The sequence below is a fragment of the Frigoribacterium sp. CFBP 8759 genome (assembly GCF_014841655.1).
Classification (GTDB): Bacteria; Actinomycetota; Actinomycetes; order Actinomycetales; family Microbacteriaceae; genus Frigoribacterium.
In genome coordinates this window covers 1-55,115 of the sequence record NZ_JACYUH010000005.1, presented here as the reverse complement: position 1 = coordinate 55,115, position 55,115 = coordinate 1, and the positions used below count along the sequence as shown (strand labels likewise).

The following is a 55,115-nucleotide window of genomic DNA, read 5'->3' as shown; positions in this document are numbered from 1 at the left end:
GCCGATCAGGGCGGCGGCCCAGAGCACCCAGCCCTGGGCGGCGATCGGCAGGGCCCGGGTGCGGGCCGCGACGACGAGCACCACGGCGACCCCGAGACCGACCTGCCAGAGATCGGCCGACCCGACGGACGAGACGGCCGTGACGGCCACGGGCCCCGCCACCGCGAAGGTCGACCAGGTCAGGGTGCGGTAGGCGTCGCCGACCGTCAGCAACACCTCGTCACGGCGACCCCGACGTCCGTCGACCACCTGGTCGTCGAGACCGGTCAGGCCGGAGGCACTCATGGCGAACCAGGGCAGCAGGCCGCAGACGACGACGGCGAGCACGGCGCCGACGCCCACGGCCCCCGCGTCCTGGACGCCGAGGGACCGCAGCACGATCGGCACGGCCCCGAGCACGACGCCGAGGACGCCGCCCCACCAGGCCGACCGGGAGCCGAGACCGGCGCCCGCGCCGAGCGCCAGCGCGACCCAGGCGAGCACGATCACGGCGAGCGCCACGTCGACCGGCGGCAGCTCGAGGGCCGGGACGGCTCCGAGCACGACCGCCAGGGGGGCCGCACAGCCGAGGGCGACCGAGGTCGCGGCGACGGCGAGCCAGCGGCCGCCGAACCGGCCGGACACGAGGGCGACCACGACGGCGAACCCGTAGACGATCGCGAGCGTGCCGACGGGCTCGACGTCGGACGCCCTGGCCAGCACCGTCGAGAGGGCCAGCGAGAGCAGGCCGATCGCGACGGCCGCCGTCGCCGTGCGCGACCGTCGCGTCCAGAGGCCCGGGCGGCTGGCGAGCGACTCGGCCAGCACGTCGGTGACGTCCGCGACCTCGGGCGGCGGGGGCGCGGCGTCCTCGCGCAGCAACCGCAGCAGCTCGCCGTCGACGATGCGCTGTTCGGCGACCGACAGAGAGGTGTCGAGCTGCTCCCCCGTCGAGCGGACGAGGGTCAGCGGGCGCGACACGGCACCGGGACGCTCGTCGAGGAGCTCCATCAGGCGCGGGATCAGACCACCGATCGGCTCGTCGGCGGGCACGACCATCTCGGCCTTGCGCGCCGTGCCGACGATGGTCAGCCGGGTGTAGTCGGTCATCGGGGCTCCGTCGTGGGGGTGGGGTCGGGGACGTCGGTCGACGCGGGAGAGGGCGACGGCGAGCCGGTGACCGGCACCGCGCCTCCTGACCCTCCGGTGGTCTGCGACTGGGTCGCGCGCTGGTCGGCCAGCACCGAGAGCACGAAGGACGTGCCGGCGCAGCCCGCGCAGGCGACCGCCGCGATGACCAGGCTGACGATCAGCCGACGGACGTTGTCGTTGACGAGCCGACGCTCGTCGAGTTCGCCGAACAGGAGGGCCGAGACCAGGCGGGCGCGGTGCGTCTTGACGGTCTCGAGCAGGACGACGTCGCGGTCCCCGCTCATGCGTCCACCACCCCGGACGGTTGGACGGTGAGGGTCCGTTCGCCGAGCTCGACGACGTATCCCGGTGCGGCCGGCCCGCGCAGGCCCGCCACGAGCGGCTGCCGCGTCCCGTCGGGCGCGACGAGCGAGGACCCGTTCGTCGACCCGAGGTCGGTCACCCACAGCACGGCCCCCTCCCACGCGAAGAGGGCGTGGGTCTTGGTGAGGCTGCGGGCGAGGTCCGCCCAGGCGAAGACCGGGTGCTCCTCGCCCTCGCGGTTGACCGGGGCGCGGCCGATCAGCAGGGTGGACTCGAGGTCGAGGCGTTCGCCGCTGTCGAGCTCGAGGACGATCGACGGCGCGGTGGTCGTGGGTCGGCCCTGGCCCGTGCGCCCGAAGGTGTTCTCGTCGGGTCGTCCCGCGGCGTCGAGCGGGTCGGTCGGGTGAGGCGGCAGCGGGGCGGAGGCCGCGGCGGGCAGGGCGGGCCTCTGCACGAGCGGGGGCGACGACGTCATGGGGTCCCGGCCACGCCGCAGGTCGACCGTCACCGCCTGACGACGGATGCTGAAGCGCCCGCGGCGGTCGACCCTCAGCACGGCCGGCGGGCGACCGGTCAGGTCGTCCACCGTGCGCAGGGACAGGACCAACCGGCCTACCGAGCGCCCTCCGCGCACGTAGAGCACCACGTCGAGCAGCACGAAGACCAGGGCGACCACCACCACCGCGATCTCGACGGGCACGGGGACGAGCGCCGCGCCGGCCGTGGCGGACGAGGCGCCCGTGGCCACACCGACGACGAGGACGCCGAACAGGACGAGGGGCACGCCCCAGTCGATGGCGACCGCACCGCGACGCCGCGACGGGGTCGCCGTCTGCACGCCCGCGAGCAGTCCCGAGTAGGTGCCGATGGCGCTGCCGGTCGCCGCCGAGACGATCCGCACACCGCACCAGAAGCACCAGGTCGCGCCCGCACCGAGCGGTTGTCCGCAGCGTCCGCAGCTTCGCGCGCCGACCAGTGCGCCCACGGTTCCGCCTCTCGCCTGCGGGGTGCCGGACCAGGTCGTCGAGACCGACGAGGAGCGACCGCCCGCGTCCCCGGAGCGCACGATCGGCCCCAGGCTAGCCGACCCCACGTCCCCCGGTGAGACACCCGTTCCGGGGCCGTCACCCACCCGTCCCCCGCCTCGGTCCCCCGACATGTACCCCGCAGACGGGTGGCGATCGAGACGGAATCGTGATTTCCTCATGAGTCGACCCGTGACGGGTCGCCATCAGATCGAAGCAAGGGGAGAACGACATGATGAAGTTCGCCATGGGGAGCGAGACCCTCACGCAACTGAGCCAGAAGACGAGCGGGGCCGGCGACGACCTCGGCGCGCTCGTCCGCCAGCTCGCCGACGCGGCCGCGCCGCTCGAAGGCCGCTTCAACGGAGCCGGCCGCGCCGCCTTCGACCGCTTCAAGGGCGAGGTCGACGGCATCTCCGTCGAGCTCAACGCCGCCCTGTCGTCGGTGCTGACCGGCATCACGGGCCAGAACCGTGCCTTCGTCGAGGGTGAGCAGCAGATCGCCGACGAGACCACCTCGGCCCAGTCCGGTGCCGGATTCGAGAGCGCCCGCTTCGGCGGATCGCGCGCATAAGGGGGAACGACCATGGCCAACGCAACCGACCGCCGCGACTTCGACCTCGGAGCCTCCGGCAACGCCCAGGACAACTTCAACGCCGTCGCCAGCCGCCTCGAGGCGCTCATCACGCAGCGCGACTCCGACGTCAAGACCGCCATGGCGGACTACCAGGCCGACGGCTCCAGCGAGGAGTACGCGGGCAAGGAGCAGCGCTGGAACCGCGTCGCCACCGAGGTGCGCACGATCATCAACACGCTCCGCCAGTCGCTCGCGTCGAACGACGAGTCGGCCCAGACCGCCATGCAGCGGGCCAAGGCCGCCGTCGACGGCATCTAGGCACGGCCCGTGAGCGACTCACGGGCGACGACCCTGCCCCACCCGCTCGCCGACGCGAACGGGCCGGGGTGGATCGCGACGATCAGCACCGCCCCCGTCGTCGGCCTGACCTCGGGGCGGCAGGCCCTGCTCACCGACGCGACCCGCGCCGGCGTCCGCGTCGTCGTCGTGACCCACGACGACGCCCGGCTCAGCTGGGCGCTCTACCAGGCCCTGCGCCTCGTCGCCGGGGCCTGGCTGGTGCGGGACGCCGACGGCCACCTGCGCCACGCCATCGGCGGTGCCCGGGTGGCGTCGTACGACGAGGCCCTGCTCGATCCCCTCGGCGACCCGGTCGACGGATCGGCGCGGGCGACCGCGCCCGCCGACGAGTTCGCCCTCCTGCCCCAGCCGGCGGTCGAGACCACGCGCCCGTGGCTGCAGTTCTCCGTGGCCGTGCACCACGCGGCGAGGGCCGAGGCCCTGACCGGCACGACGACGGAGGCGCTGGTCACCGCCGTCGCGGGCGTCGCGCCCACCGTGTGGGGCACCTCCGAACCCCCCGCCACCGTCTGGGACCGCGGTCGCATCACGGCCCTGGCCCGGGCCCGCATGCCGCGGGACTCCCGGGTGCACGTCGCCGGCTCCGCGCCCGACGGCACGGTCTGGACCGGCACGATCCGCATCGCCCGCAGCGAGACCGGCCTGACCGAGGAGACCCGGCTGCTGTTCGCGCTGCCCGAGGCGACCGGCGTCGACGACGCGACCCGCGCCTCCTCGGCTCTCCGCAGCCTGTCCGAGAAGCAGCAGGTGCTGCTGGCGACGGCGTGGAGCCTGCGGGGCGCGGCCGACGCGACCATCACGCCCTACCGGCCGACGACGCCACAGCCCCTCGCCGCGGTGGTCGGCGCGCGGGCCGTGCGGCGCCTGGGGCTCGACGCGACCTCCTTCGCCGCCGAACACGGCGGGACCACGACCGGCAACGCCCGCACCCCCTCGCTCGTCGTGCCGTTCGGTGCCGACGCGACCCGGTGGCAGCGCTTCGCGGCGGCCCTCGACGCGATCGGCCCGGGTGTCGTCGCCGACGCCCTCCTCCCCCCGGCGGTGCGCCGTGCCCCGTGAGTTCGTGATCCTCTCCGCCGAGCCCGTGACGGCCGTCGAGGTCGTGACCGCGGCCGCGGCCGTCGACGGCGGCCTCGGTGCCGGGCGCCTCTGGCAGGGCGGCGGCATACAAATCGCGTCGGAGGACGGCCTGGTCTTGGCCGTGCTTCGCAGCACGCAGCTCGAGGACGCCCGGGAGGCGCGGCGCGGCCTGGGACTGCCGGTCACCGACCCGGCGTCCCCCGACCGGCCCACGGACCGAACCACCGACGGCCCGGCCACCGACCGCTGGTGGACCGAGGCCTACGGCCCCTTCGACGGGCCGCTCACCCAGGCGCTGGCCCGGCGCCTGGCCGACGACGTGCAGGGCACCCTCGTGACGACAGGAGACGACCGATGACCGCATGGAGCATCGAACCCGACGGCGTGGTGGCCGTCCTCACCAAGGTGCAGGGCTCGGCCGAGACGTTCGCGGGCACCTTCGCCGGCGTCGAGACGGCCCAGACCGAGTTGAACGCCGGCGTGGGCGGCGACATCCTGGTGTCGTCGGCCGTGGCCGTCGTCGACCTGATCTCGTCCGAGACGAACCGTGTGCAGGGCATCAACGCGCGCATCCTCGCCTGCGCGACCGGGGCGGGTGACGCGACGCTGGCCTACGTGAACGGCGACGAGGAGATGGCCGCGCAGACGCAGTCCGCCGCCGTGCAGGCCGCCGAGTCGGGCGACCTCAGCTTCTTCGAGGGGGGTCGCTGATGGCCACGAAGGGGTCGCTGATCGCACCGTCCGAGTTCTACGGTCTCGACATCGTGCCCGAGTCGATCGCGTCGGCGGCGGCGGGCTACAAGACCACGTCGACCGCGGTCACGACGAACGCCGAGGCCGTGATGACCGACTGGTCGGGGCTGTCCGCGTCGTACACCGCACCCGAGGGGCCGCAGTTGTTCGCCTCGATGGACCCGGTGCGCACCGACGCCGAGGCCGTCGCCGGCAAGCTCTCGACGGTGGCCGACCTCCTCGAGACGCTCGCCGAGTCGGTCACGGCACCGGTCGCGCGCATCAAAGAGCTCGTGACCGAGGCGAACGCCTTCCGCGCGTCGGTGGCCGGCGGCGTGACCCTCGACTTCTACGACCCCGACAACCCGCTCTTCCAGGCCAGCCAGATGAGCGGCGGCGGGGTGCCGATCGTGCCCGAGGGCCAGGGCGAGACGACCATCCCGTGGAACGAGCACACACCGTCGGTCGAGCGCAACAACGAGCTGCAGTCGCAGTACAACGCCGAGATCGCGAAGATCGACGCGGCCCGGGTCGAGTTCGAGAACGGCGTCAACGCCCTGCGTGACGACCTCTGCGTGGCTCCGCAGACCGCCGTGACGGGTGAGCAGCTCGACCTCGCCGAGGACAACCCGTGGGGTGCCCAGGGCAAGGGCGAGCGGTCGTGCCAGGAGTCGGTCGGCGACGGACTCGTCGAGTTCGGCACCAGCTTCGTCGAGGGCACCGTGTCGCTCGTCGGCTTCGACGCCGCGAACGGCTGGAAGCACGACTGGTCGTTCGCCGGCGAGGCGTGGACCGGCATGCTGACCGGTCTCGGCGCCCTCGCCATCACGGTGGCCTTCCCGGTGGCGCCCGCCCTCGCGAACCTGCCCGACTCGGCCGTACCGGAATCGCTGCGCGGCCTCCGCGACAACTACAAGCAGACGATGGACGGCATGGTCGGCGGAATCGTCGGCACGCCCGAGCAGTGGGAAGAGGACCCGGTCGCCGCCGGCACCTTCGCGGTGGCGAACGTCGCCTCGTTCTTCATCCCGGGTGCGGGCCAGGTCGGAGCGGGCCTCAAGGTCGGGTCGGGCGCGGCCCGGGCGGCGACCCTCACCGGTCGACTGGCCGAGGTGGCGGAGGACGCGTCGCACCTGCCGAAGGGCCTGTCGCGGGTCGAGGACCTCGTCGCCGAGTTCGGCGACCACGCCGGCGGCCTGTCGAAACTCGACGACCTCGACGGTCTGTCCGACACGATGACGGCGCTCGACCGCATGACCGACGTCGAGTTCGAGGGCCTGACCGGCGCCCTCAAGGCGGGCGAGGAGGTCGACTTCGGCTCGCTGTCGAAGCTCGAGGACTTCGCCGACTACGGCGACCTCGGTCGAGCAGCCGAGGAGGCGCGTGCCGCGTCCCCCACGCACGCCGACGCGTCCGCCCACGCGGGTGGTGGCACCGGCTCCGACCCCGCTGCCGGTGCCGCCCGCGCCGCCGACCCCGGGTCGGGCGGCACGACGCTGCTCGAACGTGGCGACGGAGGCGGAGCGTCCGATGCCGGGCGAGCCGACGGTGCCGGATCGAGCGACGCAGGTCGCGCGGACGGCCCTGTCGACGGTGGCGACGCCACCCCGGACCGGCCAGCAGACGGTGGCCGCGGTGCCGAGGTCGACGACCTCGACCTGCTCGGCCCGGACAAGACGCCCGGTCCGCGAACGGACACCCCGGGAACCGGTCCGACGCCGCACCCCACGCCGACCGTCGAGCACCACGTGACGGTCTCGGGCTCCGACCTGCCGACGAAGGAGAAGCCGTTCGCCCACGGTCAGGTCCTCGCCCCGGACACGGCGTACACGGTGCCCGGCCGGGGCGTGTTCTCGACCGACGCGACAGGTCGCATCGTCCACGTCGAGACCGAATACGGCGGCAAGGGCAACCTGAACTACGACCTCATGCAGCCCGCCGCGGATACGACCTACGTCGTCGGTGGCAAGCACGTCTACGTCACCGACCATGCCAGCCGCACGGTGCTCGCCGAGTTCGACGACCTCCAGCTCGGCGATGCCGACCGGTCCGAGTCGGTGCAGAAGCGCATCGGCAAGGAGGGCGGTGTCGGGTACGAGGGAGGCCACCTCCTGGCCAACATGTTCGGCGGCGGCGGCGAGAAGATCAACATCGTGCCGATGCTCAAAGATGTGAACCGCGGAGCGGACAAATCCTTCGGTAACCTCGAGAAAGCCTTGCAACGTCTGGTCTCCGGTGAGTCCCCGGAAAATGTGCGCCTGCAGGTCAAGCCGCAGTTCGAGGACTCCTCAGCTGTGCCTCGACAGGTAGACGTGCGCTACGCGGTCAACAACGGAAGGTGGATCAATGTCCAATTCCCCAACGCCAGATCCTGAAGCGTCGGGCCTCGAAGCCGAGCGAGAGGCACTACGGCGGGCTGGTCTCGCCGTCTACGAGCTCATCCCCGCTGGTATCGAACGCGCGGAGTTCGATTACTCGGAAGTGGGAGGCGTAAGGGTCGGCTCTGTCGGGCTCTATGACGCACAGGGTAATGAATCTTCTACGCCCGAAACCGATGCGGCGAGCGCCGCGGCGTCAGAACTTCGTCGGGTGATGTTCCGCCCGGGGACCGGTACGTGGTTCAGCGCACAGTTCAGGGTCTCGTCGGCCGGCAGGCTCAGCACGTCCTTCGACTATGACGAACGTCCTCCGTACAGCTGGATCGACGATCAAGCTTTCGTGGACGATCACGCGACGTATCCCCGATCGACTGACGCGACACCACGATGGCTGGCAGACCTGCTGGCTCGTTGACTTGGTGATCACCGGGGCTGGCTCTCCCTCGCTGATGTCCTCGTCTCGACGACTCGTCATGTGGGCGCGGAGGGCGACTGATCACGACACATCTCGCCCGCCATCGGATCAACGATGAGAGAGGAAGACACATGTCCGACGACCAGCTGACGACGGGCGTCGAGGCTGAACGCGCGGTCCTGCAAGAGATCGGCGAGCAGCTGTACGGGCTGCTCCCGTCCGGCTTCGACCGGATCGTCATGACGACCAGCATGGCTCGGGGCGTGATGGCCGGCGAGACGTTGCTCTTCGCAGCCGACGGCTCCCAGGAGTCGGCTGCTCCCGCGCGACGCACGTTCGAAGCGGCTCGTCGACTGAGGCGCCTGATGTACAAGCCAGGGGCAGGCACGTGGTTCACCGCCGTCTTCACCGTGACGGCCGCCGGAAAACTCAGCGCACAGTACGACTACGACAACGAACCCGAACTAGGTCACTTCGGTGCCGAGGAATATCGTGCCGACTTCGAGGATTTTCCCCGGACTGCCGAGAACACGCCCGAGTGGCTCGCCGCGATCCTCGCGGGTGCGCCCACCCGGCACGACCTCGTCGGCCGTGACGAGGGTCCCGTCTGAGAGTCGAGACATGGACTCGCGCAACAGGGCTGGAGTCACGTGACGCAGCCGTTGATGCCAGGGCCTCCACTGTCCTCCGCCAGCCTCGACGCCGCTGTCGAGCGTCTTCCCGACGACGTCGTGGCCCTGTGGCGTGACCACGGGCTGGGCGCGACGGCTGACGGGTACCTGCGCATCGTCGACCCCACCGCGTGGCAGGACGTCCTCGCCGAGGTCGCACCTCGATTCGCGGCGGCCACGCCCCTGATGTCGTCCGCCCTCGGAGACCTGGTCGTCTGGCTCGACGGCCGAGCGCACCTCCTCGAATTCCGACTGGGCACGAGCCGGATCATCGCCAACAGGCTCTCGACGCTCCTCGTCATCCTCGGCTACGAGTCGTTCCTGGCCGACCCCGACTACTTCGACTGGAGCCCCTTCCCGGAGGCGCGGGAGCGTCTCGGGGTGCCCCGCTCCGACGAATGCTTCGGTTTCAGCCCGCTGCTCGCCCTCGGAGGCCGACGATCTGCTGCGTCCCTCGAGGTCGTCGACATGCGCGAGCACGTCCTCCTGATCTCCTCCGTCGCGGGCCCACTGCCGTGACTCACGCCAGCGGCACAGACGCCGCATGCTCGCATCCACTTGCACGTGAGGTGGGGCTGTCGGTCGCGACCGCGCAGTCGACGACGGGCGGGACCCTGATCCTCGTCGGAGGCGGCACATCGCCCGATGCCTACCTCGAGGCATGCCTCACGACCTCGAGAGAACTGGCGGACTCAGGAGTACTCGGGCCCGTGCCGTCCGCTCACGACTCGGAGCCCCACGGCATGCCTGCCGAGAGGGACGCACTCCGCATCCTCGGCAAAGCGCTCCATGCCGTCATCCCGCGCGACCACGATCGAGTGATCGCCCGGATCAGCGTGGTCGGCGGAGTGACAGCCGGCACGATCGAGCTGCATGCCGCAAACGGCAGCTCGACCTCTCTCTCGTCCGGTCGTGGCGTCTTCCGGGCGGCCCGCGATCTCCGGAGGGTCATGAGCAAACCCGAAGCCGGGACGTGGTTCACGGGCGTGATCACCGTCACCGCCGGGGGGAAGCTCAGTGCGAGGTACGACTACGACCACGAGCCCGAGCTCGGGTCTTTCGCCGCCGAGGCGTACCGCGCCGACTTCGACGAGTTCCCCCGCACGCCGAAGAACACCCCCGGCTGGCTGGCCGCCATCCTCGCCGGTGCCCCGACCCGCCACGACCTCGTCGGCAGGGGTGGCACACATGAGCCGAAGGGAGAACCCGAGTCATGACACGACATGAGAACCCACCCGGACTCGAGCAAGGGCGCTCTGCGCTGAGAGGGGTCGGTCTGGCTCTTCATGGCGAGATCGCAGCGGGCTTCGATCGCATCGAGGCCGAGATCAGCATCGTCGGTGGTGTCTCCTCCGGAAAGAAGCGCCTCTACCGCCCGGACGGGACGGACGACTCCATCATGGGCACGAGGGACTCCACCCTCCGTGCTCGTGAACTCAGAGAGGCCATGTACAGGCCGGGGGCCGGAACATGGTTCACCGCCTGGTTCACGGTCACGGCGGAAGGGAAGCTCCGCACGCGATTCGACTACGACAACGAACCCGAACTGGGCCACTTCGCCGCCGAGGCCTACCGAGCCGACTTCGATGAGTTCCCCCGCACCCCCGAGAACACCCCCGACTGGCTCGCCGCCATCCTCGCCGGTGCCCCGACCCGCCACGACCTCGTTCGCCTCGGACACGATGACCGGCGCTGAGGAGAGCCGCTCTGCTTCACGTGACGGGCAGCCGGCGGGACTCGAAGCCGAACGCGTCCAACTGCGCGCCATCGGTCGTCTGCTGTATCCGACTCTGAACTCAGAACACGATCGTGTCGAGATGCAGGTCAGCGTGGCGGGCGGCGTCCTCGCCGGCCGGACCCGTGTCCATCGACTCGACGGTTCGCTCGAATCGATCATCGGGCCTGTCGATGCGTTCGAGGCGGCCGAAGTCCTCCGCGGCGCCATGCACCGTCGAGATGCGGGGACCTGGTTCACCGCGGTGTTCACGGTCACGGCGGCCGGCAAGATGAGCGCGTCGTACGACTACGACCACGAGCCCGAGTTGGGCCACTTCTCCGCGGATGCCTACAGGGCCGATCTGGCTCGATTTCCCCGCACCCCCGAGAACACCCCGCATTGGCTGGCTGCCATCCTCGCCGGCGCCCCGACCCGCCAAGACCTGGTCGGCCGCGACCACGGTGACGACCGAGGACGATGAGGCCCTGCGGGCCGAGACGCCTCAGAGCGGCAGCACGGCCTCGAGGGCGAGCGGGTCGCCGTCGATCGCGATGTCGTTGAGCTGCCGGCCAACGAACTCCGCGGCCTCGACCGTGTCCGACTCGATCCGGTGCCCCGTGCCCTCGACGACGAGCGCCCAGGCGACCGGACCCCCGGAGGCGCGGGTCACCTCGAGACGGCAGCGCGTCAGTTCGCGGTCCTGTCCGAATCGCATCTCCGACAGGTCGGTGATGACCATGCACTCGAGGTCGTCGAGGAACCCGTGCAGGGTGGCGTCCCTCGCGATCTCGAGCCGCGCCTCCTCGTCGAGGCCGTCGGCGGACGAGGTGAACCGCGTGCCCTCGACGGTCCGGACGATCCATGAGACGTGGTCGCCGACGGTGACGAAGGACTGCATGCTGCTGATCCTCGGCCCGATGTCGGCGTGCGCGTACACCGGGGGCAGGTCGGTGACGCTGACGACGATGCCGTCGCGGCGACCCACGACGCGGCGGTCGGAGTCGACGACGATGCGCTGGTTGCGGGGCACCCACGGGGCCTTCGGGAACTCGTCGAAGAGCACCTCGTCGAACTCGAACACGACCGCGCTCTGCTGGCTCATCGCACCAGACAACCACTGCACGGGCCGACGGCGACGGGTGGGACCAGAGCCGGGAAAGAGAGAAGGCCCACCCGGAGGTGAGCCTTCACGTTCGTGCGCGAGGGGGGACTTGAACCCCCACGCCCTTTCGAGCACTGGCACCTGAAGCCAGCGCGTCTGCCAATTCCGCCACTCGCGCGAACTCGTAGACTTTAGCATGCGTGGGACGCCCGAAAGAGCACCGGTGAGTCCCTTTCACTCGTTCGGGCTAAGATCGGGCGACCAGAGACCCCGAACCTGGAGACCCATGGGACTGCTCGACAACTTCGAACGCGGGCTGGAGCGCGCCGTCAACGGCGCCTTCGCCAAGACGTTCCGTTCGGGCGTGCAACCACTCGAGATCACGAACGCGCTGCGCCGTGAGCTCGACACCAAGGCCGCGGTGGTCTCGCGTGACCGCATCCTCGTGCCCAACGAGCTCCAGGTGCGCCTCGCCCCCATCGACTACGAGAAGATGTCCGGCATCGGTCCGGCCCTGATCGACGAGCTCACGCAGCTCACCCAGCGGCACGCCACCGCCCAGGGGTACCAGTTCGCCGGGCCCCTCGGCATCCGCCTCCGCGAGGACGACTCGCTGAGCGTCGGCATCATGTCGGTCGACTCGCGCAACCTGCGCGGCGAGGTGCAGTGGAAGCCGTTCGTCGAGATCGACGGCAAGCGCCGTGAGCTCAGCGGTGCCCGCACGATCATCGGCCGCGGCAGCGACGCCGACATCACCGTTCAAGACACCGGTACCTCCCGTCAGCACGTCGAGATCCTGTGGGACGGGTCACGTGCCCAGGTCCGCGACCTCGGCTCGACGAACGGCTCGAAGCTCAACGGCAACCCCCTCACCAAGGCGCCGCTGCAGCCCGATTCGGTGATCCAGATCGGTCGTACGCGTATCGTGTTCCGCGTGCTCCCCCAGTCATCGACGCCCGACCCCTTCGACGGGCCCGACTCCACGGGTGGCCGACGATGACCTCAGCCCTCACCCTGCTGGTGCTCCACTTCGGCTTCCTGGCCGTCCTGTGGCTGTTCGTCTTCGTGATCGTGTTCGCGCTGCGGAGCGACCTCTTCGGGCAGCGGGCGCGCAAGATGCCCGCCGACGCCACACCCGGCAAGGCGAGCTCGACCGCCACCGCGCCTCCTGCCCCCGCCCCGCGTCCCGCGCCCGCCGCGCCGGCACCGACGCCGCAGGGTGACGGGCGCGCCACGCGGCTGGTCATCACCAAGGGCGCCAAGGCCGGCCTCGAGATGCCCCTCGGCGACGGGCCGCTCACCATCGGGCGGTCCCAAGAGAGCAACCTCGTGATCCGCGACGACTACACCTCGACCCACCACGCGCGCCTCATGCTCTGGAACGGCCGCTGGGTCGTGCAAGACCTCGACTCCACCAACGGCACGTTCCTCGCCGGTGAGCGCGTGTCGGTCCCCACCCCCGTGCCCACGGGCGCGACCGTGACGATCGGGCAGACGAGCTTCGAGCTCCGGCGGTAGGCCCTCATGACGACGCACGCCAAGAGTGCCGCTCTGTCCAACGTGGGCAAGATCCGGTCCAACAACCAAGACAGCGGCTACGCCGGCACGCAGCTCTTCGTCGTCGCCGACGGCATGGGCGGGCACGCGGGCGGCGACGTGGCCTCGGCCATCGCGATCCGACGGATCCGCGAGACCGACCGCGTCTACACCTCGCCGGGTGACGCCGAGTTCGCGCTGCAGTCGTCGTTGATCGCCGCGAACCAGTTGCTGGCCGAGACCGTCTTCGAACACCAAGAGCTCACCGGCATGGGCACCACCGTCAGCGCCATGCTGCGCGTCGGTGACAGCATGGCGATCGCCCACATCGGCGACTCACGCATCTACCTGTTCCGCGAGGGCGAGCTCAGCCAGATCACCGCCGACCACACCTTCGTGCAGCGCCTGGTCGACAGCGGTCGCATCACGCCAGAAGAAGCGGCGGTGCACCCGCGACGCAGCGTGCTGATGCGCGTGCTCGGCGACGTCGACGCGGCACCCGAGATCGACACGGCGACCCTCGGCACGCAGCCCGGCGACCGCTGGCTGATCTGCTCGGACGGCCTCAGCAGCTACCTCGCCGAGGAGCGCATCAAGAAGGCCATGGCCATGGGCCTCGACGCCGAGCAGACGGCCCGGCGCCTCGTGAAAGAGACCCTCGACCACGGCGCCCCCGACAACGTGACCGTCGTCATCGTCGACGTCGACGAGTCGGGCGACTCGGCACTCGACGAACCCGTCACGGTCGGGTCGGCCGCCGCACCCCTCAGCTTCGACAGCGACGCCGGGCGCAAGCAGCTCCGTCTGCCGACGATCCTGCTGCACCCGCTCAAGGTCGCCACGACGCCGGAAGACAGCCACTTCGAGCCCGAGAGCGACGAGTACCTCGCCGAGCTCATCGCCGAAGACAAACGTCGCCGCCGCCGTCGCCGCATCACCTGGCTGACCGCCCTCGTCGTGGCGATCGCCGCGCTCGTCGCCGGGCTCGTCCTGACCTACCAGTGGACGCAAGACCACTACTACGTGGGCGAAGAGCGGGGCACGGTCGTCATCTACAAGGGCGTGCAACAGAGCCTCGGGCCCATCGGCCTCTCGAGCGTCTACGAGACCACCGACGTCCAGGTCGACGACCTGCCGAACTACACGCAGACCACCGTGGAGGACACCATCAACGCCGGTTCCCTCGCGGACGCCAGGGCCATCGTCGAGAGGTTGGCCGATGCCAGCAACCCCTGACGCACCCGGTGGTGACGCGACCGAGGTCATCGGTCGCGTAGGAGGCGCGCGCAAGCCGTCCGCGAAGGCCTCGCGTCCCACGAACATGACGCAGGCGATCTCGCTGCGCCTGCGCGAACCCGCGCGCCTCCGCAACCTCGAACTGCTCATGCTGCTGATCGCCTGCGGCGTCGCCGCCGGAGCGATGGTGCTGGTCCAGCTCGGTGCGACCGGCGAGGTCGACCCGACCGTGCTGATCGCCGGCTCGATGGTGCTGGGCCTGGCCCTGATCTTCCACGTCGTCCTGCGGGTCGTCGCCCGCGAGGCCGACCCGTTCGTCATGCCGATCGCCGTCACCCTGAACGGCATCGGCATCGCGATGATCTACCGCCTCGACCTGGCCGAGGGGCGTGAGGGCTGGGGCGCGCTGGGCATCAAGCAGATGGTCTGGACCGTCCTCGCGATGGTGATCGCCCTCGCCGTGCTGCTCGTGATCCGCAACTACCGGGTGCTGTCGCGGTACCGCTACATCGCGATGTTCGTGTCGATCGTGCTGCTGCTGCTGCCCCTCCTACCGGGCATCGGCCGCGAGGGGTTGAACGCCCGCGTCTGGATCGACATCGGACCGTTCTCGTTCCAGCCGGGCGAGATCGCCAAGATCACGCTGGCCATCTTCTTCGCCGGCTACCTCGTCACCGCCCGCGACAACCTCTCGCTCATGGGGCCGAAGATCCTGGGCATGCGGTTCCCCCGGCCGCGCGACCTCGGGCCGATCCTCATCGTCTGGCTCGTCGCCATGGGCGTCCTGATCTTCCAGCGCGACCTCGGCACCTCGTTGCTCTACTTCGGGTTGTTCCTCGTCATGATCTACGTGGGCACGGGGCGCGCGAGCTGGATCGTGCTCGGCGTCGGCCTGTTCCTCGGAGGGGCCCTGATCGCCAGCACCTTCCTGGGGTACGTGCAGGGCCGTTTCGCCGCCTGGCTCAACCCCTTCGCCCAGTCCGAGTACGACGCCGTCGGCGGGTCGTTCCAGCTCGTCCAAGGCCTGTTCGGCCTGGCGAACGGCGGACTGATCGGCACGGGGCTGGGTCAGGGCCGTCCGCAGACCACCCCGCTCGCCGAGAGCGACTACATCTTCGCGTCGCTCGGCGAAGAACTCGGCCTCACCGGGCTCTTCGCCATCTTGGCGCTCTACCTCCTGCTCGTCTCCCGCGGGTTCCGCATCGGCTTCGTGGGTCAGGACGACTTCGGTCGCATGCTCGGGGTCGGCGTCGCCTTCGTCGTGGCCCTGCAGGTCTTCGTGGTCATGGGTGGCGTGACGAGGGTGATCCCGCTCACGGGCCTCACCGCTCCCTTCCTCGCCGCGGGCGGCTCGTCGCTCGTGGCCAACTGGATCATCGTGGCCCTGCTGCTGCGACTGTCCGACTCCGTGCGCAACCAACCGAGGCTGGTGATCGGCTGATGAACAAAGAACTCCGACGCGTGAGCTACGTGGTGCTCGCCATGTTCGTCGCGCTCTTCCTCTCGACGACCTACATCACGGCGTTCCAGGCCGACGCGCTGAACGCCGACGCCCGCAACTCGCGGGCCCTGCTCGCCAGCTACTCGGCGCAGCGCGGTCCCATCCTGGTCGGCGGCCAGGCGATCGCGCAGTCGACCCCCGTCGACGACCAGTACGAGTTCCAGCGCACCTACTCGCAGCCCGACCTCTACGCACCCGTCGCCGGCTACTACACGCTGGGTCAGGGATCCCGAGGCATCGAGGACGCCATGAACCGGTACCTCACGGGCAACGCGAACTCGCAGTTCTTCGACCAGGTCAACTCGCTGCTCACGGGTCAGGACCCCGAGGGGGCCACGGTCAACCTCACCCTCGACCCCACCGTCCAGCAGGCGGCCTACGACGCCCTCGGCTCGAACTCGGGCTCGGTCGTCGCGATGGACCCGAAGACCGGCAAGATCCTCGCGATGGTCTCGAAGCCCAGCTACGACCCCAACCCGCTCGCCAGCCACGACCGTCAGACCGTCACCGACGCCTACGACTCGCTGATCGCCGACCCCTCGGCTCCGCTGCAGAACCGGGCGATCCAGGGCGACCTGTACGCACCGGGGTCGACCTTCAAGCTGATCACGACGGCGGCTGCGCTCGAGAGCGGCGACTACACGCCCGACAGCGCCTTCCCCAACCCGTCGACCCTGACGCTGCCCGGCACCAGCACGAACATCAACAACGCCGAGGGCGGGAGCTGCGGCGGCGGCGAGACGGCCACCATCGCGACGGCCCTCCGCCTGTCGTGCAACATCCCCATGGCGCAACTCGGCCAGGCCCTCGGTGCGAAGGCCCTCCAGGATCAGGCCGAGAAGTTCGGCTTCGGCGACGACTCCATCGGCGTCCCCCAGGCCGTCACGCCGAGCCAGTTCCCCATCGAGGACTCCAAGGGCCAGGCCATCAACGACGCCACCCTCATGCTGCAGTCTTTCGGGCAGGGCTCCGACCGCGTGACGCCCCTGCAGATGGCCATGGTCTCGTCCGCCATCGCCAACGGCGGCACCGAGATGAACCCGACCTTGATCGAGAGCGTCCTGAACCCCGACCTGAGCCCGGTCGAGGATTTCTCGCCCTCGGAGTACGGCAAGCCCATCAGCTCCCAGACTGCGGCCACGATGACCGACATGATGGTGCAGGACGTCGCGAACGGTGCGGCGAGCAATGCAAGAATTGACGGCGTCGACGTCGCCGGCAAGACAGGAACGGCCGAGAACGGCCCCGGCGAGCCGTACACCCTCTGGTTCACCGGGTTCGCGCCTGCTGCTGACCCCGAGGTCGCGGTCGCGGTCGTCGTCGAGAACGGCGGCGGACAGGGCCAGTCCGCATTCGGCAACAGTGTCGCGTCACCGATCGCGAAGAAAGTACTAGAGGCGGTGCTGAACAAATGAGACCATCCGGCGGAGTCACCTTCGGTGGGCGTTACCAGCTGTCGACCCGAGTCGCCATCGGCGGCATGGGCGAGGTCTGGGAAGCCACCGACCTCGTCATCGGCCGCACGGTCGCCATCAAGATCCTCAAGGACGAGTACCTGGGCGATCCCGGATTCCTCGAGCGCTTCCGCGCCGAGGCCCGTCACGCGGCCCTGGTCAACCACGAGGGCATCGCGAACGTCTTCGACTACGGCGAAGAAGAGGGCAGCGCCTACCTGGTGATGGAGCTCGTCCCCGGCGAGGCCATGTCGACGGTCCTCGAGCGCGACCGCGTCCTGCCGACCGACAAGGTCCTCGACATCGTCGCGCAGACCGCCTCGGCCCTCCAGGCCGCCCACGCCGCAGGTCTCGTGCACCGCGACATCAAGCCCGGCAACCTGCTCGTCACCCCGGACGGCCGGGTGAAGATCACCGACTTCGGCATCGCACGCATCGCCGACCAGGTTCCGCTGACGGCCACGGGCCAGGTCATGGGCACCGTGCAGTACCTCTCGCCCGAGCAGGCGAGCGGCCACCCGGCGTCCCCCAGCACCGACATCTACTCGCTCGGCATCGTCGCCTACGAGGCCCTGGCCGGTCGTCGACCCTTCACGGGCGAGTCCCAGGTCGCCATCGCGATGGCACAGATCAACGAACAGCCGCCCGACCTCCCGTCGACGGTCTCCGAACCCGTGCGTCGTCTCGTCCTGTCCTGCATCGCCAAGAAGCCGGGCGAACGGCCGGCGACGGCCTCGGCCCTCGCCCAGGCCGCTCGGGCCCTCCGCCGCGGCGACGTGGCCGCGGCGACCGTCGCCGTCCCGGCGATCGGCGCCGTCGCCGCCACGCCCGCCGACACGGCGACCCAGGCCTTCAACGCCCAGGACGCCACGACGCAACTGTTCGATCCGATGGCCACCCGTGCTCAGAGCGCCGCCGGCGGTGCTGCCGCGGGCTACGTGGCCGGTTCGGCCGATCCCGACGCCCTGCGCGACGGCGACGACGAACCCGACGAGAAGAAGCGCAGTCCGTGGTTCTGGCCGCTGATCGTCCTCGCCGTCCTGGCCGTCATCGCCCTCGTCGTCGGCATCGTCTTCGCGGTCGGCAACACCGACGATCCCGCGCCCGCGCCGACGACCTCGAGCAGCACGCCGACGCCGACCCGGACGACTCCGACGCCCACCCCGACCCCGACGTCCGTGACGGTGTCCTCGGGCGACTACGTGGGGCTGACCGAGGCCGCTGCCCGCGCCTCCCTCGAAGAACTCGGCCTGCAGGTCGACTCGGCCGACGCCGGGTCGAGCGCCCCGAGTCCCGACCAGGTCGGCACCGTCGCCAGCATCGACCCGACGGGTGCCCTCGAGAAGGGCTCGTCGGTGACGATCTACATCTACCGCGCGGCCCCGACCCCTGCCCAGCCCTCGACGCCCACCGCCACCCCGGGCCAGATCGAGGCTGGCGACACCGCCACCATCAACTGGCCCGCCTACACGGGGTGCCCGACCGGTTACTCGCTGACGGGCTACTCGTACACGATCACCGGCGGGACCGACACCTCGGGTCAGTCGGCCGGGGGCCTCGGTGCCAACGCGACGTCCCTCACGGTGACCGCCTCGGCCGCCGGCAACCTCACGGTCAGCTACGTGGCCAACTGCGGTCAGATCGCGTCCGAGCCGTCGCCGGGAGTCACCATCACGGTGACGGCCCCGGCCACGTCACCGGCTCCGAGCCCCTCGGAGGGCACCGACCCTCAGTAGGTCCGATCGTGACCCCGGTCGTGCAGACGACCGGGGTCACGAAGCCCTGACAATCATCCCTTCGGCCTAGGTCCGTACCCAGTCCGGGGGCTACCGCCCCGGTACACTGGCTCCGACCGTGTCGCCAGACAGGGGTGGGTCGTTGGGAGAACAGGCGTGGCTGAAGGTGTGAGAGAGAGCATCCATCTCCTCGCCAACCGGTACCAGATCGGTGACCTGATCGGCCGCGGTGGCATGGCCGACGTCCACGTCGGCACCGACGCCCGACTCGGCCGCAAGATCGCCGTCAAGCTGATGAAGCCCAGCCTCGCGACCGATCCGGCCTTCCGGTCGAGGTTCCGCCAAGAGGCCCAGGCCGCCGCCCGCATGGCCCACCCGACCATCGTCCGGGTCTTCGACGCCGGCGAAGAGGTCGTCCGCGACCGCCGTGGGCTCGACGTGGTCGTCCCGTTCATCGTCATGGAGTACGTCGAGGGGCGTCTGCTCAAGGACATCGTCGCCGAAGGGCCACTCGACCCCGACGAGGCCGTCCGGGTCACCTCGGGCGTGCTGACGGCCCTCGAGTACTCGCACCGGGCGGGCGTGGTCCACCGCGACATCAAGCCCGGCAACGTCATGTTGACCAACTCGGGCCAGGTCAAGGTGATGGACTTCGGCATCGCCCGCGCCATCAGCGACTCGGCGGCCACCGTCGCGCAGACGACGGCCATCCTCGGCACCGCGCAGTACTTCAGCCCCGAGCAGGCGCGCGGCGAGACCGTCGACGCCCGCACCGACCTCTACTCGACCGGCGTCATGCTCTTCGAGTTGCTCACGGGCAAGCCGCCCTTCACCGGCGACAGTGCCGTCGCGGTCGCCTACCGTCACGTCAGCGAGCCTCCCGTCCCCCCGAGCACGCTCGAGCGACAGGTCAGTCCGGCGCTCGACGCCGTCGTCCTGCACGCGCTCACCAAAGACCGCTTCGACCGCTTCCAGAGCGCCGCCGAGTTCCGCGACGACCTCGAAGCCGCGGGCGCCGGTCGTGCTCCGGCCCGCCGGCCGCACGCGGTCGACGCCGGCTCCACGCTCTTCGGCGTCAACCCGCACGCGAATGCGGGCAGCGAGGCCGCGCTGAAAGAGCTGCAGTCGGACGACACCGGACGGCCCCAACGAACGCAGACCCGGCCGCCCGTCGCCTGGATCTGGGCGGGCATCGTGCTCGTGGCCGTCGTCATCGTCGCCGTCGTCTTCTGGGTGGTCAACCTGACGCCTCCCACCGTCGACAACGCCCAGTCGTCCCGCATCCCCGACCTCGTCGGGGTCAGCTTCGAGACCGGATCCGCCCGCCTCGACGACCTGGGCCTGACGGTCGTCCGTGCCGACGCCACCAGCCCGACGATCGACGCCGGCGACATCGTGTCGACCGATCCGGAGCCCGGCACGTCCGTCCCGAAAGAATTCGCCGTCACGGTGACCGTCTCGTCGGGGCCCCAACTCGTCGCCATGCCGTCGGTCACCGGTCAGACCGTCGACGCCGCTTGGCAGGCCATCACCGATGCTGGTCTCGAACGGGGCCAGCAGAGCTCCGACTACTCGCCCACCGTTCCCGAGGGGTCCGTCCTCTCGTCCGATCCGGCAGCGGCTGCGCAGGTCGCCCTCGGCTCGGGTGTCGACATCGTGGTGTCCAACGGTCTCGTGCAGCTTCCCGACGTCACCCGCCAGCCCTCAGAAGAAGCCATCACGACCCTGCGCGACCAGCTCGGTCTGGCGGTCACCCCGCAGGCCGACCCCGGCTGCACCGGTGAGACGGTGTCGGGCATGAGCGTCCCGCCCGGCGACGTGGCTCAGGGCTCGGCGGTCACCCTGCGCATCTGCACCGGCTGAGCCCTCGCAGAAGCCACGGAGCGACGCCGAGGTCCGACGAAGCCAGTTCGACGCTCGGAGCGAGACGCCGAGAGCACGACTCTCGGACTTCGACGTCCGGACGACGGGCTCGGACGTTCAGCCCAGGTCGACGAGCGGGTCGAGCCCCCGGGCCGTCACGGCTGCCCCCGGCAAGCCGGCGACCGACAACCAGTTGCCGATCATCTGGTAACCGCCCTGGGTCAGCACCGACTCGGGGTGGAACTGCACGCCGTAGACCGGCGCGGAACGGTGCTGCAGGCCCATGATGACGCCGCCCGTGGTGCGCGAGGTCACCTCGAGCGTCTCGGGCACCGTCTCGTCCACCACGGCGAGCGAGTGGTACCGCGTGGCGGTGAACGGCTGCGGGACCCCGTCGTAGAACGCGCTGTCGTCGTGTTCGACCTTCGACGTCTTGCCGTGCATCAGTTCGTCGGCGTGCGTCACGGTGGCCCCCAGCGCCTCGGCGATGGCCTGGTGCCCGAGGCAGACGCCCAGGAGCGGCTTGTCGGCCGCCAGGGCGGCGTGCACGACGTCGATGGAGACGCCGGCGGCCGCGGGGGTCCCCGGGCCGGGGGACAGCAGCACGGCGTCGTACTCGGCGATGCGGTCGGCGGTGTCGGCCGCGTCGAACGCGTCGTTGCGGACGACGTCCGTCTCGGCACCCAACTGCTGGAGGTACCCGTTCAGCGTGTAGACGAAGCTGTCGTAGTTGTCGAGGACGAGGATGCGCGTCATGGTTGCTCCACGGTGACGTCGGGGGTGGGCAGGAGTTCGTTGACGTAGGGGAAGACCCACTCGACGAGGGCGAACAGCACGGCGGCGATCAGGACGAGCACGAGCACGAGCCTGACCCACCAGGGTCCGGGCAGGATGCGCCAGAGGGCGGCGTACAAAGTCAGCCTCCGATCCCGGCAGCGGCGAGCTCGGCGGGTGCGCCGGCCGACAGCGGCTGCCACGAGTCGAACACACCGTAGGCGACGATGCGTTCTTGGGCGGTGAACATCGGATTGCAGCTGGTCAGGGTGATCAGGCGGTCGCCCGAGGTCGCCGACACGTCGGGAGCGTCGGGCACCTGCTGCAGCACCGAGACCTGCGTGGCCTGGACGTACTGCAGGTTGCGGAACGAGTACGTGAACCAGCCGTCCTGTGTCTGGACGTACATCTTGTCGCCCTCTTGCAGGTCGGCGATCTCGTTGAACGGCGCCCCGTAGGTGGTCCGGTGGGCGGCGATCCCGAAGTTGCCGACCTGGCCGGGCATCTGCGTCTCGTCGTAGTGGCCGATGCCGATCTTGTTGAGGGTTCGCACGGTGCTCGTCCCCCCGGCGATCGGGACCGCGTAGTCGGCTCCGAACCGTGGGACGTAGAAGTTGGCGAACTCCTCGGCCTCGCCGGGCGCCGCCCCCACGGGCGGCTCACCGTACGAGCCGTCGGACGACGGCTCGGGGGCCGCAGTCGCCGCCTGGTCGAACTGCTCGCTCAGCCGTGCCGCCTCGCCCTTGTGGGCGTCGGCGACGACGAGGTCGTTGAACCATTGCTGCCACCCGATGAAGAGCAGCACCAGGACGCCGGCCGTGATGAGCAGTTCTCCGAGGACGCTGACGAAGGAGGCGCGGGATCGACGGCGACGCTTCATGCGTCTCGAGAGCTGGGCCTCGCCCCCGTGGTCCGTCATGACTCGATTCTAGGCGGGCTCCGCTCCCGCGGAGACAGTGGGGACCACCGGTGGACAACGTGTGGAGAGCATGTGGAGAATGCGGGCGTACCCGGGGACGGACGTGGCGACCCTCCCAGGACCGAAAAGGGCCTCACGGTACACTGTGCGCCATGGCCAAAGACACGAACCGCAGCACGAAGCCCGCCCGCACCGCAGAGGACGCGCCGAACCCCGTGTGGTTCAAGCCGGTCATGTTCGGCTTCATGCTCGTAGGTCTCGCCTGGATCGTGGTGTTCTACGTCAGCCAGAGCACCCTCCCGGTGGCTTCGCTCGGCTCGTGGAACATCTTGGTCGGCTTCGGGATCATGTTCATCGGGTTCTTGATGACCACCCGGTGGCGCTAGAACGCACCTTCGAACTTACACGCCTGTAACTATCCCCATTGTGGGAAACCCTGTGGATAACTTTCCTGTGGATAACTCGGGCGGATGAGATCGCGTCGGCCGACGAGAAGAGGCGGCTCCCCGATGGGGAGCCGCCTCTCGTCGTTCACCGTCCGCGTGGTCTAGAACAGCCCGACCAGCTGGGCCGATCTGGCCAGGAGCACCGCGACGACGATCACGCCGATCGCGACGAGCACCGCGAGTTGCACGGCGTGCTTCGACCGGTGACGGGTCTTCGAGAACAGGAACGCTATCGCCCCGCCCACGACGATGCCCCCGAGGTGGGCCTGCCACGCGATGCCGGGCACGATGAACCCGATCGCGAGGTTGATGCCGACCAGCACCAGGAGCTGGATGCTGCGACCACCGAGGCTGCGGGCGATGACGAAGAACGCCGCCATGAGGCCGAAGATGGCCCCGGAGGCACCGACCACGAAGCTTCCCGGTGCCAGGAGGGCGACAGCGGCCGAGCCGCCGATCCCCGAGAGGAAGTAGAGGGCGGCGAACCGACCTCGCCCCAACTGACGTTCGAGTTCGGCCCCGAAGATGTACAGCGAGTACATGTTGAAGAGGATGTGCAGGATGCTCCCGTGCACGAACATCGTCGTGACGGCGCGCCAGGGCTGCACGATCTCGAGCGGCGGGTAGAACGCCAGGGCCCGCGTGACCACGCCGTTGCCCGTACCGGTCACGAGTTGCAAGAGGAACACCGCGACGGTCACGCCGATGATGCCGTAGGTGACGACGGGGGCGCCTCGCCGAGACGCGCTACGGACCCGACCGACCACCTGCGGTTGGAGGCGCGGTGCGTTGCCCCGCGCCTCCTTCACGCACTCCGGGCAGTGGACCCCCACCGCGGCGGGCGTCTGGCACTCGCCACAGATGGTGCGACCGCACCTCTGGCAGAGGACGAAGCTCTGCCGGTCGGGGTGCCGATAGCAGAAGTTCGAGCGGTCGTGCGGATCGGTCACCTAGACCTCGTCGATGGTGACGCTCTCGAGCACCACGTCCTCGAGGGGCTTGTCGCGCGCGTCGGTCTTGACGGCCTCGATCGCGTCGACGACCTTCTTGGACTCGTCGTCGGCGACCTCGCCGAAGATGGTGTGCTTGCCCTGCAGCCACGGGGTCGGAACCGTCGTGATGAAGAACTGCGAACCGTTGGTGCCCTTGCCGCCGCGCGAGCCGGCGTTGGCCATCGCGAAGATGTAGGGGGCGTTGAAGTTCAGCTCGGGGTGGATCTCGTCGTCGAACTGGTAGCCGGGCCCGCCGACGCCCTGGCCGAGCGGGTCGCCGCCCTGCAGCATGAAGTCCTTGATGATGCGGTGGAAGACGACGCCGTCGTAGAGCTTGTCGGTGCTGACCTTGCCGGTGGCCGGGTGGGTCCACTCTTTGGTGCCGGTGGCGAGACCGACGAAGTTGGCGACGGTCTTCGGGGCGTGGTCGCCGAAGAGGTTCACCTTGATGGTGCCGTGGTTGGTGGTGAGGGTGGCGACAGCGGTGTGCGTTGACATGTCGTCATTCTTCCACAGCCACCTCTGCGCACCAGCGACTCCCCAGTCACCGTTCCGTGACCTGTCAGGAACCTCCGTGCCACACTGGGACGGGCCAGCAACTCTGGCTCCACTGCCTACTCGTTGGAGGAACGTTCATGGCCCTGTCACGCAAGCAGAAGAAAGAACTCAAGAAGTTCAAGAAGCACGCTGTGGCGGTGTGGGGTGAGCAGCGCGGCGTGATCGACCACGCCGGCAAGGTCATCGGCGGCTACCGCGACGACGCCGTCAAGATCGCGAACAAGAAGGTCGTCCCCCAGATCAAGCACGCGGTGGACTCGAACGTCCGCCCCGTGGTCTCGCAGGGCCTCTCGACCGGGTCGCACTACGCGTCGGTCGCCCAGGACCGCCTGAAGCACGACGTCTACCCGGCGTTCTCGTCGGCTCTCGGCAACCTCGACCTCGCGAACGACCCGAAGGTCGCGAAGGCCGTGAAGAACGCCAAGAAGCAGGGCAAGAAGGCCGCGGCAAAGTACGTGCCGCGCCAGCAGAAGTCCGGCCCCGGCGTCGGCGGCGTCCTGCTGATCGGCGTGGGCGTCATCGCTCTCGGTGCCCTCGTGTTCGCGGCCGTGCAGACGCTCCGTGCCGACGACGAGCTCTGGGTCGCCGACGACGACGCCGACACCAAGGCGTAGTACCCCACACCCCCACGAAGGGCCCGCCTCCCCGGAGGCGGGCCCTTCGTCGTCCCTGCCCCCGACGACTGCAGCATTCGACCCTGATCCGGCCCTAGCCCCAGCACCAGCACCAGCACAGACACTGCCTAAGGCCCAACGTTGCACGCACGTCGGCGAAGCCGACACGGGCCCGGAGGGCCCCCAGACCAGCACAAGAGAATTGCCCCTGTCCGCTGACGGAGTCAGCGGACAGGGGCAAGGCAATCCAGTGGAGCCTGGGAGAATCGAACTCCCGACATCCTGCTTGCAAAGCAGGCGCTCTACCAACTGAGCTAAGGCCCCGACCCCCCGGTCACCGGGGGAACGAGCACGATCTCACCACCCTGCGCGTCAGGAGACGAGCGTGATGTGAGACCGGTACTGCGTGGGGCTAATAGGACTTGAACCTATGACCTCTTCGTTATCAGCGAAGCGCTCTAACCGCCTGAGCTATAGCCCCCGGACCGTCGTAAAGCCTACAGCACCACGACGGCGAACTCGAATCGGCGGGTTCAGCCGACTCGAATGGTGGATCAGTTGTTGGTGAATCCGACGAGGAGACCGCCGGTGATGCGCACGCTCAGGTTGTAGAGGACGGCGACGATGGCCCCGAGGACCGTGCCGACGACCACGTTGAGGATGGCCACCACGATCGAGAAGAGCATGATCTGGCCGACGTTGAAGGTGTCCTGGATCGAGAAGCTCGAGTCGCCGAGGATGTCCCGCAGTAGGGCGTCGAGGTCGTCGAAGATGCCGGTCTGGTTCAGGATCGCCCAGATGAGGAAGGTGGCGACGACCGTGATGATGCCGATCGCGACCGAGATCAGGAAGGCCAGCTTCACGACCGACCAGAAGTCGATGTAGACCAGCTTGAGGCGGACCTGCTTGGTGCCGGACGGTCGTTTCGCCTTCTTCTGCAGTCTCTCGGCGACACTACTCATTGTTCGTTTCCTCTCCGGCGGTTCCGGGGGCCTCGTCGTCGGTCGACTCGGCATCGACCGACGTGACGTCGGTCGTGGGGATCTCGGTGTCGGCGTCGACGGACTCGACGGACTCGACAGACACTACGGCCTCGGCCACGGCGTCCGCACTCTCGTCGACCTCGGCCGCGAGATTGCGCTCACTGTTGCGGGCCACGGCGATGATGCGATCGTCGCTCGCGAAGCGGGCGAAGACGACGCCCATCGTGTCACGGCCCTTGGCCGGCACCTCGGAGACGGCGGAGCGGACCACCTTGCCGCCGGACAGCACCACGAGCACCTCGTCGTCCTCGCCGACGATCAGGGCACCGGCGAGGTCTCCCCGCGCCTCCGCGAGCTTCGCCACCTTGATGCCGAGACCGCCGCGGTTCTGGACGCGGTACTGGTCGGCGGCCGTGCGCTTGGCGTAGCCGCCCTCGGTGACGACGAAGACGTAGCCCTCTTCACCGACGACGGAGGCGCTGAGCAGCGTGTCGTCGTCACGGAAGGTCATGCCCTTCACGCCCGAGGTCGACCTGCCCATGGGGCGCAGCGACTCGTTGGTGGCCGTGAAGCGCAGCGACATGCCGTGACGCGAGACGAGCAACAGGTCGTCGTGCTCGTCCACCAACAGAGCCGAGACGAGTTCGTCGTCGTCACGCAGGTTGATCGCGATGATGCCGCCGGTGCGGTTCGTGTCGTACTCGGTCAGCGAGGTCTTCTTGATCAGGCCGTCGCGGGTGGCGAGCACGAGGTAGTCCGCGACCTCGTAGTCGCGGATGTCGAGCACCTGCGAGATCTGTTCGTCGGGCTGCATGGCGAGCAGGTTGGCCACGTGCTGGCCCTTGGCGTCTCGGCCGGCCTCCTGCAGCTCGTAGGTCTTGGCGCGGTAGACCCGACCCTTGTTCGTGAGGAACAGCAGCCAGTGGTGGGTGGTCGTGACGAAGAAGTGGTCCACGACGTCGTCGGCTCGCAGCTGTGCTCCGCGGACGCCCTTGCCGCCCCGGTGCTGGCTGCGGTAGTTGTCGCTGCGGGTGCGCTTGACGTAGCCACCCCGGGTGATGGTGACGACCATCTCTTCTTCGGGGATGAGGTCTTCGACGCTCATGTCGCCGTCGAAGCCGAACATGATCTCGGTGCGACGGTCGTCGCCGTACTTGTCGGTGATCTCGGCGAGCTCGTCGCTGACGATGGTGCGCTGACGCTCCGGCTTGGCCAGGATGTCCTGGTAGTCGGCGATCTCGCGCTCGAGCTTGTCGGCGTCGTCCTGGATCTTCTGACGCTCGAGGGCGGCCAGGCGACGCAGCTGCAGGTTGAGGATGGCCGAGGCCTGGACCTCGTCGACGTCGAGGAGGTCCATGAGACCCGCGCGCGCCTCCTCGACGGTCGGCGACCGGCGGATGAGCGCGATGACCTCGTCGAGGGCGTCGAGCGCCTTGAGGTAGCCGCGCAGGATGTGCGCGTCGGCTTCGGCCTTCTTCAGACGGAAGCGCGTGCGGCGCTGGATGACGTCGATCTGGTGGTCGACCCACGCCGAGATGAAGCCGTCGAGCGCGAGCGTGCGGGGAACGCCGTCGACGATCGCGAGCATGTTCGCGCCGAAGTTCTCTTGCAGGCTCGTGTGCTTGTAGAGGTTGTTCAGCACGACCTTGGCGACGGCGTCGCGCTTGAGCACGATGACCAGGCGCTGACCCGTGCGACCGGAGGTCTCGTCACGGATGTCGGCGATGCCGCCGATGCGGCCGTCCTTGACCAGCTCGGCGATCTTGATCGCGAGGTTGTCGGGGTTGACCTGGTAGGGCAGCTCGGTGACGACGAGGCAGGTACGACCCTGGATCTCCTCGACGTTGACGACGGCACGCATCGTGATCGAACCGCGGCCCGTGCGGTAGGCGTCCTGGATGCCCCGGACCCCGAGGATCTGTGCCCCCGTCGGGAAGTCGGGGCCCTTGACGCGCTGCATGAGCGCCTCGAGCAGCTCTTCACGCGTCGCGGTGGGGTTCTCGAGGTACCACTGTGCGCCCGAGGCGACCTCACGCAGGTTGTGCGGCGGTATGTTGGTCGCCATGCCGACGGCGATGCCGACCGAGCCGTTGACCAGCAGGTTGGGGAACCGGCTGGGCAGGATGGCCGGCTCGCGGGTGCGACCGTCGTAGTTGTCCTGGAAGTCGACGGTGTCCTCGTCGATGTCGCGCACCATCTCGAGCGCGAGCGGGGCCATCTTGGTCTCGGTGTACCGCGGGGCGGCGGCGCCGTCGTTGCCGGGCGAGCCGAAGTTGCCCTGGCCGAGCGCCAGCGGGTAGCGCAGGCTCCACGGCTGGACGAGACGCACCAGCGCGTCGTAGATCGCCGTGTCACCGTGGGGATGGAACTGGCCCATGACGTCGCCGACCACGCGCGAGCACTTCGAGAACGCGCGATCGGGGCGGTAGCCACCGTCGTACATCGCGTAGATGACGCGGCGGTGCACGGGCTTGAGGCCGTCACGCACCTCGGGCAGGGCCCGGCCGACGATGACGCTCATCGCGTAGTCGAGGTACGAACGCTGCATCTCGAGCTGCAGGTCGACCTGCTCGATGCTGTCGCGCTTCGGTGCCTCGGCGAAGGTCTGGGCACCCTCGGCGTCGGTGCCCTCGGGGGTGTCTGTCGGCTCGTCGGCCATGATTCTCCGTTTGTCGTGGTCTGCCCCGTGGTGCTCGTCGGGGCGCGGGCGTGCTCCGGATCACCCGGAGGCGCGCATCAGATGTCGAGGAAGCGGACGTCTTTCGCGTTCTGCTGGATGAAGTTGCGGCGCGACTCGACGTTCTCGCCCATCAGGGTGTCGAAGATGGTGTCCGCCGCCACGGCGTCCTCGAGTGTCACCTGCAGCAGCGTGCGGGTGTCGGGGTCCATCGTGGTCTCCCACAGCTCTTTGTAATCCATCTCGCCGAGGCCCTTGTAACGCTGGATCGCGTTCTCCTTCGGGATGCGCTTGCCGGCCGCGCGACCCGACACGAGCACCGCGTCGCGCTCGGCGTCGCTGTACACGTACTCGTGGCTGGCGTTGCTCCACTTGAGCTTGTAGAGCGGCGGCTGCGCCAGGTAGACGTAGCCGAGGTCGATCAGCGGCCGCATGTAGCGGAAGAGCAGGGTGAGCAACAGCGTCGTGATGTGCTGGCCGTCGACGTCGGCGTCGGCCATCAGGACGATCTTGTGGTACCTCGCCTTGTCGGGATCGAAGTCTTCTCCGATGTCGGCGCCGAAGGCCTTGATCATGGCCTGCACCTCGTTGTTGCCGAGGGCACGGTCGAGACGGGCCTTCTCGACGTTGAGGATCTTGCCCCGCAGCGGGAGGATCGCCTGGGTCTCGGGGTTGCGGCCCTGGACGGCCGAGCCACCGGCCGAGTCGCCCTCGACGATGAAGATCTCGCTGCGCGAGGGGTCCTTGCTCTGGCAGTCCTTGAGCTTGCCGGGCATGCCGTTCGACTCGAGCACGCCCTTGCGGCGGGTCTGCTCACGGGCCTTGCGCGCGGCCAGACGGGCCTGCGACGCGAGGATGCCCTTGCGGACGATCTCGGCGGCCTGCTTGGGGTTGCGGTCGAACCAGTCGTTCAGCTGCGACCCGGCCACCTTCTGCACGAACGACTTGGCCTCGGTGTTGCCGAGCTTGGTCTTCGTCTGGCCCTCGAACTGCGGCTCGCCGAGCTTGATCGAGATGACGGCCGTCAGGCCCTCGCGGACGTCGTCGCCCGAGAGGTTGTCGTCCTTCTCCTTGAGGAAGTTCTTCTCGCGCGCGTAACGGTTGATCAGCGTGGTCAGCGCTGCACGGAAGCCCTCTTCGTGCGTGCCGCCCTCGTGGGTGTTGATCGTGTTCGCGTAGGTGTGGACGCTCTCTTGGTACGAGGTGTTCCACTGCATCGCGACCTCGAGCGAGATCTTCTTCTCGGTGTCTTCTTGCTCGAAGGCGATGATGTCGTCGTGGACGGTCTCGACCTTCTTGGTCGTGTTCAGGTACTCGACGTAGTCGACGAGGCCCTTCTCGTAGTGGAAGACGTCGTGGCGGGGCTCGGCGTCGTCCTCTTGCACGCGCTCGTCGCTGAGCTCGATGCGCAGGCCCTTGTTGAGGAACGCCATCTGCTGGAACCGGGTGCGCAGCGTCTCGTAGTCGAACTCGACGGTCTCGAAGATCTCGGAGTTGGGCCAGAACGTGATCGTCGTGCCGGTCGTGTCGTCCTCTTCGCCCTTGGCCAGCGGCGCGACGGGCACGCCGTCGGTGAAGCTCTGGCGGTAGACGTTGCCCTGTCGGCGGACCTCGACGTCGAGTTCGCTGGACAGGGCGTTGACGACCGAGCTGCCGACGCCGTGCAGGCCGCCCGACACGGCGTAACCGCCACCGCCGAACTTGCCGCCGGCGTGCAGCACGGTGAGGACGACCTCGACGGTCGACCGACCCTCGACGGGGTGGACGTCCACCGGGATGCCGCGACCGTTGTCGACGACGCGGACGCCGCCGTCCTCGCGCATGGTGATCTCGATGTGGTCGCAGTGGCCGGCGAGGGCCTCGTCGACGGAGTTGTCGACGATCTCGTAGACCAGGTGGTGCAGACCACGGGGCCCCGTCGAGCCGATGTACATGCCGGGACGCTTGCGCACGGCCTCGAGACCCTCGAGGACCTGGATCGCACTGGCGCCGTAGGTGTCGTCGGGCTGGGCGTCGGTGGGATCAGCTGACATGTGCGTGGGGGCTCCTGCCGGACGGGACGAAGATGTGCCGACCGGTCGCGACCGCTGTCTGGGCGGCCCTCGGACGACCTTCCGAGTCTACCGCAGGCCTGTCCACCGCGGGGCGAAATCCGCCCTCAGACGGATTTTCCCACCGCACTTGGACGATTCACCCTCGTCAACCATAAGTATCGCGAGGGCCCCGCCCTGGAACCGATCTGGGGCCGCGTTTCCAGGTCGGGGCGTTGGGTGCCAGGAAACGCACCGACTGGATGCCCGCGTCCGGGTACCTCTTCACGATGGTCGTCGTGACCTGCGTGCGCATCAGCCGCAGTTGCGTCGCCCACGCCGTCGAGTCGCACTGGACGGTCAACGTGCCGTCGTCGATCGAGACCGGATCCGAGTGCGCGGCCAGCTCCGCCCCCACCATGTCGGGCCACGCGGTCATCAGCTCGGACTGGGCCAACGGGCTGTTCCAGCCGAGTTCGTTGGTGACGGCCGAGAGGACGTCGGCGATGCCCCGGGGCTCGCGTCCCGTGCCGAACGGCTGGCTCGGGGAGCCCAACTTGATCGATTTGCGCTTCCGGGCGTCGCGCGACCGCGAGTTGGGGTCGCCGAACACCCGGCGGAACCGCAGATAGACCCGTTGGGCCTCGCTGTCGGGCTGCGCCTCGGGCTCAGGAGGCGCGGGTGGCGTGGACGCCGGAAGCTGCGGTGCGTCGTCGACGCTCACCGCGCCTCCTCGGCGACGGCGTCGCCGGGCCCCTCGTCGCCGGCCCCCTGGTCACCGGGCTCCTGGTCACCGGCCGCCGCGGTGACCACAGCGTCGTCACCCGGACCGTCGACGACGGGGGCGTCGTCGAGGATCGTCCCCTTGGCGATCCGGACCGTGTGGGCCTTGAGTCGTGAGGGGACGTCGCCCTCGACCGCTGCCGTGATGAGCACCTGCTCGTAGTCGGCGACGGCGTCGGCCAGACGTTCGCGACGAGATCCGTCGAGTTCGGCGAAGACGTCGTCGAGCACGATCACCGGGTCGCCCGTCGGCGAGTCGACCCGCACCACGGCGGCCGAGGCCAGCTTCAGCGCGAGGGCGAACGACCAGGACTCGCCGTGGCTGGCGTAACCGCGCGCGGGGAGCCCGTTGAGCGAGAGGAAGAGGTCGTCGCGGTGCGGCCCGACGAGCGTCAGTCCCCGCTCGAGCTCGGTCGGTCGGACACGGGCCAGTGCCTGACGGAAGACGTCGGGCACCTGGTCGGCGGGGATGGACTCGGTCGGCCCCTCGGCCGCGGTCGTCTCGTCGTCGGGTGTCGCGCCCCGGATGCTCAGCACCGTCGAGAGGTGTGCGGCGTGGTCCGCTCCCGCCACCGCGGCGTAGGCACGGGCCACCTCGGGGGCCAGGTCGGCCGCGAGCCGGTCACGCGCGACGACGAGTTCGCTGCCGAGGGCCACGAGACGTTCGTCCCAGATGTCGAGCGTGCCGAGCTGGCCGGCCTTCACCCCGGAGGCGCGGGCCGACTTCAGGAGCGTGTTGCGTTGTCTGAGCACCCGGTCGTAGTCGGTCTGCACGCCGGCGAACCGGGGCGACCGAGCCACCAGGAGTTCGTCGAGGAAACGACGACGACCGGACGGCTCGCCGCGGACGAGCGCGAGGTCCTCGGGAGCGAAGAGGACGCTCGTGAAGTAGCGCGGAAGCTCGCGAGGCTTGATGGCCCCCCGGTTGACCTGCGCCCGGTTCGGCGACGACCGGTTGATCTGCACCTCGGCCAGCAGTTCGCGCTCGTCGGCGAGTAGTCGCGCCCGCACGACGGCCGAATCGCGTCCCTGGCGGATGAGAGCCGAATCCGACGACACCCGGTGGGATCCGAGACTCGACAGGTAGCCGAGGGACTCGACCAGGTTGGTCTTCCCCTGGCCGTTGCTGCCGACGAAGAGGTTCGGCCCGCGCGCGAGGCTGACTTCGGCAGACGTGTAGTTGCGGAAGTCCGTCAGGCTGAGATGCAGTACTCGCACGCGGGCCGGTGGAGGCGCTAGGCCTTCTTGACGGCGTGGCCGCCGAACTGGTTGCGCAGTGCGGCGACGGCCTTCATGGTCGGCGAACCCTCGCCCTGACGCGAGACGAAGCGCGCGAAGATCGACGCGCTGATCGTCGGCATCGGCACGGCGTGGTTGATGGCTTCTTCGAGGGTCCAGCGGCCCTCGCCGCTGTCCTCGACGTAACCCGAGATCTCGGCGAGCTTGGGGTCGGCCTCGAGGGCGAGGACCATGAGCTCGAGCAGCCAGGAACGTACGACGGTGCCGCGCTGCCAGGCCTTGAAGGTGCCGGTGACGTCCTTGATGAGGTCGCTTCGGGCCTCGAGCAGCTCGTAGCCCTCGCCGTAGGCCTGCATGATCGCGTACTCGATGCCGTTGTGGACCATCTTGGCGTAGTGACCCGCGCCGGTGTCGCCCGCGTGGACGAAGCCCTCCTCGCGAGGACCCTCGGGGCGCAGGGCGTCGAAGATCGGCTGCGCCAGGGCGACGTTCTCGGCGGAACCACCGACCATGAGGCCGTAGCCGTTGTCCTTGCCCCAGACGCCGCCCGAGACGCCGGCGTCGACGTACTTGATGCCCTTGCCGCCGAGGAGCTTCTCGTTGGCGAAGTCGCTGGTGAACTTCGAGTTGCCGCCGTCGATGACCAGGTCGCCTTCGGAGAGCTCGTTCGAGAGCTCTTCGATGACGCCGGCGGTGATGTCGCCCGCGGGCACCATGACCCAGACGATGCGGGGGGCGGGGAGCGTGGTGGCGAGCTCGGCGAGGCTGGCGACGTCGGAGACGGCGGGGTTCGCGTCGTAACCGGTCACCTCGATGCCGCTGTCGCGCAGGCGGGCGCGCATGTTGTTGCCCATTTTGCCGAGACCGACGAGGCCGATGTGCATGAGGTTCCTTTGTTCGTGGCGGTGGGGCCCGGAGGCGGCACCGTTGCTGGCAGAGCGCTCTTAGCGCAGGAGGAGGTTGGGCTGCAGCAGGTACTTGTAGCTGTCAGCACCGGCCTGGTCTTTCGAGGACTGACTGGTGATCAGCACGGGACCGGGCTTGTTCGGGTTCTCCGTCTTGGTGAAGGAGATGCGGACGAACTCGGAATGAACCGCTCCGAGACCGTCGAGGAGGAACTGCGGTTTCAACGAGACCACCGTGTCCTCTCCCGTCAACAACGCATCGATCGACTCTGACGCCTGCGCTTGTTCGCTTCCGATGGCCTCGAGGGTGAGGCCGTCGATCGTGAACGTGAACCTGAGGGCCGCCTCGCGCTCGAGGACGAGCGAGACGCGGCGGACCGACTCGACGAGCTCGGCCGTGTTGATCACGGCGTAGTTCTCGACGGTGTCGGGGAAGAGACGCTTCACCGGAGGGAAGTTCCCCTTGATGAGCAACGAGGTGACGGTCTTGTTGTCCGCCTGGAACGCGATGAGCTCGCGCTCGTCGGATCCGGTGATCGAGACCGAGACGGTGCCGGCGTTGCCGAAGGTCTTGCCGACCTCTTGCAGCGTGCGTGCCGGGACGAGTGCCGTCGTCGTGGTCGTGCTCGCCACGGTGCCGGGATCGAATTCGATGCCTCGGACGGCGACGCGGTAACGATCGGTGGCGACGAGCGAGAGGGCGTTCTCGGTGACCTCGAGCTGGACGCCGGTGATGACCGGGGTGACGTCGTCGCGGGATGCCGCCACCGCGACCTGGGAGACGGCGAGGGCGAAGGAGTCGCCGGGCACGACGCCCGAACGGTCGCCGACTGTCGGCAGGGTCGGGTACTCCTCGACCGGCATGCTCAGCAGGGAGAAGTTCGCGGATCCGCAGCTGACCGAGATGCGGTTCTCCTCGGTGGAGAAGGTGACCGGCGCGTTCGGCAGACGGCTGGCGATGTCGGCGAGCAGTCGGCCGGAGACCAGGATCGTGCCCGGTTCGTCGATCTCGGCGGGGATGCTCGTCTGGGCCGAGACCTCGTAGTCGAAGGACGACAGGGTGAGCCCGTCGGCGTCGGCCTCGATCAGGACACCGCTGAGGATCGGCAAGGTGGTGCGCTGGGGCAGCAGCTTGACGGCGAAGGAGACCGCATCGCTGAAGACGTCACGGTTGACCTGGAACTTCACGCGGGGACCCCTATCGACTTCGCTCTCGTGGATGGCCGGTTAATAGTGGCACAGCATCGGGGTCCGCCCTTCCGGGAGGCGAAAGCCGAAGCTCCGGGCCCGGATCGATCCACAAGGTTGTCTCTCCATCAATTTCTTGTAACCAGGATTAACAGTCTTAACCGTTGTGCACAGTGTGGATAACCTGTTTAAAACCCCGGGGCTCGGCGGAACTACACGCGTGTGACTTGTGGACGGCGTGTGGAACCGAATGACAAGAATGCTCGGGGTCTGCCGGTCGCTCCGAGTGGGATCCCACAGGTCCCCCGGATCCGTGAACAAGGTCGACACGGTTATCCACGAGTTTCCACAAGTTATCCACACTGTGTGGAACGTGACTCCCCAGGGCCCCCTCACACCCGTCGAGCGCCCCCTGGAACGACGAACGGGCGCCGACACGTGGTCGGCGCCCGGACGGGACGGTCGTGGAGGACGGGCCGGCCTGGCCCGCCGTCCCGTCACTTGTAACGGGTGTCCTGCTTGATGCGACTGGTGAGTTCGGTCACCTGGTTGTAGATCGACCGGCGTTCCTTCATCAGTTCGCTGATCTTCTTGTTGGCGTACATGACCGTCGTGTGGTCGCGGTTGCCGAACAGCTGTCCGATCTTCGGCAGTGACAGGCTCGTGAGTTCGCGGCACAGGTACATGGCGATCTGGCGGGCCGTGGCGATGGCCTGTGAGCGGGACGATCCGTAGAGGTCGTCGACCGTCAGCTTGAAGTAGTCCGCGGTGTGGTTGATGATGTCGACCGGCGCGATGATGTTGTCCTCGTCGAGCGTGATCAGGTCCTTGAGGACGGTCTGGACGAGGGCCAGGTCGACGGTGGTGCGGTTCAGGCTGGCGAAGGCCGTGACCCTGATGAGGGTGCCCTCGAGCTCACGGATGTTGCTCGACACCTTGGTCGCGATGAACTCGAGGACCTCGTCGCGGATCTGCAGCTTCTCGCTCTGGGCCTTCTTGCGCAGGATGGCGATGCGGGTCTCGAGGTCGGGAGCCTGGACGTCGGTGATCAGGCCCCACTCGAAGCGCGAACGCATGCGGTCCTCGAAGCCGGTGAGGTGCTTCGGCGGCAGGTCGCTGGTGATCACCAGCTGCTTGTCGTGATCGTGCAGGGTGTTGAAGGTGTGGAAGAACGCCTCTTGGGTGCTGTCCTTGCCCTGCAGGAACTGGATGTCGTCGATCAGCAGGATGTCGATCTCTCGGTACCTCTGCTGGAAGAGGCTCGACCGGTTGTTGGCGATCGAGTTGATGAAGTCGTTCGTGAACTCCTCGCTGCTGACGTACCTGACCCGGATCCCCGGGTACATGGTCTCGGCGTAGTGGCCGATGGCGTGCAGCAGGTGGGTCTTGCCCAGCCCCGACTCCCCGTAGACGAAGAGCGGGTTGTATGCCTTGGCCGGAGCCTCGGCGACGGCGACGGCCGCGGCGTGGGCGAATCGGTTCGACGCACCGATGACGAAGTTGTCGAAGCTGTACTTCGGGTTCAGGCGGGAGTCGTTGCGTTTCCCGCTCGCGCTCGTCTCGACGGGCGCCGGCACGAAGGGCGCCTCGATGTAGTGGACCGGCTCCGACTGCTCGACCTGCTGCGTGAGGGTGTCCGGGGTGATGTCGGGGTTGACGGTGATGGCGAAGCTCGAGACGGAGGCGTCGCCCAACCCGGCGATGGACTCGAGCAGGGGCTCACGGATCCGTTGTTCGAGCATGCCGCGGGTCAGGTCGTTGGGCACCTCGAGGTAGAGGGTGCCGCCCAGCACGCCCTTGGGCTCCACGAGGCTGATGAAGCCGTGCAGCTGCGGCGTGATGCGGTCGTCGGTCGTCAGCGTCGCGAGGACGGAACGCCACAGGTCCTGGACCGGGTCGACGGTGTGCGCCACTGGAGTCTCTTTCTCGCGGTTCGGCAGCGGACGGATCCGGCCGCCTCCGCGTGCGGGTCGCGTTCACCCGACGGTGTTCGAAGGGTACGAGTGCGGGACGAGTTATGCACAGCTTTCTCCACCGATCGGTTGGCGCCGTTCGGGCCGGGATCGCTGCGTGTTCCCCGTCGTCACGCGGAAGTACCGCGAGAAGTACCCACCTTAGTTCGACGGGGTGTGGAGTCCGCAATCAGAGTTTTCAACACTGTGGACAAACCTCCTGGGAAGCGGCCGTTTGACCCGGGCTCCGATCACGCGTAGTTTTAATCAGTTGATTTCAGCCGCGTTGGCTGTACAAGACTTCTCGGATCGTGGCAACAGGCCTGGTCCGCTTTCCTGGAGGACCACCATGAGCAAGAGAACGTTCCAGCCGAACAACCGTCGTCGGGCCAAGAAGCACGGTTTCCGTGCTCGCATGCGTACGCGTGCCGGCCGCGCTATCCTCGCCGCCCGTCGTGGCAAGGGCCGCACCGAGCTCTCGGCGTAGCCACTTCCGTGTTGGCCCGGGCCAACCGGATCGTCCGCGCAGACGACTACCGAACCACCGTGCGCCGTGGCCGCAAGTCGGGCACGGCGCATTCGGTCGTCTACGTGCGGCGTCGTGACGACGAGCTGGTCCGGTTCGGTTTCATCGTGGCGAAGACCGTGGGCAACGCGGTCGTCCGCAACACGGTCCGGCGCCGGCTCAAGGGGGTGTGCCACGAACTCCTGCCGACGATCCCCGGCGGGCTCGACGTCGTGATCAGAGCCTTGCCAGGCAGCCCCGACGTTGCGTGGTCTACCCTGCTGTCGGACATCTCCGAGGTGGTCGACAGGGGCGTGAGAGCGTGACAAGAGCGGTGCAGTTCGTCGCGTTGCTTCCCCGCAACGCGTGCGTCCTCATCCTCCGCGTCTACCGCGCCGTCGTCTCCCCGCTTTACGGCGACGTCTGTCGCTACTACCCGTCGTGTTCCCGGTACGCCCTCGAGGCCATCCAGCTGCACGGCGTCGTGCGGGGCGTGGCCATGGGCAGCTGGCGCATCGCCCGGTGTCACCCCTGGGCAGCCGGAGGCGTCGACGACGTCCCCGAGCCCCGTACACAGAAGTACCGCGTCACGAAGTCCGGCTTCGTGACACCGCGATCCGGCACCACCGCCCCCGACCTCGTCGGGACGGGCCGCATCGCCGCACAGAGCCACGGAAAGGGCTGACCCGAACACCATGGACTTCATCGGCACCATCCTCTGGCCCCTGAGATGGGTCGTCGAGGCGATCCTCGTCGGCTTCCACAACGTCCTCACGGCGTTCGGCATGGACACCGCGGCCGGCAGCACGTGGGTGCTCTCGATCGTCGGCCTGGTCCTCGTCGTCCGGGCGTGCCTCATCCCGATCTTCGTCCGCCAGATCAAGAGCCAGCGACGCATGATGGAGATCGCGCCCCGGCTCAAGAAGATCCAGGACAAGTACAAGGGCAAGCGCGACCAGTTCAGCCGCGAGGCCATGTCGCGCGAGACCATGGCGCTCTACAAGGACACGGGGACGAACCCGCTCAGCTCGTGCCTGCCCCTGCTGATCCAGATGCCGATCTTCTTCAGCCTCTACACCGTGCTGCACAACGCGCAGCAAGAGAAGGTGGGCATCGGCCTGCTGAACGCGGCGCTCTCGAACTCGTTCGGTGAGTCGGCTCTCTTCGGCGCCCCCCTGAAGGAGACCTTCCTGGGTGCCACCACATGGGAGGTCCGCCTGATGGCCGGAGCGATGGTGGTCATCATGACCGCCTCGCAGTTCATCACGCAGCTGCAGATCGTCTCGAAGAACATGTCGCCCGAGACCAAGGCGAGCCCCATGTTCAAGCAGCAGCGCATGCTCTTGTACTTCCTCCCCCTCGTGTTCGTCTTCTCGGGCCTGTCGTTCCCCCTCGGCGTCATGTTCTACTGGCTCACCTCGAACGTCTGGACCATGGCCCAGCAGTTCCTGGTCATCCGCAACATGCCCACCCCCGGCAGCGAGGCCGCCCTGGCGCGTGAAGAGCGCCTCGCGCGCAAGCAGCAGCGCAAGGGACTCCCGAGCATCACCGTGACCGAGATCGAGTCGGCGCCTGCCGTGCCGAAGACGACCCAGCGGACCCAACCCGTCGGCAAGAACCGCTCCAAGAAGCAGAACGGCCCCAAGAAATGACCTCTGACGATTCCACGACCGACATCGTCGAGCCCGACGCCGAGAACGACGACGCCGTCGTCTCGAACGACACCGAGGAGGCGCAGGTCGCCTCGGACGACGCCGCCGACGTCCTCGACGAGGGCGACATCGCCGCCGACTACATCGAAGAGCTGCTCGACATCTGCGACTTCGACGGCGACATCGACATCGAGGTCCGCGGTGGTCGTTCGTACATCTCGGTCGACTCGAGTGGTGAGCAGAAGCTGCGCGTCCTGTCGAAGCCCGACACCGTCAACGCCCTCCAAGAGCTGACCCGCATCGCGGTGCAGACCAAGACGGGTGAGTTCTCCCGCCTCATCCTCGACATCGGGGGATCCCGCGCCACTCGCGAGACGGAACTCGGCCGCCTGGTCGACCACGCGGTCTCGAAGCTCGAGGACGGCGCCACCTCGGCGGCCCTGCCCCCCATGTCGTCCTACGAGCGCAAACTCGTGCACGACATCGTCGCGGCGCGGGGATTCACCTCGGAGTCCGAGGGCGAAGGCCGCGACCGTCACACCGTCATCACGCGTCCCTGAGCCGGACGACATGACCGACACGTCGACCCTCGAGGTCGAGCCCGCCGTCGCGGCGACGATCTTCGGCGACCGACTCGACGTCGTTCGCCGCTATGTGGCCGACCTAGCCCAGCACGGCGAGGAACTCGGCCTGATCGGACCGCTTGAGCTGCCGCGTCTCTGGACCCGCCACGTCGTCAACTGTGGCTTGTTGGCACCTCTGCTGGTCGCGGGTCGCGTCGGGGACATCGGGTCGGGAGCCGGCTTGCCGGGACTCGTGCTCGCTGCTGCTCGTCCGGACGCCACGCTCGTCCTGATCGAGCCGATGGAACGGCGCGTCGACTGGCTGACGGCTGAAGCCGATCGAATGGGGCTCGACAACGTCGAGGTCGTCCGTGCCCGTGCCGAGGACGTACAGCTGGAGGGTTGGCTCGACCAGGCGACCGCTCGAGCCGTGTCGGCCCTCTCCAAGTTGATCCCGCTGACGGCGCCTCTGGTGAAGACCGGGGGGCAGCTGCTGTTGATGAAGGGCGCTCGGGTCGACGACGAGATCGCCGCCGCCCGCAAGGTGATCGCCCGCCATCACCTCATCGACGTCGAGGCTCGTGAACTGGGCGTGGGGCTCGTCGACGAGACGACCCGGGTGTTCATCGCCACCTTGGACTGACTGGTCCGCGTTAGCGACGGTAATGTGGCTTTGACCAGGTCATGTTCGACTACTCGGGGCTTGCGCTCCGTGTCGACCGAAGTGGTCCGGCAGGCACGCGGACCTCGGGTCCCCGTCTTTGTCGGGGCCTGCCGATAGACTCGGTCTCCGATCCCCGATGATCACCGTGCCGCCTCGCAGCGGCGTGATCACACCTCCGGGTAGGTCGTTTCACGTGAAACATGGCGATACGGAGACCCTCAGTGAGTTCCTCGGCTGACGACGACAGAAGCACTCCCCTGGCTCGAGAGCTTGCCGACCTGAACCGTCGTAAGAAGGCCCTGTCTCGCGAACCGCTCCCGTCGCCCGCCTCGACCCGAGTGATCACCGTCTCGAACCAGAAAGGCGGTGTCGGCAAGACCACGACCACCGTCAATCTCTCCGCCGCCCTTGCGCGGAGTGGGGCCAAGGTTCTGGTCATCGATCTCGATCCCCAGGGCAACGCCTCCACGGCCCTCGGTGTGGAACACCGGGCAGAGACCCCGAGTGTCTACGACGTCGTGGTGAACGACGGCGAGGTAGCGGACGTCGTCCAGAAGAGCCCGGAGTTCGACACGCTCTTCTGCATCCCCGCGACCATCCATCTCGCCGGCGCAGAGATCGAACTCGTCTCACTCGTCGCTCGCGAGCAACGACTGAGCAGGGCGTTGTCCGAGTACCTCAGCAAGACAGAGGACGCCGGCGATCGTTACGACTACGTCTTCATCGATTGCCCTCCGTCGCTCGGGTTGCTCACGATCAACGCGTTCGTCGCAGCCAGTGAAGTACTCATCCCCATCCAGTGCGAGTACTACGCACTAGAGGGGTTGAGCCAGCTGCTGCGCAACATCCAGTTGATCGAGAAGCACCTGAACCCCAAGCTCAAGGTGTCGAGCATCCTGCTGACGATGTACGACGGCCGGACGAACCTCGCTCAGCAGGTCGTCGCCGACGTTCGCGAGCATTTCCCTGATGAGGCACTGAACACTCTCATACCCCGGTCCGTCAGGATCAGTGAGGCCCCCGGTTACGGGCAGACCGTCATCAGCTACGACACCAACTCCCCCGGGTCGATCTCGTACCTCGAGGCGGCCGCCGAACTAGCACGTCGAGGAGCACCCCAGTAATGGCAACCAAGCGAACCGGTCTCGGGCGCGGCATCGGCGCCCTCATCCCCGTCTCCGACGAGAGCCAGGACCGCCCGGTCGACGTCTTCTTCCCGACGGCACAGCAGACGGCCGACGAACTCATCGCCGTGCCGGGCGCTCGTCTCGCCAACCTGAATCCGCTGGACATCACTCCGAACGCGCAGCAGCCTCGGGCCGAGTTCCGCGCTGAAGAGCTCGCTGAGTTGGTGACCTCGATCCGAGAGGTGGGCGTACTGCAGCCCATCGTCGTCCGCCCGATCAACAACGGCGGCAAGGGAGCAGCACAGTACGAGCTGGTCATGGGCGAGCGGCGCCTGCGAGCGACCAAAGAGCTGGGGCTCGCGACGATCCCCGCCATCGTCAAAGACACCGCCGACGACGCGATGCTGCGGGATGCCCTGCTGGAGAACCTGCATCGCGCCGAGCTCAACCCTCTCGAAGAAGCCTCTGCTTATCAGCAACTTCTTGCTGACTTCGGCATCACCCAGGATGAACTGGCGACCCGCATCGGTCGGAGCCGCCCCCAGATCACGAACACCCTGCGGCTGCTGAGGTTGCCGGCAGCCGTCCAACGGAGAGTCGCCTCCGGCGTCCTCACCGCAGGCCACGCTCGGGCGATCCTGAGCACGGGTGATCCGGTCCTCATGGCTCGTCTCGCGGATCGCATCGTCAATGAAGACCTCAGCGTGCGAGCTGCCGAGGCCATCGCTGCAGGTGGCAGCGCGAAACCGAAGTCGACGCGCACGGCCACTCCCGGCAAGCACCAGGCTCATCTGGACGAGGTGGCCGAGACCCTCGGTGACCGGTTCGAGACGCGGGTCAAGGTGTCCTTGGGCGCTCGGAAGGGGTCGATCACCATCGATTTCGCGTCCATGCAGGACCTGAATCGCATCCTAGGCCAGTTGGGACACGACCAGGAGTCGTGACTGATTGCCCTCAGCGTTGACCGGCGTCGGTTTCACGTGAAACATCGACCGCCCCTGCCTTTGCCGGTAGGGGCGGTACTTGTTGGTTGGACAGGAATGCTATGTGAGCGTCGTGTGGTGGGACGTTTCACGTGAAACAGTGCAACCCGTCTTCGTGCAGCACTCCGCCCACGCGGGATTCTGACAGTGGTCTCGCCCAGATGGAGTTGGTGAGCTTCCTTTTGGCTGTTAAGGCAGGCAGGTTCCTGCTGGAGTGGCACGGTGCTGATTTCGGCCGTGATCCGGTGTCTCCTAGCGGCACGAGAAGCTTGCGGTGTTGATGCAGGTGCAGGTGCAGGTACATGGCGGTTGTGTATGGCCCAGGGCAGAGGCCGCAGGCACAGGGCCAGGCGGACGGCGCAGGCGCAGGTACAGGTGCAGGTGCAGGCGTTCGACGCGCGCAGGTGCAGGGCGGAGGGTGCGGTCGTCGGCGCAAACTACACGCGCACGCGCACGCGCACGCGCACGGCAGGTGCAGTGCTGAGGGCGCCGTCGCAGGCGCGAACTGCACGCGCACACGCACCCGCACGCGCACCCGCGGGTGCAGTGCGATGGCAGGGGTACGCCGAGGTGCGGGCGCAGGTGGTTGCATGACTGCCAGGAGGGGCGAATGGACTGACGCGGGGGCGAGCGGAGGTTCTCATGCACGGACAGATGCAGCTTCAGGCCCTGTGGAGATAGAGACACCGTGTCGTCGCGGGTCCAGACCCACCTCCAGGGCAGTGCAGGCGTAGGATGCGCGCGCCGTCAGCTGCACTTCCTGGGCATATGGTGACGCAAAGTGGACTCTGGAACCTGAGCCAGAGTGGTCGACAATGCTACATCGTCCTCGAGCGGTTCGACATGGAGGCCCGGATGCATGGCTCTGTGCCTGTATGACGGCGCTCTTGGCGGCGGTCGCACTTCGTCTGCGGCAACGTTCCAACTCGGGCCTGATGACCACCGACGGGTTCGTCAGACTCGACGTTTGATGGTTCGTCGTGGCTTCTAGGGAGCCGTCGAGGTCCAATAAAACATAGAGTTCACGGGCTACTTCTGTGTCCAGACCACGGGCAGACGACAACCAAGGTGCAGGGATCGTCGATGATCCTGGATGCGTCCAATCAGTGCATTTGTGGGCCCAGAAGGCCGATCATGAGCTCGCACTAGCCCCGCCGACCGCCCGACGTTTCACGTGAAACGTCGACCACGTGTCGTCAGCGGAGATGGTCGGTTACGGCCTTCTCAGCCAGAGCGGCGTAGAACATGCCCAGTTCGTAGCCGGCGGACTCCAGGGCCATCGGGACGAGCGACGTCTCGGTCAGTCCGGGCAGGACGTTGACCTCCAGGAACCACGGGGTCCCTGCGGCATCCACGATCAGGTCAACCCTCGACAAGTGGCGCAGCCCGAGGGCCTCGTGGACGGCCACGGCAGCCCGCGCCGCCGACTCCGACGCGACGGCGTCGATCCGTGCGGGCGTGAAGAACGTCGTCTCCCCCGCGTTGTAGCGCGCCTCGAAGCCGTAGAACCCCTGGCGAGGAACGATCTCCACGGCAGGCAGGGCAAGGGGTCCGTCACCGGTGTCGATGACCCCGACGGCGATCTCGGTGCCCGTGATCTTCTGTTCGACGATGACGTCGTCGCAGTACGTGTACGCGTCGACCATGGCCCTGGGCAAAGCCCCGATGTCGTCGACGACCGTGACGCCCTGGGCCGAGCCACCCCGTGCGGGCTTCACGACGACGGGCACCGGGTGTTCGTCGGCGATGGCCGCCAAGACACCGACGGCGCCGAGCTCGCGGAAGGCGTCGTGGGACAGCGTGATGCCGCGCGGTGTGGAGACACCGGCGCGACGTGCGAGCTCCTTCGCGGTCGGTTTGTCCCAGGCCAGTCGCGCAGCCGCCGCCGTGCTGCCGACGAACGGCACGTCGAGCGCCTCGAGCAGTCCGCGGAGGGCGCCGTCCTCACCACTCGCTCCGTGCAGGGCTGGCCACACGACGTCGGGACGTGATGCGGTGAGGTGTCCGAGCAACGAGGCGTCCGGATCGCGGAGTTCGACCTCGATGCCGTGGGTGGCGAGGCTGTCGACCACGCGCCTCCCCGATCGGAGGGAGACGTCACGTTCGTGCGAGATGCCGCCGGCGAGGACGGTGACGGTACGCAGTTCGCTCGATGCCATGGTGGAACCTCTTCTTCGTGTCACGACGCAGGACCGTCTCGTGGTCCGGACGGCTACGAGACGATGAAAATGCTGGTCAGATGGTGTTCGGCGGCGGCACCACGACGCTCTGCGGGCGCGCGGCGCGGTTCGACAGGCTCGCTGTCGAGAACGTGCGCAGCAGGTCGAGTTCTCCGTTGACGACGTTCGCCAGGCGCGCGACACCGGTGCGGATGGACTCGGGCGTCGGGTAGCAGAACGACAGGCGGATGTTCTGACGCCCGTCGCCGTCGGCGAAGAACGCCGTGCCGGGGGTGTAGGCCACGAGTTCCTTCACCGCGCGGGGCAGCATGGCCTTCGAGTCCAGTTCGTCCGGGAGTCCGACCCAGACGAAGAAGCCGCCGTCGGGGACGTTCCACGTGAGCGACGGCAGGTACTCCCCCAGCGCGGAGATCATCGCGTCACGCCGTTCGCGGTACAGGCCACGGAAGGTCTCGATCTGCCCACGCCAGTCGGCCTGGTCGAGGTACTCGGTGATCACGAACTGCCCGAAGGAGTTCGGCGAGAGAGTGGCGGACTCGTTGGCGAGGATGAGCTTCTCGCGGATGGCGTGCGGGGCGAGTGCCCAACCCACCCGGAAGCCGGGTGCCAGTGTCTTCGAGAACGACCCGAGGTAGATGACGCCCTCGTCGTCGATCGAGCGCATCGCCTGCGGGGCCGGCCGGTCGAAGTAGAGCAGCCCGTAGGGGTTGTCCTCGAGGACGAGGATGCCGGCCGAGCGGCAGATCTCGAGGATCTCGACGCGTCGGGCCCACGTGAGGGTGACACCGGCCGGGTTGTGGAAGTTCGGGATCGTGTAGAGGAACTTGATGCGACCCCCACGAGCGGTGACGGCCGCGATGGCCTCTCGCAGGGCCTCGGGCACGAGCCCGTGCTCGTCCATCGGGACGTGCACGACGTCGGCCTGGTACGCCTTGAAGACCCCCAGGGCGCCCACGTAGCTCGGCGACTCGGCGAGCACGACGTCGCCCGGGTTCACGAAGAGGCGGGTGACGAGGTCGAGAGCCTGCTGCGAGCCCGTGGTGACGACGACGTCGTCGGCGCTGCCGCGGATGCCCTCCATCGCCATGATCTGCATGATGTGCTCGCGGATGGCCGGGGTGCCCTGGCCGCTGCCGTACTGCATCGCCATCGCTCCCCCGTCGGCCATGACGCGGTCGATGGCCCCCGTGACGAGCTCTCGGGGCAGGGCGGAGACGTACGGCATGCCGCCGGCCAGCGAGACGACCTCGGGGCGCGAGGCGACGGCGAACAGGGCTCGGACCTCGGAGGCGCTGAGGCCGGCCGTGCGGTCGGCGTACGAGTCGTACCACGGGTCGAGGTTGGTGCCCTTGTCGCTCATCGGTGTCCCTGTTCTGTCAGAGGGTGAATCGGTCAAGACTATGCCCGTCCCGACCGGGGACGACGAGAGCCCGCCCAGCGTGTGCTGGGCGGGCTCTCGTCGTGGTGTCGGTGTCGACTACGCGATGAACTCCGCCAGGTCGGCCTCGAGGGCCGGCTTGGGCTTGGCGCCGATGACGGTCTTGACGACCTCGCCACCGCGGTAGACCTTCATGGCCGGGATCGAGGTGATCTGGTACTTCATGGCGGTCTGGGGGTTGTCGTCGACGTTGAGCTTGACGATCTCGATCTTGTCGCCGTGCTCGGCGGCGATCTGGTCGAGGATCGGCGAGACGGCGCGGCACGGGCCACACCACTCGGCCCAGAAGTCGACGAGGATCGTCTTGTCGGAGTTGAGGACGTCGGCCTCGAAGGACGCGTCGGTCACTGCTTTGGCGCTGCTCATGGTGTTCCTTTCGTCAGGGTGATCTGGGTTGGCTTCAGGAGGCGCGGGTCAGGCGACCACGGACTCGGACGTCTCGACGCCCTCGGCCGACCCGACGGTCTGCTCGGCCAGGAAGGTCTGGTCGAGCGAGGCCAGGTAGTGCTCGACGTCGAGCGCGGCGACGGTGCCCGAGGCCGCGGCGGTGGCCGCCTGCCGGTAGGTGGCGTCGATGACGTCACCCGCGGCGAAGACGCCGGTCAGGTTGGTCTTCGAGCTGCGCCCCTGGACGGCGATCGTGCCGTCCGAGGTCAGGTCGACCTGGCCGTGGACGAGGTGCACGCGCGGGTCGTTGCCGATGGCGATGAAGAGGCCGTCGAGGTCGAGGTCGGTCGTGCTGCCGTCGACCGTGTCGGTCAGGGTGACGCCGGTGGCCTTCTCGCCACCGAGGATGGCCGTGACCTGCTTGTCGAAGAGGAACTCGATCTTGTCGTTGGCGTGAGCCCGGTCTTGCATGATCTTCGACGCGCGCAGGCTGCTCGAGCGGTGGATCACGTAGACCTTCGAGGCGAAGCGGGTCAGGAACGTCGCTTCCTCCATCGCGGAGTCGCCGCCGCCGACGACGGCGATCGCCTTCTCCTTGAAGAAGAAGCCGTCGCAGGTGGCGCACCAGCTGACGCCGCGTCCGCTCAGGCGCTCTTCGTCGGCGAGGCCGAGCTTCCGGTACGCGCTGCCCGTGGCGAAGATCACCGTGAGGCTCTCCTCGACGGTGCCGTTGCCGAGCGTGACCTTCTTGACGTCACCGGTCAGGTCGACGGCGGTCACGTCGTCGAGCAGCACCTCGGCGCCGAACTTCTCGGCCTGCTCCTGCATCTTGAACATGAGCTCGGGGCCCTGGATGCCGTCGGGGAATCCGGGGAAGTTCTCGACCTCGGTGGTCTTCATGAGTTCGCCGCCGGCCTCGACCGAGCTCGCGACGATGAGGGGGCGCAGACCGGCCCGGGCGGCGTAGATGCCGGCCGTGTAGCCGGCGGGGCCGGAACCGATGATGATGACCTGGCGCATGGGCACCTTCCTGGGGGGAGAACTTCACGAGCGGGAAGACGACCCGCGAGCGATGGCTCGTGCGGTCGGATCCCTCGATCGTCTGGTGGAACGCATCCTACCGACAGGGCATTCCCGCGGGCCTGGCAGCGGCCGCGGGGCCGCGGGGCCGCGGGGCCGCGGGGCCGCGGGGCTGCGGCGGCCGCCGTGACGGGTCAGCGACGCAGGAGGCGCGAGACGGCCGGTGCGAGACGTGCGGTCACCGGCGTGGTCAGCACCCGCAGCTCGGGGATGCGGGCGAACCAGAGCAGGGCGCCGTAGACCAGCCCCATGACGGCCCCGGCCACGACGACCGTCAGCACGCCCGGCACGCGACCGGACTGCGCGAACCCGTCGGCGGCGAAACCACCCAGGACGGTCACGACGACGAGGCCCACGGCACCGGCGACGAGTGAGAAGACGAAGAACTGGACGTAGCGGCGCAGCACCCAGCGGCCGTCGATGCCGCCCAGCCGCTTCTTGACGACGACGAGCGCGACCACGGCCTGGCTCGAGCCCGCGATCGAGGTGGTGATGGCGATCGCCATCGCGATGCGCTCGGGCGGCACCACGGCGGCCGAGATCGCGACGCCCGCGACGAAGATGCCCGACTGGACGAGCTGCAGGAAGAACGGCGTGCGCTGGTCGTGCATCGAGTAGAACACCCGCTGCACGATGAACAGGACGCTGAACAGGACGAGGCCGGGCATGTAGCCGAGGATGACCTCGGCGGTGCGGGTCGACCCGGCGAAGTCGACCTCGAAGAACCGCGCGAACGGGTAGGCCACGACGCACATGGCGACGGCGGCGAACACCATGAACATGCCGATGGCGCGGAGGGACTGCGACATGTCGGTGCGGACGGCCCGCAGGTCGCCGCGCGAGGCGTGGCCGCTCATGCGCGTGAAGTAGGCGGTGCCGATCGACACGGCGATGATGCCGTGCGGCAGCATGAAGAGCAGCCAGGCGTTCGCGAGGACCGCGTTCGACGCCCCCACCTCGCTGCCCAGGGTGGCGACGCGGCTCTGCACCAGCCCGGCCAGCTGGGTGACGAGGACCATGCCGAACAGCCACCCGGCGGCCTTGCCGGTGGCTCCGAGGCCGACGCCGCGCCAGCGGAAGTCGGGGCGGAAGGTCAGACCAGCGCGGCGCCAGAAGAGCAACAGGAACGCCGCCTGGGCCAGGACGCCGAGGGTGGCCGTGGCCGCGATGACGAAGATCCGGTCGCCGGTCCAGACGTCGACCGCGGAGTTCTCGACGGCACCGCCGAACATCACGATGAAGACGACCAGGCCGGCGATGGCCACGACGTTGTTGAGCACGGGAGCCCAGGTGAAGGGCCCGAACACCTGCCGGGCGTTGAGCACCTCGCTCAGCAACGAGTACATGGCGTAGAAGAAGATCTGCGGCAGACACCAGTACGCGAAGGCCGTCGCGAGGGCGAGTTGGTCCGAGGTGAACCCCGCCCCGCCGTCCGAGCTCTGCTGCGCGTACAGGCGGACGAGCACGGGGGCGAGCAGCGTGCCGGCCAGGCCGACGGCCGCGAAGACGATCGTGCCGAGGGTCACGATCTTGTTGATGAACCGCTGGCCCCCGTCGTCGGACGTCGCCGCCCGCACGATCTGGGGCACGAGGACGGCGCTGAGGAGGCCGCCCGCGATCAGCGCGTAGATGTTGTTCGGGAGCTGGTTCGCGAGGGCGAACGAGTCCGCCGCCCGGCTCGCCGACTGCCCGATCGCCGCGGCCAGCACGGCCGCCTTCACGAAGCCGAGGACGCGCGAGACCATCGTCCCGGACGCGAGGAGGATGCTGGCGCGACCGAGACCGCCCTGGTTGCTCACATGGACTCCTGGACGGGCGGCGAGGCGGCCGCATCGGGTGACGGGCCGTCGCCGGAGGACCGGGCCTCGTCGCGCGCCCTGCGGCGCTTGCGGAAGGTGCGGTACAGGCCGCCGAGGAAGAGTGCGGCGAAGGCGACGCCGAAGATCCAGGTGATGGCGGTCTCCCACCCGGCCTGGACCGAGAGCGGGACGTCGACCGGGGTCGCGATCGCCACGCCCGAGAGGCTGACCAGCTGCAGCTGCACGGACACCGTGCCGTTGGCGACGGACTGCACGGGAACGCTGACCCGGGTCTGGGACTGCGGTTGGATCGTGACCTCGATGGGGCTGCGCTCGATCGAGAGGATGGAGTTCGACGGCGTCAGGTTCAGCATCACCGTCGCGACGGAGTCGGTCCGGTTCTCGAGGTAGAGGGGCAGGGCCGAGCGGTCTCCGAGGATGGCGATCGGCGAGCCCTGGACCACCGCCACGAGACCCGACGTCGCCGTCGCGTCGGCCACGGCCGAGGCGACCTCGGCGGGGAACCCGTCGACGTTGTCGCGCCAGGCGTGCGACGCCAGGGCCATCGTCCGCAGCCGGGCCGTCTCGGTGACGAACTGCGGTTCGGCGAGGGCCGTCGAGAAGTCGACGACCTTCTGGTCGGCGGAGACGAGTTCGCTCAACTGGTCCAGTCGGGCGTCGCTCTCGGGGCTGTCGACGACGGTCGCCGTCGAAGGGGTGCTCGCCAACGCGTCGGTCAGGGTCGCGCCGCTGACCCAGGGCAGGCCGTCGACGGCCTGGAGGGTGCGGGTGAGGAACTGGCCGGTCGACGGCCACTCCCGCTCGAGCGTCGTCAGGAGGGTGCGGGCGTCGCTCGGTCGCTCGTAGGCGACGGTGGCGACGGTGGCGGACAGCCGGGCCATCGTGGACTGCCACTCGGCGAGGGAGGTCGCCTCGGCCGCCTGGGTGACCAGCGTCGACAAGGGGTCGTCCGAGACGACGGCCGGGACGCCACCGACCGTGACGGCGGCGTTCTCGGTCGAGTCGCCGTCGACGTCCACGTTGCCGCTCGAGACGATGGTCGACGTGTACGGCCCGGCGGCAAACGTCGTCAGGTCGGCGGACACGACGGACGACTCCCGCGGCCAGACGACGTCGCGCTGCGTCCACGGGAAGTCGAGCAGTTGAGCGGTGGTCGGCAGCACCACGCCGTCGCCGGGCGTGGGCTCGGCGGTCGGCTCGGCGGTGGACCCGTCGCTCGGCAGGGCCGAGGGGTCGGACCCGGCGACGCCCGTGCCCGAGCCGTCGTCCGTGCCCTGGCTCGGGGCCTCGGTGGGCGTGTCGATCGCTGCCGGCATGCCCTCGAACCGGGCGGGGTCGACCAGGGTGTCGAGCGAGGTCACGGCCGGGACGGACGTGGCGCCGGCCTGACGCAGCCCCGCGACGTCGGCGTCGGCGTAGGCCAGGGGGAACATGTCGTTCGGCAGGGCCTGCAGTTCGGCGAGCCAGTCGACGGCGGACTGCGGGGCCTCGGTGCCAAGCAGGCGGATCGACGCGACGATCATCGGGTCGACGCCGAGGGTCGCACCCGTGCCCGTCACGGCGTCGAGCTCGCGTCGCAGCACCCCGCCGTCGGAGGTGTAGACGGCGAGGGCGGAGGCGTCGAGGACGCCGGTCTCGCTCTCGGGCGTCGTGATCGGCACGGCGACCGCGACGCGGGTCGGCTGGAAGCTGTCGGCGGGGTACCAGACCACGCTGCTGCGGGTCTGCGCCACCTGGCTGCCCGAGGCGTCGAGCACGCGGGCCCCGAGCGCGCGTGCCCCGAAGGCGCGGCCGGTCAGGGAGAGGCGGTCGGCGGGCACCACGACGGTGTCGAGCGCCACGGACGACCCGGCGGAGACCGCCGGCACGTCGACCTGGACGAGCTGGCGACCCAGGTAGTCGTCACCCGAGACGTCGTCGGGATCGAGCCACGAGGCGAGCTTGGACCGCGTGGTGAACGGTTCGCGGTCGAGGTAGATCCGGGCTTTCGTCGCCGCGAGGTCGCTGTCGCCGTCGTTCGTCACGGTGACCCCGAGGGTGAGGTCGTCGTCGGGTCGCAGCACGCCGTCGGAGGCCGGCTCGACGGTCATCGTGACGCCGTCGCCCGCAGGGGCGGACGCCGCTCGTGCCGCCGTGGCCGGCAGTCCGGCCGACACGACGAACACCGCCAACAGGGCGGCGATCACGGCGAAGAAGAGTCTCATAGGCGTCAGGTGTCGACGGCGACAGGGGCCGTTCGAGCATGCCGAGTCTAGGCAACGCCGACCAAGAAGCAGCGGCGAAGCGCCTGCGAGGGGGACGACGGGGTCGCGAGGCGCCGTCGGGGAGTCAGCCCGCGCCTCCTCGGCTGTGGCAAGCTGTTTGGTCATGGACAGCGTCGCACGGGCCCTGCAGCGACTGGACGATCTGGCCGCCACCCCCCGCATCGAGAAGCTCGCCGCCGCGTTCGCCGCGGCCGGTCGCGAGCTCGCCCTCGTCGGCGGTCCGGTGCGCGACGCCTTCATCGGCCGCCCGGTCAACGACCTCGACTTCACGACCGACGCCGACCCCGACGAGATCCTGGCGATCGTCGTCCCCCTGGCCGAGGCGCACTGGGACGTCGGCCGCGCGTTCGGCACGATCGCCGCCCGCGTCGACGGCGAGACCGTCGAGATCACCACGTACCGCAGCGACGTCTACGACGGCGAGACCCGCAAGCCCGTCGTCGAGTTCGGCGACACGCTCGAGGGCGACCTGGTCCGTCGCGACTTCACGGTCAACTCGATGGCGTTGCGTCTGCCCCAGCGCGTGCTCGTCGACCCGTCCGGCGGTGTCGACGACCTGCTGGAGGCGCGGCTCGCCACCCCGGGCACCGCGGTCGACTCGTTCCGCGACGACCCCCTGCGCATGATGCGGGCCGCCCGGTTCACGGCGCAGCTCGGCTTCACGGTGTCGGACGAGGTGCGCGAGGCGATGACCGCCCGGGCCGAGACCCTCTCGATCGTCTCGGTCGAGCGGGTCGCCGACGAGCTGTCGAAGCTGCTCAAGACCGAAACCCCCCGAGACGGTGTCCGGCTATTGGTCGACACCGGGCTCGCCGACCATGTCATGCCCGAGCTCGCGGCCATGCGCCTCGAGGTCGACGAGCACCACCACCACAAGGACGTGTACGAGCACAGCCTCACCGTGCTCGACCAGGCCATCGGCTACGAGCGCGAGCGGCACCCGGGCGAGGCGCCCGACCTCACCCTCCGCCTGGCGGCCCTGCTGCACGACTGCGGCAAGCCCGCCACGCGGCGCCTCGAGCCGGGCGGCGTCGTCACCTTCCACCACCACGACGTCGTCGGCGCCAAGCTCGCCAAGAAGCGGTTGAAGACGTTGCGCTTCGACAACGACACCATCGGTGCCGTGTCCCGGCTGATCGAGCTGCACCTCCGCTTCTTCGGCTACACCGAGGGCGCCTGGACCGACTCGGCCGTGCGCCGGTACGTCCGCGACGCCGGTGACCAGCTCGAGCGGTTGCACATGCTCACCCGCGCCGACGTGACCACGCGCAACCGCCGCAAGGCCGACCGGCTCGGCTTCGCCTACGACGACCTCGAGGCGCGGATCGCCGAGCTGCGGGAGCGTGAAGAGATCGACTCGCTGCGGCCCGACCTCGACGGCGACGACATCCAACGCGTGCTCGGCATCGGCCCGAGCCGCGAGGTCGGCGAGGCCTACCGCTTCCTCCTCGAGCTGCGGACCGAAGAGGGGCCGCTGGGCGCCGAGGTCGCCACCGAGCGCCTGCTGGCCTGGTGGAACGCGCGCGAGAACGCTGGGGCGTAACCAGCCATACGAGTGTCGACCCGCGCCTCCTCGGCTCTCGGGGGCCGGCGACCGCCGCCCTGGCATTGATTCAGGAGGCGCGCTCGGCTACGCTGGGAAGGTTGCGTCTGCCTCACGGCGGCGCCACGTCATGAACACCCTCCTGTCACAGACCGTCTGTGACCGTTAAGTCCGAAGGAGGTGGGTTAGTCATGCACCAGTACGAACTGATGGTCATCCTGGACCCCGAGATCGATGAGCGCACCGTCGCCCCGAGCTTGGACAAGTTCCTCAACGTCATCCGCAACGATGGCGGAACGATCGACAACGTGGACATCTGGGGACGTCGTCGCCTGGCCTACGAGATCAACAAGAAGACCGAGGGCATCTACGCCGTCGTCAACCTGACCTCGAACTCGGCCGCCACGGTCGAGCTCGACCGCCAGCTGGGTCTCTCCGAGGCCGTGCTGCGCACCAAGGTCCTGCGTGCCGAAGAGGCGATCGCCATGGTCGCCGCCGCCAAGAAGGTCAGCGACGAGAAGGCCGCCCGCAAGGCCGCCAACGCCGCTGCCGCCCCGGCTGCTCCCGCCGCCGAGAAGGCTGCCGAGTAGTCCGATGGCTGGCGAGACCGTCATCACAGTGGTGGGAAACCTCACCAGTGACCCTGAGCTGCGGTACACGCAGAACGGGCTCGCGGTCGCGAACTTCACCATCGCGTCGACCCCCCGCACGTTCGACCGCGCGTCGAACGAGTGGAAGGACGGCGAGGCGCTCTTCCTCCGTGCCAGCGTGTGGCGCGAGTTCGGCGAGCACGTGGCCAGCAGCCTCACCAAGGGCAGCCGGGTCATCGCTCAGGGCCGACTCAAGCAGCGCTCGTACGAGACCAAAGAGGGCGAGAAGCGCACCAGCATGGAGCTCGAGATCGACGAGATCGGCCCCTCGCTGCGGTACGCGACCGCTCAGGTGACGCGCGCCGCGTCCTCCCGCGACGGCGCTGCCGGTGGCGGCTCCTTCGGGGGCGGCAACGGCGGTGGCAACCGTGGTGGCCAGCCGGCCCAGGTCGGTGGCGGTCAGGCGCAAGAGCCGTGGGGTCAGCCCGCCGGCGGCCAGCAGGGTGGCAACACCTCTGGCGGCGACGTGTGGAACACCCCCGGTGGCAACGGCACCTACAACGACGAGACGCCCTTCTAGGCCTCGCCGTTCCCCTTTTAGTACTTCTTCATTCATCGAAAGTAGAAACCAATGGCTGGAAAGAGCAGCGGCGACCGCCGCAAGCCCCTCCGCGGTAAGGGCGGCAAGAACGCCGCGCCCGCGAAGTCGATCCGCGTCGGTGTCATCGACTACAAAGACGTCGCGACCCTGCGCAAGTTCATCTCGGAGCGTGGAAAGATCCGCGCCCGTCGCATCACCGGCGTCTCCGTCCAGGAGCAGCGCCTCATCGCCCGTGCCGTGAAGAACGCCCGTGAGATGGCGCTCCTCCCCTACGCCGGCTCCGGCCGCTGATCGGAAGGACCACCATGTCGAAGGTAATCCTGACCCACGAGGTCTCCGGCCTCGGTTCCGCCGGTGACGTCGTCGACGTCAAGAACGGCTACGCCCGCAACTACCTGGTGCCCCAGGGCTTCGCCGTGGCGTGGAGCCGCGGTGGCGAGAAGCAGGTCGCTCAGATCCGTACGGCCCGCGAGACCCGCGAGCTCAAGACGATCGAAGAGGCCCACGACCTCAAGCAGCGCCTCGAGGCCCAGAAGATCCGTCTCACGGTGAAGACCGGTGCCGACGGCCGTCTGTTCGGCTCGGTCCGCCCGGCCGACGTCGCCGACGCGGTCACCGCCCAGGGCGTCGCGACGATCGACAAGCGCAAGGTCGAGATCCCCACGACCATCAAGGTGACGGGTGAGCACGAAGCCACCCTCCGCCTGCGCGAGGACGTCATCGCGACGATCACGCTGACGGTCGTCTCGGCCAAGTAGCACCCCGGCGCTTCGGCGCCTGCTGTACGCGAGAGCGGCGGTCCCCCTCGGGGGGCCGCCGCTCTTCTGCGTGCTCGGGGGTG

General features: G+C 68.7%; 57 protein-coding genes and 3 tRNA genes (1 of these 60 running past the window's edge). 34 read left to right on the top strand and 26 right to left on the bottom strand.

The features are described 5' to 3' along the window. The 3 genes in view from IFT79_RS14950 to IFT79_RS14940 are tightly spaced (each overlapping or abutting the next) and all read right to left on the bottom strand, a layout consistent with a single transcriptional unit that may run on beyond the window. Positions 1 to 1,089, bottom strand: the 5' portion of a protein-coding gene (locus IFT79_RS14950; RefSeq protein ID WP_192125081.1) for an EsaB/YukD family protein. The gene continues 234 nt to the left of window position 1, outside the view; 1,089 of the gene's 1,323 nt are visible here — the first part of the coding sequence; the start codon lies at positions 1,087 to 1,089; its stop codon lies off the left edge, out of view. Next, positions 1,086 to 1,415 (bottom strand): hypothetical protein, encoded by a 330-nt coding sequence (locus IFT79_RS14945; protein ID WP_055975719.1) that lies wholly within the window; start codon positions 1,413 to 1,415, stop codon positions 1,086 to 1,088. Before IFT79_RS14945 ends, IFT79_RS14950 begins: the two co-directional genes overlap by 4 nt. Beyond that, positions 1,412 to 2,335: an RDD family protein gene (locus IFT79_RS14940; protein WP_192125079.1), complete on the bottom strand. Its 924-nt coding sequence runs from the start codon at positions 2,333 to 2,335 to the stop codon at positions 1,412 to 1,414. Before IFT79_RS14940 ends, IFT79_RS14945 begins: the two co-directional genes overlap by 4 nt. Before the next feature lie 356 nt (positions 2,336 to 2,691). On the opposite strand from IFT79_RS14940, the gene IFT79_RS14935 reads away from it, so the two are divergent. The 12 genes from IFT79_RS14935 to IFT79_RS14880 all read left to right on the top strand — a co-directional run bounded on the left by IFT79_RS14935 (position 2,692) and on the right by IFT79_RS14880 (position 10,870). Next, entirely contained in the window at positions 2,692 to 3,033 is a 342-nt protein-coding gene (locus IFT79_RS14935) for a WXG100 family type VII secretion target (RefSeq protein ID WP_307785006.1), read from the top strand. A 12-nt stretch (positions 3,034 to 3,045) separates the two neighbouring features. Further along, complete coding sequence (locus IFT79_RS14930; protein WP_043595262.1) at positions 3,046 to 3,354, top strand: pore-forming ESAT-6 family protein; 309 nt, start codon at positions 3,046 to 3,048, stop codon at positions 3,352 to 3,354. A 9-nt stretch (positions 3,355 to 3,363) separates the two neighbouring features. Further along, positions 3,364 to 4,455: a DUF6177 family protein gene (locus tag IFT79_RS14925; protein ID WP_192125077.1), complete on the top strand. Its 1,092-nt coding sequence runs from the start codon at positions 3,364 to 3,366 to the stop codon at positions 4,453 to 4,455. A 4-nt stretch (positions 4,456 to 4,459) separates the two neighbouring features. Next, complete coding sequence (locus IFT79_RS14920; protein WP_157485206.1) at positions 4,460 to 4,834, top strand: hypothetical protein; 375 nt, start codon at positions 4,460 to 4,462, stop codon at positions 4,832 to 4,834. Continuing rightward, a complete protein-coding gene (locus tag IFT79_RS14915) occupies positions 4,831 to 5,187 on the top strand; it encodes a DUF6507 family protein (protein ID WP_056044185.1) in 357 nt (118 codons plus the stop codon). Before IFT79_RS14920 ends, IFT79_RS14915 begins: the two co-directional genes overlap by 4 nt. Further along, entirely contained in the window at positions 5,187 to 7,583 is a 2,397-nt protein-coding gene (locus tag IFT79_RS14910) for a DNA/RNA non-specific endonuclease (RefSeq protein ID WP_192125075.1), read from the top strand. The genes IFT79_RS14915 and IFT79_RS14910 overlap by 1 nt, the downstream gene beginning before the upstream one ends. After that, positions 7,555 to 8,001, top strand: coding sequence for a hypothetical protein (locus IFT79_RS14905; RefSeq protein WP_157485207.1), 447 nt, complete (start codon positions 7,555 to 7,557; stop codon positions 7,999 to 8,001). The genes IFT79_RS14910 and IFT79_RS14905 overlap by 29 nt, the downstream gene beginning before the upstream one ends. Before the next feature lie 131 nt (positions 8,002 to 8,132). Beyond that, the gene (locus IFT79_RS14900; protein WP_192125073.1) at positions 8,133 to 8,612 is read left to right on the top strand and encodes a hypothetical protein; all 480 of its coding nucleotides are present in this window, start codon (positions 8,133 to 8,135) and stop codon (positions 8,610 to 8,612) included. A 54-nt stretch (positions 8,613 to 8,666) separates the two neighbouring features. Further along, complete coding sequence (locus tag IFT79_RS14895) at positions 8,667 to 9,191, top strand: T6SS immunity protein Tdi1 domain-containing protein (protein ID WP_192125071.1); 525 nt, start codon at positions 8,667 to 8,669, stop codon at positions 9,189 to 9,191. A 431-nt stretch (positions 9,192 to 9,622) separates the two neighbouring features. Continuing rightward, on the top strand, positions 9,623 to 9,889 hold the full coding sequence (locus tag IFT79_RS14890; protein ID WP_192125069.1) for a hypothetical protein: 267 nt from the start codon (positions 9,623 to 9,625) through the stop codon (positions 9,887 to 9,889). Further along, positions 9,886 to 10,368 (top strand): hypothetical protein, encoded by a 483-nt coding sequence (locus IFT79_RS14885; RefSeq protein WP_156155555.1) that lies wholly within the window; start codon positions 9,886 to 9,888, stop codon positions 10,366 to 10,368. Before IFT79_RS14890 ends, IFT79_RS14885 begins: the two co-directional genes overlap by 4 nt. Beyond that, positions 10,355 to 10,870 (top strand): hypothetical protein, encoded by a 516-nt coding sequence (locus tag IFT79_RS14880; protein WP_192125067.1) that lies wholly within the window; start codon positions 10,355 to 10,357, stop codon positions 10,868 to 10,870. Before IFT79_RS14885 ends, IFT79_RS14880 begins: the two co-directional genes overlap by 14 nt. A gap of 21 nt (positions 10,871 to 10,891) precedes the next feature. Here the strand turns inward: IFT79_RS14880 and IFT79_RS14875 are convergent, their stop codons facing one another. Together IFT79_RS14875 and IFT79_RS14870 are read right to left on the bottom strand one after the other, a co-directional pair. After that, complete coding sequence (locus tag IFT79_RS14875; protein ID WP_056044199.1) at positions 10,892 to 11,491, bottom strand: hypothetical protein; 600 nt, start codon at positions 11,489 to 11,491, stop codon at positions 10,892 to 10,894. Between the two features lie 94 nt (positions 11,492 to 11,585). Continuing rightward, positions 11,586 to 11,669 (bottom strand) — tRNA-Leu (locus IFT79_RS14870). 108 nt (positions 11,670 to 11,777) lie between these two features. On the opposite strand from IFT79_RS14870, the gene IFT79_RS14865 reads away from it, so the two are divergent. The 7 genes from IFT79_RS14865 (at position 11,778) to pknB (ending at position 20,817) form a co-directional block, all read left to right on the top strand. Continuing rightward, positions 11,778 to 12,491 carry an FhaA domain-containing protein gene (locus tag IFT79_RS14865; RefSeq protein WP_043595272.1) on the top strand — a complete coding sequence of 238 codons (714 nt, stop codon included), beginning with the start codon at positions 11,778 to 11,780 and terminating at the stop codon, positions 12,489 to 12,491. Next, positions 12,488 to 13,009 carry an FHA domain-containing protein FhaB/FipA gene (locus IFT79_RS14860; protein ID WP_043595274.1) on the top strand — a complete coding sequence of 174 codons (522 nt, stop codon included), beginning with the start codon at positions 12,488 to 12,490 and terminating at the stop codon, positions 13,007 to 13,009. Before IFT79_RS14865 ends, IFT79_RS14860 begins: the two co-directional genes overlap by 4 nt. A gap of 6 nt (positions 13,010 to 13,015) precedes the next feature. After that, on the top strand, positions 13,016 to 14,263 hold the full coding sequence (locus IFT79_RS14855) for a PP2C family protein-serine/threonine phosphatase (protein ID WP_043595276.1): 1,248 nt from the start codon (positions 13,016 to 13,018) through the stop codon (positions 14,261 to 14,263). Between the two features lie 85 nt (positions 14,264 to 14,348). Further along, positions 14,349 to 15,704 carry an FtsW/RodA/SpoVE family cell cycle protein gene (locus tag IFT79_RS14850; protein WP_043595278.1) on the top strand — a complete coding sequence of 452 codons (1,356 nt, stop codon included), beginning with the start codon at positions 14,349 to 14,351 and terminating at the stop codon, positions 15,702 to 15,704. After that, positions 15,704 to 17,179 carry a peptidoglycan D,D-transpeptidase FtsI family protein gene (locus tag IFT79_RS14845; protein WP_173154021.1) on the top strand — a complete coding sequence of 492 codons (1,476 nt, stop codon included), beginning with the start codon at positions 15,704 to 15,706 and terminating at the stop codon, positions 17,177 to 17,179. The genes IFT79_RS14850 and IFT79_RS14845 overlap by 1 nt, the downstream gene beginning before the upstream one ends. Continuing rightward, positions 17,176 to 18,954, top strand: coding sequence for a protein kinase domain-containing protein (locus IFT79_RS14840; protein WP_056044207.1), 1,779 nt, complete (start codon positions 17,176 to 17,178; stop codon positions 18,952 to 18,954). The genes IFT79_RS14845 and IFT79_RS14840 overlap by 4 nt, the downstream gene beginning before the upstream one ends. A gap of 156 nt (positions 18,955 to 19,110) precedes the next feature. Beyond that, a complete protein-coding gene (pknB, locus tag IFT79_RS14835) occupies positions 19,111 to 20,817 on the top strand; it encodes a Stk1 family PASTA domain-containing Ser/Thr kinase (protein ID WP_123571113.1) in 1,707 nt (568 codons plus the stop codon). A 117-nt stretch (positions 20,818 to 20,934) separates the two neighbouring features. On the opposite strand, the gene IFT79_RS14830 is transcribed toward pknB, so the two are convergent. From IFT79_RS14830 to IFT79_RS14820, 3 genes are read right to left on the bottom strand one after another with little or no spacing between them, the layout of a single operon-like run. Then, entirely contained in the window at positions 20,935 to 21,573 is a 639-nt protein-coding gene (locus IFT79_RS14830; RefSeq protein ID WP_123571112.1) for an anthranilate synthase component II, read from the bottom strand. Further along, complete coding sequence (locus IFT79_RS14825) at positions 21,570 to 21,731, bottom strand: hypothetical protein (protein ID WP_173154031.1); 162 nt, start codon at positions 21,729 to 21,731, stop codon at positions 21,570 to 21,572. Before IFT79_RS14825 ends, IFT79_RS14830 begins: the two co-directional genes overlap by 4 nt. Before the next feature lie 2 nt (positions 21,732 to 21,733). Beyond that, the gene (locus IFT79_RS14820; protein ID WP_192125065.1) at positions 21,734 to 22,510 is read right to left on the bottom strand and encodes a class E sortase; all 777 of its coding nucleotides are present in this window, start codon (positions 22,508 to 22,510) and stop codon (positions 21,734 to 21,736) included. 152 nt (positions 22,511 to 22,662) lie between these two features. Here IFT79_RS14820 and IFT79_RS14815 point away from each other — a divergent pair, with 152 nt between their 5' ends. After that, positions 22,663 to 22,896: a cell division protein CrgA gene (locus IFT79_RS14815; RefSeq protein WP_043595289.1), complete on the top strand. Its 234-nt coding sequence runs from the start codon at positions 22,663 to 22,665 to the stop codon at positions 22,894 to 22,896. Between the two features lie 161 nt (positions 22,897 to 23,057). On the opposite strand, the gene IFT79_RS14810 is transcribed toward IFT79_RS14815, so the two are convergent. After that, a complete protein-coding gene (locus IFT79_RS14810; protein WP_192125063.1) occupies positions 23,058 to 23,906 on the bottom strand; it encodes a rhomboid family intramembrane serine protease in 849 nt (282 codons plus the stop codon). After that, entirely contained in the window at positions 23,907 to 24,446 is a 540-nt protein-coding gene (locus IFT79_RS14805; RefSeq protein WP_056044214.1) for a peptidylprolyl isomerase, read from the bottom strand. Positions 24,447 to 24,583: 137 nt separating this feature from the next. Between IFT79_RS14805 and IFT79_RS14800 the strand changes: the two genes are divergently transcribed. Then, a complete protein-coding gene (locus tag IFT79_RS14800) occupies positions 24,584 to 25,120 on the top strand; it encodes a hypothetical protein (protein ID WP_123571109.1) in 537 nt (178 codons plus the stop codon). Positions 25,121 to 25,371: 251 nt separating this feature from the next. Here the strand turns inward: IFT79_RS14800 and IFT79_RS14795 are convergent. The 10 genes from IFT79_RS14795 to dnaA form a co-directional block, all read right to left on the bottom strand. Next, positions 25,372 to 25,444: transfer RNA gene (locus tag IFT79_RS14795), tRNA-Ala, on the bottom strand. 83 nt (positions 25,445 to 25,527) lie between these two features. Further along, positions 25,528 to 25,601: transfer RNA gene (locus IFT79_RS14790), tRNA-Ile, on the bottom strand. A 73-nt stretch (positions 25,602 to 25,674) separates the two neighbouring features. Next, positions 25,675 to 26,082 (bottom strand): DUF3566 domain-containing protein, encoded by a 408-nt coding sequence (locus tag IFT79_RS14785; protein WP_043595295.1) that lies wholly within the window; start codon positions 26,080 to 26,082, stop codon positions 25,675 to 25,677. Then, positions 26,075 to 28,762, bottom strand: coding sequence for a DNA gyrase subunit A (gene gyrA / locus IFT79_RS14780; RefSeq protein WP_056044217.1), 2,688 nt, complete (start codon positions 28,760 to 28,762; stop codon positions 26,075 to 26,077). The genes IFT79_RS14785 and gyrA overlap by 8 nt, the downstream gene beginning before the upstream one ends. Positions 28,763 to 28,839: 77 nt before the next feature. Next, complete coding sequence (gene gyrB, locus IFT79_RS14775; RefSeq protein WP_056044219.1) at positions 28,840 to 30,813, bottom strand: DNA topoisomerase (ATP-hydrolyzing) subunit B; 1,974 nt, start codon at positions 30,811 to 30,813, stop codon at positions 28,840 to 28,842. A 166-nt stretch (positions 30,814 to 30,979) separates the two neighbouring features. Beyond that, a complete protein-coding gene (locus tag IFT79_RS14770; RefSeq protein ID WP_173154046.1) occupies positions 30,980 to 31,534 on the bottom strand; it encodes a DciA family protein in 555 nt (184 codons plus the stop codon). Then, complete coding sequence (gene recF, locus IFT79_RS14765) at positions 31,531 to 32,811, bottom strand: DNA replication/repair protein RecF (RefSeq protein WP_082460103.1); 1,281 nt, start codon at positions 32,809 to 32,811, stop codon at positions 31,531 to 31,533. Before recF ends, IFT79_RS14770 begins: the two co-directional genes overlap by 4 nt. A 17-nt stretch (positions 32,812 to 32,828) precedes the next feature. Beyond that, on the bottom strand, positions 32,829 to 33,716 hold the full coding sequence (gene gnd, locus IFT79_RS14760; protein ID WP_056044222.1) for a phosphogluconate dehydrogenase (NAD(+)-dependent, decarboxylating): 888 nt from the start codon (positions 33,714 to 33,716) through the stop codon (positions 32,829 to 32,831). 60 nt (positions 33,717 to 33,776) lie between these two features. Then, positions 33,777 to 34,925: a DNA polymerase III subunit beta gene (gene dnaN, locus IFT79_RS14755; protein ID WP_056044224.1), complete on the bottom strand. Its 1,149-nt coding sequence runs from the start codon at positions 34,923 to 34,925 to the stop codon at positions 33,777 to 33,779. Positions 34,926 to 35,422: 497 nt separating this feature from the next. Further along, complete coding sequence (dnaA, locus tag IFT79_RS14750) at positions 35,423 to 36,838, bottom strand: chromosomal replication initiator protein DnaA (protein ID WP_192125061.1); 1,416 nt, start codon at positions 36,836 to 36,838, stop codon at positions 35,423 to 35,425. A 388-nt stretch (positions 36,839 to 37,226) separates the two neighbouring features. On the opposite strand from dnaA, the gene rpmH reads away from it, so the two are divergent. From rpmH to IFT79_RS14710, 8 genes are all read left to right on the top strand, one after another. Beyond that, positions 37,227 to 37,364, top strand: coding sequence for a 50S ribosomal protein L34 (gene rpmH / locus IFT79_RS14745; RefSeq protein WP_043595303.1), 138 nt, complete (start codon positions 37,227 to 37,229; stop codon positions 37,362 to 37,364). Positions 37,365 to 37,372: 8 nt separating this feature from the next. Beyond that, the gene (gene rnpA / locus IFT79_RS14740; RefSeq protein WP_056044228.1) at positions 37,373 to 37,708 is read left to right on the top strand and encodes a ribonuclease P protein component; all 336 of its coding nucleotides are present in this window, start codon (positions 37,373 to 37,375) and stop codon (positions 37,706 to 37,708) included. Then, the gene (gene yidD / locus IFT79_RS14735; protein WP_192125059.1) at positions 37,705 to 38,067 is read left to right on the top strand and encodes a membrane protein insertion efficiency factor YidD; all 363 of its coding nucleotides are present in this window, start codon (positions 37,705 to 37,707) and stop codon (positions 38,065 to 38,067) included. The genes rnpA and yidD overlap by 4 nt, the downstream gene beginning before the upstream one ends. A gap of 10 nt (positions 38,068 to 38,077) precedes the next feature. Continuing rightward, a complete protein-coding gene (gene yidC, locus IFT79_RS14730; RefSeq protein ID WP_056044230.1) occupies positions 38,078 to 39,034 on the top strand; it encodes a membrane protein insertase YidC in 957 nt (318 codons plus the stop codon). Continuing rightward, complete coding sequence (locus tag IFT79_RS14725) at positions 39,031 to 39,594, top strand: Jag family protein (RefSeq protein WP_056044232.1); 564 nt, start codon at positions 39,031 to 39,033, stop codon at positions 39,592 to 39,594. The genes yidC and IFT79_RS14725 overlap by 4 nt, the downstream gene beginning before the upstream one ends. Positions 39,595 to 39,604: 10 nt before the next feature. After that, positions 39,605 to 40,240 carry a 16S rRNA (guanine(527)-N(7))-methyltransferase RsmG gene (rsmG, locus tag IFT79_RS14720; RefSeq protein ID WP_123571105.1) on the top strand — a complete coding sequence of 212 codons (636 nt, stop codon included), beginning with the start codon at positions 39,605 to 39,607 and terminating at the stop codon, positions 40,238 to 40,240. Between the two features lie 221 nt (positions 40,241 to 40,461). Then, a complete protein-coding gene (locus tag IFT79_RS14715; protein WP_123571104.1) occupies positions 40,462 to 41,385 on the top strand; it encodes a ParA family protein in 924 nt (307 codons plus the stop codon). Then, positions 41,385 to 42,332 carry a ParB/RepB/Spo0J family partition protein gene (locus IFT79_RS14710; RefSeq protein ID WP_192125057.1) on the top strand — a complete coding sequence of 316 codons (948 nt, stop codon included), beginning with the start codon at positions 41,385 to 41,387 and terminating at the stop codon, positions 42,330 to 42,332. The genes IFT79_RS14715 and IFT79_RS14710 overlap by 1 nt, the downstream gene beginning before the upstream one ends. Positions 42,333 to 43,567: 1,235 nt before the next feature. Here IFT79_RS14710 and IFT79_RS14705 read toward each other — a convergent pair. The 6 genes from IFT79_RS14705 to IFT79_RS14680 form a co-directional block, all read right to left on the bottom strand. Then, positions 43,568 to 44,530 (bottom strand): D-alanine--D-alanine ligase family protein, encoded by a 963-nt coding sequence (locus tag IFT79_RS14705; protein ID WP_192125055.1) that lies wholly within the window; start codon positions 44,528 to 44,530, stop codon positions 43,568 to 43,570. Between the two features lie 76 nt (positions 44,531 to 44,606). Further along, the gene (locus IFT79_RS14700) at positions 44,607 to 45,911 is read right to left on the bottom strand and encodes an aminotransferase-like domain-containing protein (RefSeq protein WP_192125053.1); all 1,305 of its coding nucleotides are present in this window, start codon (positions 45,909 to 45,911) and stop codon (positions 44,607 to 44,609) included. 117 nt (positions 45,912 to 46,028) lie between these two features. After that, positions 46,029 to 46,355: a thioredoxin gene (gene trxA / locus IFT79_RS14695; protein WP_043595317.1), complete on the bottom strand. Its 327-nt coding sequence runs from the start codon at positions 46,353 to 46,355 to the stop codon at positions 46,029 to 46,031. Positions 46,356 to 46,403: 48 nt separating this feature from the next. Further along, on the bottom strand, positions 46,404 to 47,396 hold the full coding sequence (trxB, locus tag IFT79_RS14690) for a thioredoxin-disulfide reductase (RefSeq protein ID WP_123571099.1): 993 nt from the start codon (positions 47,394 to 47,396) through the stop codon (positions 46,404 to 46,406). A gap of 194 nt (positions 47,397 to 47,590) precedes the next feature. Then, positions 47,591 to 49,255 carry a murein biosynthesis integral membrane protein MurJ gene (murJ, locus tag IFT79_RS14685; RefSeq protein WP_056044245.1) on the bottom strand — a complete coding sequence of 555 codons (1,665 nt, stop codon included), beginning with the start codon at positions 49,253 to 49,255 and terminating at the stop codon, positions 47,591 to 47,593. Continuing rightward, complete coding sequence (locus IFT79_RS14680) at positions 49,252 to 51,480, bottom strand: DUF6049 family protein (RefSeq protein ID WP_192125051.1); 2,229 nt, start codon at positions 51,478 to 51,480, stop codon at positions 49,252 to 49,254. The genes murJ and IFT79_RS14680 overlap by 4 nt, the downstream gene beginning before the upstream one ends. A gap of 163 nt (positions 51,481 to 51,643) precedes the next feature. Between IFT79_RS14680 and IFT79_RS14675 the strand changes: the two genes are divergently transcribed. The 5 genes from IFT79_RS14675 to rplI all read left to right on the top strand — a co-directional run bounded on the left by IFT79_RS14675 (position 51,644) and on the right by rplI (position 55,032). Beyond that, positions 51,644 to 53,083, top strand: coding sequence for a CCA tRNA nucleotidyltransferase (locus IFT79_RS14675; protein WP_192125050.1), 1,440 nt, complete (start codon positions 51,644 to 51,646; stop codon positions 53,081 to 53,083). A gap of 191 nt (positions 53,084 to 53,274) precedes the next feature. After that, positions 53,275 to 53,673: a 30S ribosomal protein S6 gene (gene rpsF / locus IFT79_RS14670; RefSeq protein WP_054145729.1), complete on the top strand. Its 399-nt coding sequence runs from the start codon at positions 53,275 to 53,277 to the stop codon at positions 53,671 to 53,673. 4 nt (positions 53,674 to 53,677) lie between these two features. Continuing rightward, positions 53,678 to 54,253, top strand: a complete 576-nt coding sequence (locus IFT79_RS14665; protein ID WP_043595325.1) for a single-stranded DNA-binding protein — start codon at positions 53,678 to 53,680, stop codon at positions 54,251 to 54,253. Between the two features lie 51 nt (positions 54,254 to 54,304). Then, positions 54,305 to 54,565, top strand: coding sequence for a 30S ribosomal protein S18 (gene rpsR / locus IFT79_RS14660; RefSeq protein ID WP_043595327.1), 261 nt, complete (start codon positions 54,305 to 54,307; stop codon positions 54,563 to 54,565). 14 nt (positions 54,566 to 54,579) lie between these two features. After that, positions 54,580 to 55,032, top strand: coding sequence for a 50S ribosomal protein L9 (rplI, locus tag IFT79_RS14655; RefSeq protein ID WP_043595329.1), 453 nt, complete (start codon positions 54,580 to 54,582; stop codon positions 55,030 to 55,032). The last annotated feature ends 83 nt before the right edge of the window (positions 55,033 to 55,115 follow it).

What these genes read in the sequence shown, in the direction of transcription:
- IFT79_RS14945 (WP_055975719.1), bottom strand. Translation starts at nt 1,415, where the DNA reads ATGAGCGGGGACCGCGACGTCGTCCTGCTCGAGACCGTCAAGACGCAC.
- IFT79_RS14935 (WP_307785006.1), top strand. Translation starts at nt 2,692, where the DNA reads ATGATGAAGTTCGCCATGGGGAGCGAGACCCTCACGCAACTGAGCCAG.
- IFT79_RS14930 (WP_043595262.1), top strand. Translation starts at nt 3,046, where the DNA reads ATGGCCAACGCAACCGACCGCCGCGACTTCGACCTCGGAGCCTCCGGC.
- IFT79_RS14915 (WP_056044185.1), top strand. Translation starts at nt 4,831, where the DNA reads ATGACCGCATGGAGCATCGAACCCGACGGCGTGGTGGCCGTCCTCACC.
- IFT79_RS14910 (WP_192125075.1), top strand. Translation starts at nt 5,187, where the DNA reads ATGGCCACGAAGGGGTCGCTGATCGCACCGTCCGAGTTCTACGGTCTC.
- IFT79_RS14905 (WP_157485207.1), top strand. Translation starts at nt 7,555, where the DNA reads ATGTCCAATTCCCCAACGCCAGATCCTGAAGCGTCGGGCCTCGAAGCC.
- IFT79_RS14900 (WP_192125073.1), top strand. Translation starts at nt 8,133, where the DNA reads ATGTCCGACGACCAGCTGACGACGGGCGTCGAGGCTGAACGCGCGGTC.
- IFT79_RS14895 (WP_192125071.1), top strand. Translation starts at nt 8,667, where the DNA reads ATGCCAGGGCCTCCACTGTCCTCCGCCAGCCTCGACGCCGCTGTCGAG.
- IFT79_RS14890 (WP_192125069.1), top strand. Translation starts at nt 9,623, where the DNA reads ATGAGCAAACCCGAAGCCGGGACGTGGTTCACGGGCGTGATCACCGTC.
- IFT79_RS14885 (WP_156155555.1), top strand. Translation starts at nt 9,886, where the DNA reads ATGACACGACATGAGAACCCACCCGGACTCGAGCAAGGGCGCTCTGCG.
- IFT79_RS14880 (WP_192125067.1), top strand. Translation starts at nt 10,355, where the DNA reads ATGACCGGCGCTGAGGAGAGCCGCTCTGCTTCACGTGACGGGCAGCCG.
- IFT79_RS14875 (WP_056044199.1), bottom strand. Translation starts at nt 11,491, where the DNA reads ATGAGCCAGCAGAGCGCGGTCGTGTTCGAGTTCGACGAGGTGCTCTTC.
- IFT79_RS14865 (WP_043595272.1), top strand. Translation starts at nt 11,778, where the DNA reads ATGGGACTGCTCGACAACTTCGAACGCGGGCTGGAGCGCGCCGTCAAC.
- IFT79_RS14860 (WP_043595274.1), top strand. Translation starts at nt 12,488, where the DNA reads ATGACCTCAGCCCTCACCCTGCTGGTGCTCCACTTCGGCTTCCTGGCC.
- IFT79_RS14855 (WP_043595276.1), top strand. Translation starts at nt 13,016, where the DNA reads ATGACGACGCACGCCAAGAGTGCCGCTCTGTCCAACGTGGGCAAGATC.
- IFT79_RS14850 (WP_043595278.1), top strand. Translation starts at nt 14,349, where the DNA reads ATGACGCAGGCGATCTCGCTGCGCCTGCGCGAACCCGCGCGCCTCCGC.
- IFT79_RS14845 (WP_173154021.1), top strand. Translation starts at nt 15,704, where the DNA reads ATGAACAAAGAACTCCGACGCGTGAGCTACGTGGTGCTCGCCATGTTC.
- IFT79_RS14840 (WP_056044207.1), top strand. Translation starts at nt 17,176, where the DNA reads ATGAGACCATCCGGCGGAGTCACCTTCGGTGGGCGTTACCAGCTGTCG.
- IFT79_RS14830 (WP_123571112.1), bottom strand. Translation starts at nt 21,573, where the DNA reads ATGACGCGCATCCTCGTCCTCGACAACTACGACAGCTTCGTCTACACG.
- IFT79_RS14820 (WP_192125065.1), bottom strand. Translation starts at nt 22,510, where the DNA reads ATGACGGACCACGGGGGCGAGGCCCAGCTCTCGAGACGCATGAAGCGT.
- IFT79_RS14815 (WP_043595289.1), top strand. Translation starts at nt 22,663, where the DNA reads ATGGCCAAAGACACGAACCGCAGCACGAAGCCCGCCCGCACCGCAGAG.
- IFT79_RS14805 (WP_056044214.1), bottom strand. Translation starts at nt 24,446, where the DNA reads ATGTCAACGCACACCGCTGTCGCCACCCTCACCACCAACCACGGCACC.
- IFT79_RS14800 (WP_123571109.1), top strand. Translation starts at nt 24,584, where the DNA reads ATGGCCCTGTCACGCAAGCAGAAGAAAGAACTCAAGAAGTTCAAGAAG.
- IFT79_RS14785 (WP_043595295.1), bottom strand. Translation starts at nt 26,082, where the DNA reads ATGAGTAGTGTCGCCGAGAGACTGCAGAAGAAGGCGAAACGACCGTCC.
- gyrA (WP_056044217.1), bottom strand. Translation starts at nt 28,762, where the DNA reads ATGGCCGACGAGCCGACAGACACCCCCGAGGGCACCGACGCCGAGGGT.
- gyrB (WP_056044219.1), bottom strand. Translation starts at nt 30,813, where the DNA reads ATGTCAGCTGATCCCACCGACGCCCAGCCCGACGACACCTACGGCGCC.
- gnd (WP_056044222.1), bottom strand. Translation starts at nt 33,716, where the DNA reads ATGCACATCGGCCTCGTCGGTCTCGGCAAAATGGGCAACAACATGCGC.
- rpmH (WP_043595303.1), top strand. Translation starts at nt 37,227, where the DNA reads ATGAGCAAGAGAACGTTCCAGCCGAACAACCGTCGTCGGGCCAAGAAG.
- yidC (WP_056044230.1), top strand. Translation starts at nt 38,078, where the DNA reads ATGGACTTCATCGGCACCATCCTCTGGCCCCTGAGATGGGTCGTCGAG.
- IFT79_RS14725 (WP_056044232.1), top strand. Translation starts at nt 39,031, where the DNA reads ATGACCTCTGACGATTCCACGACCGACATCGTCGAGCCCGACGCCGAG.
- rsmG (WP_123571105.1), top strand. Translation starts at nt 39,605, where the DNA reads ATGACCGACACGTCGACCCTCGAGGTCGAGCCCGCCGTCGCGGCGACG.
- IFT79_RS14715 (WP_123571104.1), top strand. Translation starts at nt 40,462, where the DNA reads ATGGCGATACGGAGACCCTCAGTGAGTTCCTCGGCTGACGACGACAGA.
- IFT79_RS14710 (WP_192125057.1), top strand. Translation starts at nt 41,385, where the DNA reads ATGGCAACCAAGCGAACCGGTCTCGGGCGCGGCATCGGCGCCCTCATC.
- IFT79_RS14705 (WP_192125055.1), bottom strand. Translation starts at nt 44,530, where the DNA reads ATGGCATCGAGCGAACTGCGTACCGTCACCGTCCTCGCCGGCGGCATC.
- IFT79_RS14700 (WP_192125053.1), bottom strand. Translation starts at nt 45,911, where the DNA reads ATGAGCGACAAGGGCACCAACCTCGACCCGTGGTACGACTCGTACGCC.
- trxA (WP_043595317.1), bottom strand. Translation starts at nt 46,355, where the DNA reads ATGAGCAGCGCCAAAGCAGTGACCGACGCGTCCTTCGAGGCCGACGTC.
- trxB (WP_123571099.1), bottom strand. Translation starts at nt 47,396, where the DNA reads ATGCGCCAGGTCATCATCATCGGTTCCGGCCCCGCCGGCTACACGGCC.
- IFT79_RS14680 (WP_192125051.1), bottom strand. Translation starts at nt 51,480, where the DNA reads ATGAGACTCTTCTTCGCCGTGATCGCCGCCCTGTTGGCGGTGTTCGTC.
- IFT79_RS14675 (WP_192125050.1), top strand. Translation starts at nt 51,644, where the DNA reads ATGGACAGCGTCGCACGGGCCCTGCAGCGACTGGACGATCTGGCCGCC.
- rpsF (WP_054145729.1), top strand. Translation starts at nt 53,275, where the DNA reads ATGCACCAGTACGAACTGATGGTCATCCTGGACCCCGAGATCGATGAG.
- IFT79_RS14665 (WP_043595325.1), top strand. Translation starts at nt 53,678, where the DNA reads ATGGCTGGCGAGACCGTCATCACAGTGGTGGGAAACCTCACCAGTGAC.
- rpsR (WP_043595327.1), top strand. Translation starts at nt 54,305, where the DNA reads ATGGCTGGAAAGAGCAGCGGCGACCGCCGCAAGCCCCTCCGCGGTAAG.
- rplI (WP_043595329.1), top strand. Translation starts at nt 54,580, where the DNA reads ATGTCGAAGGTAATCCTGACCCACGAGGTCTCCGGCCTCGGTTCCGCC.